This window comes from Burkholderia pseudomultivorans (genome assembly GCF_902499075.1).
GTDB lineage: Bacteria > Pseudomonadota > Gammaproteobacteria > Burkholderiales > Burkholderiaceae > Burkholderia > Burkholderia pseudomultivorans.
This window is the reverse complement of record NZ_CABVPP010000042.1, coordinates 1-55,899: the sequence shown is the minus strand read 5'-3', so window position 1 is coordinate 55,899 and position 55,899 is coordinate 1. Positions and strand designations below refer to the sequence as shown.

At 65.9% G+C, this 55,899-nt stretch carries 56 protein-coding genes; 13 read left to right on the top strand and 43 right to left on the bottom strand.

Annotated elements, in window-relative coordinates; translation table 11 throughout:
- Window positions 1-160: 160 nt before the first annotated feature.
- Window positions 161-493 (bottom strand): hypothetical protein, encoded by a 333-nt coding sequence (locus BST28156_RS23780; protein ID WP_174903500.1) that lies wholly within the window; start codon window positions 491-493, stop codon window positions 161-163.
- 258 nt (window positions 494-751) lie between these two features.
- Here BST28156_RS23780 and BST28156_RS23775 point away from each other — a divergent pair, with 258 nt between their 5' ends.
- The 5 genes from BST28156_RS23775 to BST28156_RS23755 are packed head-to-tail and all read left to right on the top strand — an operon-like array spanning window position 752 to window position 5,068.
- Window positions 752-2,545: a DNA cytosine methyltransferase gene (locus tag BST28156_RS23775; RefSeq protein ID WP_174903499.1), complete on the top strand. Its 1,794-nt coding sequence runs from the start codon at window positions 752-754 to the stop codon at window positions 2,543-2,545.
- Window positions 2,546-2,557: 12 nt separating this feature from the next.
- Window positions 2,558-3,328, top strand: a complete 771-nt coding sequence (locus BST28156_RS23770) for a hypothetical protein (RefSeq protein ID WP_174903498.1) — start codon at window positions 2,558-2,560, stop codon at window positions 3,326-3,328.
- Window positions 3,325-3,729 (top strand): DUF4031 domain-containing protein, encoded by a 405-nt coding sequence (locus BST28156_RS23765; protein ID WP_174903497.1) that lies wholly within the window; start codon window positions 3,325-3,327, stop codon window positions 3,727-3,729. The genes BST28156_RS23770 and BST28156_RS23765 overlap by 4 nt, the downstream gene beginning before the upstream one ends.
- A complete protein-coding gene (locus tag BST28156_RS23760) occupies window positions 3,726-4,073 on the top strand; it encodes a hypothetical protein (RefSeq protein ID WP_174903496.1) in 348 nt (115 codons plus the stop codon). Before BST28156_RS23765 ends, BST28156_RS23760 begins: the two co-directional genes overlap by 4 nt.
- A complete protein-coding gene (locus BST28156_RS23755; RefSeq protein ID WP_174903495.1) occupies window positions 4,070-5,068 on the top strand; it encodes a phage Gp37/Gp68 family protein in 999 nt (332 codons plus the stop codon). The genes BST28156_RS23760 and BST28156_RS23755 overlap by 4 nt, the downstream gene beginning before the upstream one ends.
- 8 nt (window positions 5,069-5,076) lie before the next feature.
- Here the strand turns inward: BST28156_RS23755 and BST28156_RS23750 are convergent, their stop codons facing one another.
- The gene (locus BST28156_RS23750; RefSeq protein ID WP_174903494.1) at window positions 5,077-5,310 is read right to left on the bottom strand and encodes a hypothetical protein; all 234 of its coding nucleotides are present in this window, start codon (window positions 5,308-5,310) and stop codon (window positions 5,077-5,079) included.
- Window positions 5,311-5,345: 35 nt separating this feature from the next.
- Between BST28156_RS23750 and BST28156_RS23745 the strand changes: the two genes are divergently transcribed.
- Entirely contained in the window at window positions 5,346-6,029 is a 684-nt protein-coding gene (locus BST28156_RS23745; RefSeq protein ID WP_174903493.1) for a hypothetical protein, read from the top strand.
- Here BST28156_RS23745 and BST28156_RS34820 read toward each other — a convergent pair.
- Window positions 6,013-6,222 carry a hypothetical protein gene (locus tag BST28156_RS34820; protein WP_254596417.1) on the bottom strand — a complete coding sequence of 70 codons (210 nt, stop codon included), beginning with the start codon at window positions 6,220-6,222 and terminating at the stop codon, window positions 6,013-6,015. The two genes, BST28156_RS23745 and BST28156_RS34820, sit on opposite strands and share 17 nt — an antisense overlap.
- A 36-nt stretch (window positions 6,223-6,258) precedes the next feature.
- On the opposite strand from BST28156_RS34820, the gene BST28156_RS23740 reads away from it, so the two are divergent.
- Window positions 6,259-6,546, top strand: coding sequence for a hypothetical protein (locus BST28156_RS23740; protein WP_174903492.1), 288 nt, complete (start codon window positions 6,259-6,261; stop codon window positions 6,544-6,546).
- On the opposite strand, the gene BST28156_RS23735 is transcribed toward BST28156_RS23740, so the two are convergent.
- On the bottom strand, window positions 6,541-7,641 hold the full coding sequence (locus BST28156_RS23735; RefSeq protein ID WP_174903491.1) for a hypothetical protein: 1,101 nt from the start codon (window positions 7,639-7,641) through the stop codon (window positions 6,541-6,543). The two genes, BST28156_RS23740 and BST28156_RS23735, sit on opposite strands and share 6 nt — an antisense overlap.
- A 387-nt stretch (window positions 7,642-8,028) precedes the next feature.
- On the opposite strand from BST28156_RS23735, the gene BST28156_RS23730 reads away from it, so the two are divergent.
- Window positions 8,029-8,238: a hypothetical protein gene (locus tag BST28156_RS23730; RefSeq protein WP_174903490.1), complete on the top strand. Its 210-nt coding sequence runs from the start codon at window positions 8,029-8,031 to the stop codon at window positions 8,236-8,238.
- Between the two features lie 41 nt (window positions 8,239-8,279).
- Here BST28156_RS23730 and BST28156_RS23725 read toward each other — a convergent pair whose 3' ends face one another.
- Window positions 8,280-8,786 carry a hypothetical protein gene (locus BST28156_RS23725; protein WP_174903489.1) on the bottom strand — a complete coding sequence of 169 codons (507 nt, stop codon included), beginning with the start codon at window positions 8,784-8,786 and terminating at the stop codon, window positions 8,280-8,282.
- 4 nt (window positions 8,787-8,790) lie between these two features.
- Window positions 8,791-9,525, bottom strand: a complete 735-nt coding sequence (locus BST28156_RS23720) for a type II toxin-antitoxin system MqsA family antitoxin (protein ID WP_174903488.1) — start codon at window positions 9,523-9,525, stop codon at window positions 8,791-8,793.
- A gap of 1,005 nt (window positions 9,526-10,530) precedes the next feature.
- On the opposite strand from BST28156_RS23720, the gene BST28156_RS23715 reads away from it, so the two are divergent.
- On the top strand, window positions 10,531-10,785 hold the full coding sequence (locus tag BST28156_RS23715) for a hypothetical protein (RefSeq protein WP_009687795.1): 255 nt from the start codon (window positions 10,531-10,533) through the stop codon (window positions 10,783-10,785).
- Between the two features lie 67 nt (window positions 10,786-10,852).
- On the opposite strand, the gene BST28156_RS23710 is transcribed toward BST28156_RS23715, so the two are convergent.
- The 7 genes from BST28156_RS23710 to BST28156_RS23680 form a co-directional block, all read right to left on the bottom strand.
- On the bottom strand, window positions 10,853-11,689 hold the full coding sequence (locus tag BST28156_RS23710; protein ID WP_174903487.1) for a lysozyme inhibitor LprI family protein: 837 nt from the start codon (window positions 11,687-11,689) through the stop codon (window positions 10,853-10,855).
- Window positions 11,690-12,081: 392 nt separating this feature from the next.
- Window positions 12,082-12,648: a polyhydroxyalkanoate synthesis repressor PhaR gene (gene phaR / locus BST28156_RS23705; protein WP_060243442.1), complete on the bottom strand. Its 567-nt coding sequence runs from the start codon at window positions 12,646-12,648 to the stop codon at window positions 12,082-12,084.
- A 118-nt stretch (window positions 12,649-12,766) separates the two neighbouring features.
- Window positions 12,767-13,507 (bottom strand): 3-ketoacyl-ACP reductase, encoded by a 741-nt coding sequence (locus BST28156_RS23700; RefSeq protein WP_009687792.1) that lies wholly within the window; start codon window positions 13,505-13,507, stop codon window positions 12,767-12,769.
- 115 nt (window positions 13,508-13,622) lie between these two features.
- Window positions 13,623-14,804 carry an acetyl-CoA C-acetyltransferase gene (locus tag BST28156_RS23695; protein WP_174903486.1) on the bottom strand — a complete coding sequence of 394 codons (1,182 nt, stop codon included), beginning with the start codon at window positions 14,802-14,804 and terminating at the stop codon, window positions 13,623-13,625.
- Window positions 14,805-14,903: 99 nt separating this feature from the next.
- On the bottom strand, window positions 14,904-16,769 hold the full coding sequence (gene phaC / locus BST28156_RS23690) for a class I poly(R)-hydroxyalkanoic acid synthase (RefSeq protein WP_174903485.1): 1,866 nt from the start codon (window positions 16,767-16,769) through the stop codon (window positions 14,904-14,906).
- A gap of 362 nt (window positions 16,770-17,131) precedes the next feature.
- Window positions 17,132-17,971: a peptidoglycan editing factor PgeF gene (pgeF, locus tag BST28156_RS23685; RefSeq protein ID WP_174903484.1), complete on the bottom strand. Its 840-nt coding sequence runs from the start codon at window positions 17,969-17,971 to the stop codon at window positions 17,132-17,134.
- A gap of 6 nt (window positions 17,972-17,977) precedes the next feature.
- Window positions 17,978-19,183 (bottom strand): RluA family pseudouridine synthase, encoded by a 1,206-nt coding sequence (locus tag BST28156_RS23680; protein ID WP_174903483.1) that lies wholly within the window; start codon window positions 19,181-19,183, stop codon window positions 17,978-17,980.
- 41 nt (window positions 19,184-19,224) lie between these two features.
- Here BST28156_RS23680 and BST28156_RS23675 point away from each other — a divergent pair, with 41 nt between their 5' ends.
- Window positions 19,225-20,049 (top strand): outer membrane protein assembly factor BamD, encoded by an 825-nt coding sequence (locus BST28156_RS23675; RefSeq protein ID WP_060239305.1) that lies wholly within the window; start codon window positions 19,225-19,227, stop codon window positions 20,047-20,049.
- 129 nt (window positions 20,050-20,178) lie between these two features.
- Here BST28156_RS23675 and yoaA read toward each other — a convergent pair whose 3' ends face one another.
- From yoaA to BST28156_RS23660, 3 genes are all read right to left on the bottom strand, one after another.
- On the bottom strand, window positions 20,179-22,425 hold the full coding sequence (gene yoaA / locus BST28156_RS23670; RefSeq protein WP_174903482.1) for a DNA repair helicase YoaA: 2,247 nt from the start codon (window positions 22,423-22,425) through the stop codon (window positions 20,179-20,181).
- Between the two features lie 55 nt (window positions 22,426-22,480).
- Window positions 22,481-22,696 (bottom strand): HP1242/YdcH family protein, encoded by a 216-nt coding sequence (locus BST28156_RS23665; RefSeq protein ID WP_006478692.1) that lies wholly within the window; start codon window positions 22,694-22,696, stop codon window positions 22,481-22,483.
- A gap of 77 nt (window positions 22,697-22,773) precedes the next feature.
- Window positions 22,774-23,526, bottom strand: a complete 753-nt coding sequence (locus BST28156_RS23660; protein WP_174903481.1) for a hypothetical protein — start codon at window positions 23,524-23,526, stop codon at window positions 22,774-22,776.
- Between the two features lie 163 nt (window positions 23,527-23,689).
- Between BST28156_RS23660 and BST28156_RS23655 the strand changes: the two genes are divergently transcribed.
- Window positions 23,690-26,017, top strand: coding sequence for a Tex family protein (locus BST28156_RS23655; RefSeq protein ID WP_174903480.1), 2,328 nt, complete (start codon window positions 23,690-23,692; stop codon window positions 26,015-26,017).
- A gap of 143 nt (window positions 26,018-26,160) precedes the next feature.
- On the opposite strand, the gene BST28156_RS23650 is transcribed toward BST28156_RS23655, so the two are convergent.
- The 17 genes from BST28156_RS23650 to ndk all read right to left on the bottom strand — a co-directional run bounded on the left by BST28156_RS23650 (window position 26,161) and on the right by ndk (window position 44,863).
- Entirely contained in the window at window positions 26,161-28,080 is a 1,920-nt protein-coding gene (locus tag BST28156_RS23650) for a potassium transporter Kup (RefSeq protein WP_060239314.1), read from the bottom strand.
- Between the two features lie 264 nt (window positions 28,081-28,344).
- Window positions 28,345-28,941: a phosphoribosyltransferase gene (locus tag BST28156_RS23645; RefSeq protein WP_009687992.1), complete on the bottom strand. Its 597-nt coding sequence runs from the start codon at window positions 28,939-28,941 to the stop codon at window positions 28,345-28,347.
- Between the two features lie 7 nt (window positions 28,942-28,948).
- Complete coding sequence (locus BST28156_RS23640; protein WP_060239318.1) at window positions 28,949-30,295, bottom strand: adenylosuccinate synthase; 1,347 nt, start codon at window positions 30,293-30,295, stop codon at window positions 28,949-28,951.
- A 112-nt stretch (window positions 30,296-30,407) separates the two neighbouring features.
- Window positions 30,408-31,556 (bottom strand): ATP phosphoribosyltransferase regulatory subunit, encoded by a 1,149-nt coding sequence (locus BST28156_RS23635; RefSeq protein WP_174903479.1) that lies wholly within the window; start codon window positions 31,554-31,556, stop codon window positions 30,408-30,410.
- A 101-nt stretch (window positions 31,557-31,657) separates the two neighbouring features.
- Window positions 31,658-31,849 (bottom strand): DUF2065 domain-containing protein, encoded by a 192-nt coding sequence (locus BST28156_RS23630; protein ID WP_009687995.1) that lies wholly within the window; start codon window positions 31,847-31,849, stop codon window positions 31,658-31,660.
- A 36-nt stretch (window positions 31,850-31,885) separates the two neighbouring features.
- Complete coding sequence (gene hflC, locus BST28156_RS23625) at window positions 31,886-32,788, bottom strand: protease modulator HflC (RefSeq protein ID WP_174903478.1); 903 nt, start codon at window positions 32,786-32,788, stop codon at window positions 31,886-31,888.
- Window positions 32,789-32,803: 15 nt separating this feature from the next.
- Window positions 32,804-34,174, bottom strand: a complete 1,371-nt coding sequence (gene hflK, locus BST28156_RS23620) for an FtsH protease activity modulator HflK (protein WP_174903477.1) — start codon at window positions 34,172-34,174, stop codon at window positions 32,804-32,806.
- A gap of 47 nt (window positions 34,175-34,221) precedes the next feature.
- Window positions 34,222-35,397: a GTPase HflX gene (gene hflX, locus BST28156_RS23615; protein ID WP_174903510.1), complete on the bottom strand. Its 1,176-nt coding sequence runs from the start codon at window positions 35,395-35,397 to the stop codon at window positions 34,222-34,224.
- Window positions 35,398-35,469: 72 nt separating this feature from the next.
- Window positions 35,470-35,709 (bottom strand): RNA chaperone Hfq, encoded by a 240-nt coding sequence (gene hfq / locus BST28156_RS23610; RefSeq protein WP_006399927.1) that lies wholly within the window; start codon window positions 35,707-35,709, stop codon window positions 35,470-35,472.
- Between the two features lie 141 nt (window positions 35,710-35,850).
- Window positions 35,851-37,188 (bottom strand): ribosome biogenesis GTPase Der, encoded by a 1,338-nt coding sequence (gene der / locus BST28156_RS23605; RefSeq protein WP_009690932.1) that lies wholly within the window; start codon window positions 37,186-37,188, stop codon window positions 35,851-35,853.
- A gap of 242 nt (window positions 37,189-37,430) precedes the next feature.
- On the bottom strand, window positions 37,431-38,576 hold the full coding sequence (gene bamB, locus BST28156_RS23600; RefSeq protein ID WP_174903476.1) for an outer membrane protein assembly factor BamB: 1,146 nt from the start codon (window positions 38,574-38,576) through the stop codon (window positions 37,431-37,433).
- 41 nt (window positions 38,577-38,617) lie between these two features.
- The gene (locus tag BST28156_RS23595) at window positions 38,618-39,247 is read right to left on the bottom strand and encodes a tetratricopeptide repeat protein (RefSeq protein WP_174903475.1); all 630 of its coding nucleotides are present in this window, start codon (window positions 39,245-39,247) and stop codon (window positions 38,618-38,620) included.
- Window positions 39,248-39,302: 55 nt separating this feature from the next.
- Entirely contained in the window at window positions 39,303-40,643 is a 1,341-nt protein-coding gene (gene hisS, locus BST28156_RS23590) for a histidine--tRNA ligase (RefSeq protein ID WP_060239345.1), read from the bottom strand.
- Between the two features lie 16 nt (window positions 40,644-40,659).
- Window positions 40,660-41,964, bottom strand: a complete 1,305-nt coding sequence (gene ispG / locus BST28156_RS23585) for a flavodoxin-dependent (E)-4-hydroxy-3-methylbut-2-enyl-diphosphate synthase (RefSeq protein ID WP_174903474.1) — start codon at window positions 41,962-41,964, stop codon at window positions 40,660-40,662.
- Between the two features lie 112 nt (window positions 41,965-42,076).
- The gene (locus tag BST28156_RS23580; RefSeq protein ID WP_174903473.1) at window positions 42,077-43,093 is read right to left on the bottom strand and encodes a helix-turn-helix domain-containing protein; all 1,017 of its coding nucleotides are present in this window, start codon (window positions 43,091-43,093) and stop codon (window positions 42,077-42,079) included.
- Window positions 43,094-43,242: 149 nt separating this feature from the next.
- On the bottom strand, window positions 43,243-44,382 hold the full coding sequence (gene rlmN, locus BST28156_RS23575) for a dual-specificity RNA methyltransferase RlmN (protein ID WP_060239350.1): 1,140 nt from the start codon (window positions 44,380-44,382) through the stop codon (window positions 43,243-43,245).
- 55 nt (window positions 44,383-44,437) lie between these two features.
- A complete protein-coding gene (ndk, locus tag BST28156_RS23570; protein WP_009689290.1) occupies window positions 44,438-44,863 on the bottom strand; it encodes a nucleoside-diphosphate kinase in 426 nt (141 codons plus the stop codon).
- A gap of 249 nt (window positions 44,864-45,112) precedes the next feature.
- Between ndk and BST28156_RS23565 the strand changes: the two genes are divergently transcribed.
- Window positions 45,113-45,811 carry a Bax inhibitor-1/YccA family protein gene (locus BST28156_RS23565; protein WP_006399901.1) on the top strand — a complete coding sequence of 233 codons (699 nt, stop codon included), beginning with the start codon at window positions 45,113-45,115 and terminating at the stop codon, window positions 45,809-45,811.
- Between the two features lie 71 nt (window positions 45,812-45,882).
- On the opposite strand, the gene rlmD is transcribed toward BST28156_RS23565, so the two are convergent.
- Window positions 45,883-47,280 carry a 23S rRNA (uracil(1939)-C(5))-methyltransferase RlmD gene (rlmD, locus tag BST28156_RS23560; RefSeq protein WP_040127503.1) on the bottom strand — a complete coding sequence of 466 codons (1,398 nt, stop codon included), beginning with the start codon at window positions 47,278-47,280 and terminating at the stop codon, window positions 45,883-45,885.
- 141 nt (window positions 47,281-47,421) lie between these two features.
- Between rlmD and BST28156_RS23555 the strand changes: the two genes are divergently transcribed.
- Window positions 47,422-48,276, top strand: coding sequence for an endonuclease/exonuclease/phosphatase family protein (locus tag BST28156_RS23555; protein WP_174903472.1), 855 nt, complete (start codon window positions 47,422-47,424; stop codon window positions 48,274-48,276).
- A 25-nt stretch (window positions 48,277-48,301) separates the two neighbouring features.
- On the opposite strand, the gene BST28156_RS23550 is transcribed toward BST28156_RS23555, so the two are convergent.
- The 9 genes from BST28156_RS23550 to BST28156_RS23510 form a co-directional block, all read right to left on the bottom strand.
- Window positions 48,302-49,078, bottom strand: a complete 777-nt coding sequence (locus tag BST28156_RS23550; RefSeq protein ID WP_174903471.1) for a 3'-5' exonuclease — start codon at window positions 49,076-49,078, stop codon at window positions 48,302-48,304.
- Window positions 49,079-49,081: 3 nt separating this feature from the next.
- Complete coding sequence (gene rpoS, locus BST28156_RS23545; RefSeq protein WP_040127506.1) at window positions 49,082-50,170, bottom strand: RNA polymerase sigma factor RpoS; 1,089 nt, start codon at window positions 50,168-50,170, stop codon at window positions 49,082-49,084.
- An 11-nt stretch (window positions 50,171-50,181) separates the two neighbouring features.
- The gene (locus tag BST28156_RS23540; RefSeq protein WP_040127507.1) at window positions 50,182-51,066 is read right to left on the bottom strand and encodes a peptidoglycan DD-metalloendopeptidase family protein; all 885 of its coding nucleotides are present in this window, start codon (window positions 51,064-51,066) and stop codon (window positions 50,182-50,184) included.
- A gap of 5 nt (window positions 51,067-51,071) precedes the next feature.
- The gene (locus tag BST28156_RS23535; RefSeq protein WP_060239357.1) at window positions 51,072-52,025 is read right to left on the bottom strand and encodes a protein-L-isoaspartate(D-aspartate) O-methyltransferase; all 954 of its coding nucleotides are present in this window, start codon (window positions 52,023-52,025) and stop codon (window positions 51,072-51,074) included.
- Complete coding sequence (surE, locus tag BST28156_RS23530; protein ID WP_174903470.1) at window positions 52,022-52,783, bottom strand: 5'/3'-nucleotidase SurE; 762 nt, start codon at window positions 52,781-52,783, stop codon at window positions 52,022-52,024. Before surE ends, BST28156_RS23535 begins: the two co-directional genes overlap by 4 nt.
- Before the next feature lie 106 nt (window positions 52,784-52,889).
- Window positions 52,890-54,095 (bottom strand): CaiB/BaiF CoA transferase family protein, encoded by a 1,206-nt coding sequence (locus BST28156_RS23525; RefSeq protein ID WP_060239360.1) that lies wholly within the window; start codon window positions 54,093-54,095, stop codon window positions 52,890-52,892.
- 49 nt (window positions 54,096-54,144) lie between these two features.
- Window positions 54,145-54,741 carry a recombination mediator RecR gene (gene recR, locus BST28156_RS23520; protein WP_014896897.1) on the bottom strand — a complete coding sequence of 199 codons (597 nt, stop codon included), beginning with the start codon at window positions 54,739-54,741 and terminating at the stop codon, window positions 54,145-54,147.
- 31 nt (window positions 54,742-54,772) lie between these two features.
- The gene (locus BST28156_RS23515; protein ID WP_009692958.1) at window positions 54,773-55,099 is read right to left on the bottom strand and encodes a YbaB/EbfC family nucleoid-associated protein; all 327 of its coding nucleotides are present in this window, start codon (window positions 55,097-55,099) and stop codon (window positions 54,773-54,775) included.
- Window positions 55,100-55,193: 94 nt separating this feature from the next.
- Window positions 55,194-55,899, bottom strand: a 706-nt coding sequence (locus tag BST28156_RS23510) for a DNA polymerase III subunit gamma/tau C-terminal domain-containing protein (RefSeq protein ID WP_302478045.1), incomplete at its 5' end; no start/stop codon positions are given.

Genomic DNA, 55,899 nt, shown 5'->3' with positions numbered 1-55,899 from the left:
TTCCTCTGCGTTGCGTACCGTGCGGGGGTGCTCACGTGGCCATGGTGAAAGTCTGGGTGGGCGCGCTTGCAGCTACAGTCGTGTTCCTCTGCCTGCAAGCCGTACTAAGCGAGCGTGCGGAGCAACCCCGCCAGCCACCCTCGAGGTCTAGCGATTCTCGTCAGGCTAATACGTCGAACCCTGATTTCCGAAGAGCCGCCCTCAGTTCCTCGAAGCTCTCGTACCGTTGTGCATCGTAGAAGAGATACAGGAAATAGCCATCGCGCTGCCGAAATGCCATAGGTAGCAAACGCAGATCTTGAATTTCGTCGAATCCGTACTTGGCAACCAATGGCCTCAACTCGTCGCCCTCCGGCGCGTAGCGGAAAGCGACACGCGTCAGACCCAGCTCGTCATCCGTGACCCAGCCTCTCTCCAGCAAGCCCTCGGCGAAGGCCTCGAAACGATCAGCTCGGTCCAGCAACTCGATAACTGAAATATTCTCGCTCGTCATTTCGGCTCTTTGCACGCGTGTCTCTGACGTGACGCCTCTCATTCGGGCGCACCAGTTGGGACTTTGAATCGTAGCACGCCCCTTCCCCCAAACCGCGCACTTACCGTTGCCTCGGATGCGCGGTTTCTACTTATGGGCGGCCTGTTTGGCGCCCTCCTTTTTCTAGTTCCGGCCTTAACGGCAGGTGCTCGGCAATCGCGACGTCGTGACGTGCGAGCCGAGCATCCGCCATTGAGGCTCTATCTGTAGAGGATGCGAATGAAGCGTGACCTGATGACCCTGCCGCTCGGCCTCGGCAGCGAATTAATCGTCGACAACTTCGCTGGTGGCGGCGGTGCAAGCACGGGCCTCGAACGTGCCTTCGGCCGGCCGGTCGACATCGCGATCAACCACGATCCCGAAGCGCTCGCGATGCACGCGGCGAACCATCCGCACACCACGCACTACTGCGAAAGCGTGTTCGATGTCGATCCCGTGGCGATCACGGGAAACCAGCCGGTCGGCCTTGTCTGGCTCTCGCCGGACTGCAAGCACTTCAGCAAGGCGAAGGGCGGCAAGCCCGTCTCGAAGAAGATCCGCGGGCTTGCATGGATCGCGCTGCGCTGGGCCGCGGCGGTGAAGCCGCGCGTGATCATGCTGGAGAACGTCGAGGAATTCGTGACCTGGGGGCCGCTCGGCGCCGACGGCCGGCCGTGCCCGAGGAATCGCGGCCGCACGTTCCGCTCGTTCGTGAACGCGCTCACGCGCCACGGATACCGCGTCGAGCACCGCGAGCTGCGCGCTTGCGACTTCGGCGCGCCGACGATCCGCAAGCGCCTGTTCCTCGTCGCACGGCGCGATGGGCTGCCGATCGTCTGGCCGACGCCGACACACGGCGATCCGAAAAGCGCGGCCGTGCGCGCCGGCGCGCTGCTGCCGTGGCGCACCGCGGCCGACTGCATCGACTGGTCGATCCCCTGCCCGTCGATCTTCGAGCGCGATCGGCCGCTGAAGGACGCGACGCTGCGCCGCATCGCGCGCGGAATCATGAAGTTCGTCGTGAACAGCGCCAATCCGTTCATCGTGTCGTACTACAGCGACGAGACGCGTTTCCGCGGCGCGCCACTGGACGAGCCGCTCGGGACGACCACGATCGCGAATCGGTTCGCGGTCTTCGCGCCGACGATCATGCACATCACGCACCAAGGCGATGACCGCACGCGCGCCGCCGATGCCCCGCTCGCGACCATCACGACGGCGAAGCGCGGCGAGCAGGCGCTCGTTACAGCGCACGTCACGAAGTTCCGAACGGGCAGCACTGGCAGCGCAGCCGACGAACCCATGCATACCGTGACAGCCGGCGGCGACTGCGCGCGGCCAGCCGGCGCCGCACACGCAATGGGCGTCGTCGCCGCGACGCTGGTACAGACTGGATACGGCGAACGGCCCGGCCAAGCGCCGCGCGTGCCAGGCGTCGACAAGCCGCTCGGCACCATCGTAGCCGGCGCGGCCAAGCACGCCGCGGTGACTGCGTTCCTCGCAAAGCACTACGGCGGTCACGAATCACCCGGTGCATCGCTCAGCATGCCGACCAGCACGATCACGACGCAGGATCATCATCACCTGGTGACGTCGAATCTCGTGAAACTGCACGGGACGAGCCGCGACGGCCAGTGGACCGACGAGCCGCTGCACACGATCAGCTCGGGCGGCACGCATCACGCCGAGGTGCGTGCGTTCCTGATCAAGTACTACGGCGAGGGCGGCCAGTGGCAGGACGCGCGCGAGCCCATGCACACGATTCCGACGCGCGACCGCATCGGCCTGGTCACGATACGCGGCGAGGACTATGCGATCGTCGATATCGGCATGCGCATGCTAACACCGCGCGAGCTGGCCCGGGCGCAGGGCTTCCCCGACAACTATGTGCTCGGCCCGGTCGTCAACGGCAAGCCGCTCTCGAAGTCGGCGCAGGTGCGCATGATCGGCAACAGCGTCTGCCCGGACGTCGCGGCCGCGTTGATCCGCGCGAACTTCTCTCACGAACAGCAACTCGCGCACGCAGCGGCGTGATCGGAGGCACAAATGCAAACTGCGGAAGTGAAAGCGGCGCTGCGTGCGCGCTTCTGCTCGCCCGAATGGGCGCTCTTCTTCGAGGTGGCCGACGCGACCGGCGCACGCCATAGCCGCTGGGCCGACGCCGTAGCGATGAATCTGTGGCCGTCGCGCGGTCTCGCGATCCACGGTGTGGAGGTGAAGGTCAGCCGATCCGACTGGCTGCGCGAACTAAAGGCCCCGTCGAAGTCGGCGCCGGTACAGCGCTACTGCGACCATTGGTGGATCGTTGCGCCGGCCGGCGTGCTGAAGGACGGGGAGCTTCCGCCGACGTGGGGCCACTACGAGGTGAAGCCGGGCGGCATTCTGCGCGAGCTGGTCGCCGCGCCGAAGCTTGAATCGGAACCGGTTACGCGGCAGTTCGTCGCCGCGATGATGCGCCGCGCGAGCGCTGCCGACGAAGACGTGGTGCGTGCAGCCGTCGCTACGGAGCTGCAGCGTCTCCGGGACGAGGACGAGAAGCGCGTGCAGCGCGAGATCGAGGCGCGGACGAGCGAGTTGAAGGACTTGCGCGAACAGCTGGCAGAGATCGAACGTGTAAGTGGCGTCAAGATCGGCCGATGGGGCAACAGCGAAGAGATCGGTCGGGCGGTAAAGGCAGTTCTTGCCTCGGGTGTGTTGCGGTCGTATGGCGGAATCGCCGCGCTGCGCGAGAAAGCGCAATCGATTCTCACGCATTGCGACGAGGCGCTCGAGCTATTCCCGTCGGCGGAGGTCGAAACCAAACAGGTGCCCGAATGACCGTCTACGTCGACGACATGTACCGGTATCCCGTCGGCAAGATCGGCCGGATGAAGATGTCGCACCTCATCGCTGACACTACCGAGGAACTGCTCGCGACAGTGCGCGAGATTGGCGTCAATCCAAAGTGGATCCAGTACGCCGGAACACGCAATGAGCACTTCGACATCGCTATCAGCAAGCGCGCCGCCGCGATTGCTGCAGGCGCGATCCCGATCACATATCGCGAATGCTGCGCGATGAACACGCGTCGGCGCGTGACGGGGGCCCTCGGCGCGCCGTCAGACGCGCTGCGTTGGCTTGAGCAATTCATTGCTGATCGCCATAAGGCGCGAGCGGCCGCGCCGACCACCGAATCAGACCAGCGCGATTGTGTTGCGCCTACTGGAGGAAAACGATGAGCGCCCACCGACCTGCCCACGCCGAGATACTCGCGACCTTCCAGCCCGGCAGGGTCTACGAGCCCACGGCCGTCGCGGCGAAATTCAAGCCGCGCGGAGCGCAGCTGAAACCCACGCTCGAAGCGCTCGTCGCAATCGGCCAACTGAAGCACAGCCTGCGCAAGCACGGGTCCCGTGTCTGTCCTGGCTATACACTGCCGAGCGATTCGGACCTCGAAGCGGAGGCCGTCGGCGCGACGATCGCCGGCCGGCAGTACGCGCGCGACTGGAAAACGACGCTCACGCGGTACGACCGCGCAATGCAGACCCGCGCGGAGCTTTGCATGGCAGCGAGGACGCGATGAGCGAGAACACGAAAATCGAGTGGTGCGACCATACGTTCAATCCTTGGGAAGGCTGCCAGAAGGTAGGCCCGGGATGTGACCACTGCTACGCAGAGACGCGCAACGCGCGCTTCGCCGGCGGCACTCCCGTAAACTGGGGCCCCGGCGCACCGCGCCGCCGTACGTCTCCGGCGAATTGGCGGAAACCGCTCGCTTGGGAATCGGCGCACGCCGAGTTCTTCGCCGCGCATGGCCGGCGTCAGCGTGTGTTCTGTGCCTCGCTCGCCGACGTTTTCGACAACGCCGTTCCGGATACGTGGCGCGCGGACTTGATCGATCTGATCTGGAACACACCTCATCTCGACTGGCTGCTCCTCACGAAGCGCATCGGCAACGCCGGGCCGATGATCAACCGCGCGCTCAAGCTCGCGGGCCGTGGGATCAATACGCAGTGGCCGTGGTCGAATGTCTGGCTCGGCGCGACGATCGTGAACCAGGCCGAGGCTGACCGCGACATCGAAAAGCTGCTCATGACGCCGGCGCACCGCCGATTTTTGTCCATGGAGCCGCTGCTTGGGCCGGTCGACCTTCGAGGCTGGTTCGACCCAACTGGCGTTTGCTGCATGCAGGAAATGCAGTCCTGCGCCGACTGCCCTGCCGACGCGCCATGGATTCACGGACCGACTACCATGTACGCGGGGGACGGGACAGGTTACAGCTCACCCGAAATCGACTGGGTAATCGTGGGTGGAGAAAGCGGCGCCGGCGCGCGCCCGATGCATCCGGCATGGGCGCGCGATCTACGCGACCAGTGCGCGGCCTACGGCGTGCCCTTCCTGTTCAAGCAATGGGGCCAGTGGATCGACCACGATCAACCCGGCGTCGACATGGTCGGCAAGGTGCATTCGCCCCTTCACGAATGGCCGGACGGCGTCCATTCCGTTCGCCTTGACAAGCGCGCCACCGGCAGACACCTCGACGGCCGCACGCACGACGAATTCCCGGGGGGAGCGTGATGATGCGATTACTTCGCCGGCAACCCTTCGAAGTCGTACTCCGCGAAGATCTTTGCATCCGTGTCCGCGAGCACGCCACGCGCCTCAGGCGGCCCTTCGATATAGATCCCGCTCGCATGCTCTGCCTCAATCCCCTTCGGATAGAAGTGGACATGCATTTCCCTCGTATATTGCGGATGCTCGCGCATGCGTTCGTTCACCATTTCGATGTATTGGACGCGCGTCAAACTTGGCTTTGCCATGCCGGCCTCCGTAGTTGCTTTTCAGGAATCCTAGCATGACCGAACGCCCTATCCTTTTCAGCGGCCCGACGATGCGTGCCATCCTCGAAGGCCGGAAGACGCAGAGCCGTCGGATCGCGATACCGAAGCGCTGTTGCATCGATTTCATCGGCGGCGGCCCGAAGGATGGCCCGGAGTGGAACGACCCGGCATGCTGGGGGTTCGAGGACGCAAACACCGGCGTCTGGTGGTCGCTGCGCAGCGACGATCAGTGCCGCCAGTTGCCATGTCCGTATGGTCAGCCTGGCGACCGACTGTGGGTGCGGGAGACGACCTACGACGTCGAACGGAACGGCTACGTCGGACCGGTCTTCGTCGAGTCCGACGAAGGCGCGCACGTGGCGGCATGGGGCTGGGGTGAACCGAACGATCCCGATTACATCGAGCCGTACAAATTGCGCAAGCGCCCCGCAATCCATATGCCGCGCTGGGCGTCACGCATCACGCTTGAAATCACGGCCGTGCGCGCTGAGCGCCTGCACTCGAGCGGCGAGCCGGATGCACGAGTCGAAGGCGTGACGATAGCAGACCATCACCTGCGCGGGTACCGCGCCGACGCCTACCGGCCGCCGAGCATCCGCGCCTTCCACGAACTGTGGGACAACCTGAACGCCACGCGCGGGCATGGCTGGGATACGAACCCTTGGGTGTGGGTAATCGAATTCAAGCGTATCGGCTAAGCCACTCTTCCGAAAATTTCTTCGCGTAGGCGACGGCCTCGGCCTCTGTGTCGAATTCGCCAAGTTTCCGGAAAGCAGCCTCCCGGCTGAAGCCCAACTTCGTTACCTCGACCTGGGCGGCATACCTACCGCCCTCAGTCAGGCGCGGCTCGCAGTTCATCTCGTACCCGCGCATCACAAATTTCGTCTGCATTGCATCAACGCTTTTTTGATACAGAGGGATCGTAGCATGGCCAAGAAACAACCAACCAGTCGCAAAGCACCTATGCAAGAAGTGCTCGTTCCGTCAGCACTTTCAAGCGCAATTACGGCAATCAGTTACGAAGGCTTGAGCATCGCCACACCGACCGGCGAAACCGCCACACTTGCGGTGGTCGACGAAAAAGGCAATGTCATCGAGAAGGGGCCTGCCGTGGCCCGAGCCGTCTGGGACGTTGCAATCGCCGCATATCGGAATTTTCTTACTGGTACCGGCCACCTCCGCGTCCTGACGAAGCCGACAACTTTCGAATCATGACGTCGCCCCATCTGGAAGCGTGACTTGCAGATACTCTATGTTCAACTTGAATTGAGCCTGTAGTCGTTCGATGAATTCTCGCGTAGCGCTGTCGAGATCGGGCTCACCAACTGCGAACAGCTTCACCGGATCAAGGCCGCCACGTCGATACCCGTACTCAAGCAGTTGCCCCATGGCTTGCCGAACCACTTCCGCTGCCGAACTTGCGATTTTGGTTTCGTAGAGGTAACAGCCTCCGCCAACCGGATATACCACTGCGTCAGCATACCCCCCAGTTCCAGTTCCACGCTCCATCCAGACACGATCCTGCCCATGTTCTTTGACCAGTAACTTATACAAGGCCGCTTGAATTTCGTTGTGCCTCAATAAGATCTTGCGTTGCGTCTCAGGCACATGCTGAAACGCAATAGTGGAACGTTTTCGATATTGCGGCGCACGTGTCGAGGTCGACCGCGACTGCACTTGGTCAGCGACGAACCACGGGAACATGTTGCGAACCAATACATCATCGCGAAACACCTCGAGCCGGTCCAAATGGTCAACCAATGATCGCGCGCGTACTGCCCAGCTTTCCGACTCGGGAACGGAAAACTTCGTGTGTGTCGCAAACCACTGCAACGCAGCATCGTGGCTAGGTGCGTCGACAGTTGTGTGATAGTGGTTTGGATGTATTCCCGCGAAGACCCGCCGTATCAAGAGCCGCGGCACTTTTGCGATTCGGCCGCCCGCCCGCCAACGTTCGGCCCGCTTGACAATGTGATCGAAATTCTCTGGAGAGCCATCTTTCTGCACATCGCTGATGATCTGTACCAACTCCTCTCGCAAGCGATCGGGATCCCCTGATTGCAGCATGCCTCGCCCTGCATCTGCGATAGAGTTATCTCGCGTCATCCACAAGATATCGAAAAGATCTTCGTGCGCCCCGCTCGATAACGCCGTCGCGATCGCCTCAGTAGTCTCTCGATAACGCGGCAACCAATCCTGCTGGAACCGATTGTCCGCGGCGAGAAACCCGCTTAGAAAGGCTGCGACCTCACCGTCCGGAACGACAGGCGCTAACGTTCCGCCATAAAGTTGTGTAGCGCGTTCGCTCATAGACTCTTCCCGTAGCAACACACACTTCTGTCATGCTGATCCGATAGCAGCGAACCGGTCAAGGTTTCTCGAACGCACCACCGAGGCCTTCGAAGGTGTCTGCGGCGCTACAATAGTCGTCGCGCAGGTAACGCTTGTAACTCCACGGAAATGAAGTCTGGACGCACCTATTCGATCTAGAAAGGCCGCAGCCGTGTGCCCCAATTGCCGCCGGGAACTGCACTACGGGCAAAATTCCAAGATGCTCGTTGTGAAGCTCTATGAGAAATCTCGCGACTCAAGCGTCCGTAGTCGTCGGAAATAGTCCCCGCCAGGTAGGCACGTCCGGCACACCATTACCGAACCGCTAGCCCCCGAGATGGCCACGCTGAATCTGAGACGAGCAACGTGAAAATCCTTCAGGGATTGAGCGTAGTGGCGCCGGCCGGCAATCCCGCAACGCTCGCCGTCGTCAACCATCACGGCAAAATCGTTGAGGGTGGCGCGAGTGCGATGAGCAGGGTTCGGGACGTCGCGATTCGGTGGCATCGCAATTTCCATATCGGCAATGGGCGCCTGCGTGTGCTGACTCAGCCGCCCACCTCGAGGATCAAATAAACAACGACGCCTTGAGGCGTCGTTGTTTATCAACCTACCCACTACTGTCCGACTTTATTCGGCGCTCCGACTTTATTTGGCGCGTCGCTGCCAAAATGCATCGACGGAAGTAATAATTCACCATGCCATGAACGGGCAGTAACATTTGAGACCATTTCACGAATCGTCCCATAAAGCATCGAAGCACCATTAACCACCACGACATCTTGGCGGCGGGCCTCATCCGGAAACGCTTTAGTCACTACATTAAAATACCCAACGCACTTAACATCGATTCGATACGGTGCGACCTTCCCCTCTACCCCTAACAATCGAATGCCCATTGTCAGGACGTACGGTTGAATCTCAACCGCCTCTCCCTCGCCGTTGACGTTCGGCGTGAGCGGATCGACATGCCCATGCCCTAACTCCAACTGAAACTGAACGCCAGTAAAGTCATAGGGCCCTTCGGTTCGAGGGTGCGGCTCAGCGATTTCTGGCGATGTTGCAGGCTCAATGAATACTTTTAGAAACCTGAAGTTCACCAGTTGGAGTGGACTCAATTCCATTGCTTTACGCTGCCGCCTTTAGAACTTGGATCGATGTGGTGAGGTTTCCAAACTTGACGTGTTGTGATCCCTTAGAAGAGTCCCACGACCACGCTGACGTTGCTGTCGCCTGTTTACGAGTCACCTCAAGCGTTTTCGTTTCAGTTTCAGACGCCTTCGTGTGGCTCGCATACTTGCCTGCTTCCCAAATATCAAATCTCAGCGTCTCGAAAACTATGTCTCGAATTGTCTGCAAGTCACAATGGGACGCGATTCCTCTCGCCTGAATATTTTGCGCGGCGTAACTGACAAAGGGACCTATGTGCTTTTCGATCGCGTCAACTTTTCCTGCAATCCACGCGTACTGAAACAGCGTTGGCGGATATACATCACAGACTCGAAGTGCTCTATCCATCGCAGTGGATTGCGCAACGTCGTCCGATTCGTACTTTGAGAACGCGACCGGCCCACCGCCGAAAATAGCGGCCGCATCATCCTGCCGAAGATCGTACTTGGCGCGAATTGCAGCGACTTGCTCGCCGGTCAGCAAGCCATTCGCCTCTTTACGGAATTTTGCGACAGCTCGCTTGTTTGCACGCGCGGACTCCTTGCCAACGACCTCTGACTCGCAGTGGTCGCAAACCTCCATCCGCACATCGATCATGGCCGACTTGCCGTTTTCAGTAAACTCCTCAGCAGAGTGCGTCAGGTGGAGTTGGCCCTCTCCACAAATGGGGCACGGCCCGAGATTTGATTTCATAGAAGATGTCTAGTTGCTAGTGTGGCAAGAGATGGTGATGACAACGTTCCCCGTCTTACCAATCGCAAATTTGACGAAGTAATCGCAAGTCAGATCGCGACGCGCGAACTCGTTCCATTCGGTCCGCCGAAGTGAGTATGCGTCGCATGCTGCCCACGGCCCCGTGGGCTTCCCCTGACACCACTCAGAGTCGATGTAGCGTCCGTGCACGATAGCCTCCCGGATGAGAGCTGCCACATCGTCCAAGTCGAAGCCCAGGTTTGCAGCATCTTTGGCGCAGTCCTTAGTCCAGAGCGCGACTTTGCCGGCCGCCAAGAGCGGCTCCAAATCATCCAAGCTGTAGAGTGGTCCGCCGCTGATCTTTCGATCTTCCCCCGGCTCCGGAGGCGGCGTCCCCTGCCATTTTCCTACGTTTGTTCGATTATTTACCATCTTGGTAAGTTCCGCAAGAGCAATGATTTTTGGCTCGGCGGAAAATTTTGCGCCGCTGAGGCTAGCTCTGGTGACGAAAATCTTACCTTATGATCAGAGAACCCAGAAGTGGCGCCGTCGTACCCTTCACCCTACCGTCTGGTAGCCCCGAGCGTACCGGGGGTACGAATGTATACTTCAGATATCGTTCGGGCAGCCAAGGCTGACGAAGCCTACTTTGGGGGACTGGGACATCTGGAATGTGGGGGCGTGGCAGCAAAAGCGTGAGTTTACAGCTATTTAGGTTTGGCGAGCCAAAAAACGGCGGCTGGCGATCATCGGGCGCGAGCGGCAGCCGGCCCGGCGTCGAACCTCTCTCGGCCGAGATCGCGCCAGAGAGCGCTGTCGCCCGAAACAGGGTCGATCACCGCACCACATCGCGCCAATGCTCCAGCCCGGGAATCCCTTCCGTGAGACAGCGCCCCACACTACGGCCCCGATTTACACGCCGCACCGCCGAAAACCCGTACCACCGCCGAACTAATGAGAAAATCGAGGTCTTTGATCCCTTCAACCCACCACTCCGGGGTTCGCATGACCACCCACATCACGATCGAATTCACCGACCAGGCAGCAGAAGCCATCGACGAGCAGACCAGCACCAGCTTTTCATACGACCAGGGCGCCCACGTGCCGCAACCCGGCGATTTCGTCGAGCTCGAGCATTCGCAGCAGACGTTCCTGGTAATCGGCCGCGTGTTTTCGCTCAAGGCCAATTACAGCGCCGTCAAGCTCGTGCTCGACCTGCCTCCCGCGGATGACGATCACGGCTTCGATCCGGAATCTTGATCCGCCATTCCTCGGCGATGCCTTCGTAACGAGCCTGCCGAAAAAACAGGCCCACGGCGTCGAACGCTCACGGAAACGTCGCCGCAGTCAGACACCGCTCGAACCACACCGCATCGTCCCCGTCGCCGATCGGCCACATTTCCGCATCGAGCTGCGGCAAGCCGGCCGCCGGCGTGGGGGCATGGCTGTCCGCATCGGACGCCGCCGCACGCGTCCAACCCGACCGCGCCCCACCGTTATCGCATGCCTGCGCATGCGCTTGCGCCTCGCAGAACGCGACCGGGCGCGCCTTCCCGCCATCGGCCGCACTGACCGCGCGATACTGGTAGACCGCACCGGTCGCCCAGTCCTCGCTCTGGCTGCAGACCCTCGCGCGATGCTGCACGTGCACCGCGCCGAAACATGCATACGAAACGTGCGAGCCGCTGGCGTCGAGCGGAATGAAATCGCAGCTTGCATCGAAGCCCGTCAACGGGCCGCCCGTATATTTCGCCAGCCACCGGCGTTCGGCCTGCGCACGCGCGATCAGCCCTTTATCGGAGCGATCGGCCAGTTCGGCGGTCCGTTGATCGATCATCTTGCGCACTTCGGCGACAGCCAGCGGACGACCTTCGTAATCGGCGTCGAGACGATTGTTGCGTGCCGCGAGCCAGCGGCGCTGGCTGCGCATCAGCATGTCGCGGATGCCGGCGTCCGGCGCGACCTTCAGCACGTCCGCATAGGCGGCATTCATCCGCGTATCGGCAGCCCGTAATCCGGCATTGCCGCAGATGCGCTTTTCGATGACCTGCGCAGCCTTCGCGCAGTCCATCGCGAAACCCGGCCCGGCGATACCGATACCCAGCACGAACATCGCTGCCCGCCCGGCCATCCTGACGGCCGGCGCCAATCGAATCCCTCGCATGTTTGCTCTCAGTCGGTTCGTTATTGTTCGAGCGCGGCGTCGACGCTCTTTTCATTTCAGGGGTGCCGCCGCGCGCCCATCGCTGTACCTGCGGCGCAGGCATTATCGCCGAAACGTCCGCGCACCATCGGTGCGGCACGCGCCGGCCTGCGTTCTGATGCGAAGGGGATATCGATCGATGACCTGCCAACGGTCAGGCCCGCGCTGCTGCAGGCGCGGGCATTCGGTGCCGACGGCCATGAACGGCCGTCGGCGATGGCTTCCGGCGGGCGGCGGCGGCCGCTCACGTCGTCGCGCTCAAGCACGCACCGACCGCATCGCGCCGCCCCGCCCCGCCTCACGACACCGGCCATCCGACGGCGCGCGCCGCCGCGGCCGGCACCGCGAAATCGCTACTTCTTCTCCGGTTCCGACGTACCCGGCTGCTTGAACGGGAACGTGCTGAACATCGACTTCGCCTGGTTCTGCATCTGCTCCTGCATCTGCACGAACATGTTCTTCGACTGCTCGATGTAGCTGGTCATCATCCCTTGCATCATCGGCGCCTGCATGTTCATGAACTGCGACCAGATCTCAGGATTCATCGCATTGTTGTCGTACAGGTTCTTCGACTGATCGGCAAGCTTGTGCTGGATGTCGATGAACGCCTGGATGTTCTTTTCCAGGTACGTGCCCATCATGCCCTGCATCGCATGGCCGTAGAAGCGGATGATCTGCGACAGCATCGACGACGAGAACATCGGCACGCCGCCGCTTTCCTCTTCGAGAATGATCTGCAGCAGGATGCTGCGCGTCAGGTCTTCATTGGATTTCGCATCGACGACCTTGAAATCCTCCTGGTCCAGCACGAGTTGCTTCACGTCGGTAAGCGTGATGTACGTGCTCGTCTCGGTATCGTAGAGCCGGCGGTTCGGATACTTCTTGATGAGCCGTTCGGCCGTCTTCTTTGTAGTAGTCATGTAACGCCTTTGAGTGCAGCGTAGCGCAAGTGACGAATCCCCGCCTCCCGAAACCGGGTGGCGGGGCGCTTCGGAAACACCAGGCCGCGCGGCTGTCCGATCCGCGCAGCCAGGGAGCTCAGCCCATGTGCAGGCCGCCGTTCAGCGAGAAGTCGGCACCCGTCGCGAAACCGGAATCGTTCGACGCGAGCCACGCGACGATCGAGCCGATTTCGTCCGGCCCGCCAAGGCGGCGAACCGGGATCGTCGCGACGATCTTCTCGAGCACGTCCGGACGGATCGCCTTCACCATGTCGGTGCCGATGTAGCCCGGCGACACGGTGTTGACCGTCACGCCCTTCGTCGCGACTTCCTGTGCGAGCGACATCGTGAAGCCGTGGATGCCGGCCTTCGCGGTCGAGTAGTTGGTCTGGCCGAATTGCCCCTTCTGACCGTTCACCGACGAGATGTTGATGATGCGGCCCCAGCCACGCTCGACCATCCCGTCGATCACCTGTTTCGTCACGTTGAACAGGCTCGTCAGGTTGGTGTCGATGACGGCAGTCCAGTCTTCATGCGTCATCTTGCGGAACACGACGTCGCGCGTGATGCCCGCGTTGTTGACCAGCACGTCGATTTCGCCGACTTCGGCCTTGACCTTGTCGAACGCCGCCTTGGTCGAGTCCCAGTCGCCGACGTTGCCTTCCGACGCGATGAAATCGTAGCCGAGCGCCTTCTGGTCCTCGAGCCATTTCACGCGACGCGGCGAGTTCGGGCCGCAGCCTGCCACCACCTTGAAGCCGTCTTTCGACAGGCGCTGGCAAATGCTGGTGCCGATGCCGCCCATCCCGCCCGTTACGTAAGCAATTCGCTGAGACATAAATCTCACTCCATTTTTTGGTTTCGAGAGTTGCCGAAGCCCCCTCTGACTTCACGCGGCGCCGGCCGGTGCTGCAAACCGGCCGGCGCCGGGATACGGTTGGCCGGACAGCCGCTTACGGACGCTCGACCGCGAGCGCGACGCCCATCCCGCCGCCGATACACAGCGACGCCAGCCCGCGCTTCGCATCGCGCTTGACCATCTCGTGCAGCAGCGTCACCAGGATCCGGCAGCCCGACGCGCCGATCGGATGACCGATCGCGATCGCCCCGCCGTTCACGTTCACTTTCGACGTGTCCCAGCCCATCTGCTTGTGCACCGCCAGCGCCTGCGCCGCGAACGCCTCGTTGATCTCCATCAGGTCCAGGTCGCCCGGCGTCCAGCCCGCGCGCTCCAGGCACCGGCGCGATGCCGGCACCGGGCCCATGCCCATCACGCTCGGATCGACGCCCGCGTTCGCGTACGCCTTGATCCGCGCGAGCGGCGTCAGCCCCAGCGCCTCGGCACGCTTGGCCGACATCACCAGCACCGCCGCCGCGCCGTCGTTGATCCCCGACGCGTTGGCCGCCGTCACCGTACCGTCCTTCGCGAACGCCGGCTTCAGGCCCGCGAGCGATTCCGCCGTCACGCCGTGGCGCACGAACTCGTCCGTCTTGAACTGCAGCGGCTCGCCCTTGCGCTGCGGAATCGACACCGGCACGATCTCGTCGTCGAAGCGGCCGGCCTTTTGCGCGGCCTCGGCCTTGTTCTGCGACAGCGCCGCGAACGCGTCCTGCTCCTCGCGCGTGATCCCGTATTCCTTCGCGACGTTCTCCGCCGTGATCCCCATGTGGTACTGGTTGTACACGTCCCACAGCCCGTCGACGATCATCGTGTCGACCAGCTTCGCGTCGCCCATCCGGAACCCGTCGCGCGAGCCCGGCAGCACGTGCGGCGCCGCGCTCATGTTCTCCTGGCCGCCCGCGATCACGATGTCCGCGTCGCCCGCCGCGATCGCGTTGGCCGCCAGCATCACCGCCTTCAGGCCCGAGCCGCACACCTTGTTGATCGTCATCCCCGGCACCGCGCTCGGCAACCCCGCCTTGATCAGCGACTGGCGCGCCGGGTTCTGGCCCGAGCCCGCCGTCAGCACCTGGCCCAGGATCACTTCGCTCACCTGCTCGGGCTTCACGCCCGCACGCTCCAGCACCGCGCGAATCACCGTCGCGCCCAGCTCGGGGGCCGCGATCTTCGCCAGCGAGCCGCCGAATTTGCCGACCGCGGTCCGCGCGGCCGATACGATCACTACGTCCGTCATTTTCCTTTCCTCCAGGCCCGCGCGACACGGCGCATCGCTACCAGCCCTGTTAAAAAAACCGCGGCGCACCGGACAGCGTGCGCCGTCGTTCAGCTTTCGTCAATCGCGCTGCAATACGTAGCGGCCCGGCGCCGGCTCGATCACCGGGAACTGCGCGGAGCCCGGCGCGGCAGGCGGCGCCACCTTGCGGCCGCCGTACTGGTCGAGCCATTCGACCCAGGTCGTCCACCAACTGCCCGGATGCTCGGTCGCACCGGCGAACCAGTCGTCCGCGTCGGCGGGCAGGTCGCCGTCGTCGACCCAATAGCTGCGCTTCTTCTTGGCCGGCGGGTTGATCACGCCGGCGATATGCCCGGACGCGCCGAGCACGAACTTCAGCGGGCCGGTCAGGATCGACGTCGACGCATAGGCCGTCTGCCACGGCACGATGTGATCCTCGCGCGATCCGTAGATGAAGGTCGGCACGTCGATCCGCGACAGGTCGACCGGCTCGCCGCACACGGTCAGCGCGCCCGGCACGCGCAGCTTGTTCTCGAGATAGGTATTGCGCAGGTACCACGCATACATCGGCCCGGGCAGGCTCGTCGAGTCGCTGTTCCAGTACAGCAGGTCGAACGGCGCCGGCGTGCGGCCCTTCAGGTAGTTGTCGACGACGTAGTTCCACACGAGATCGTTCGGGCGCAGGAACGAGAACGTGTTCGCGAACTCGACGCCGCGCATCAGCCCCGGCGGCGTGCCGTTCTTGCCGCCGATGGTCTGCTCGCGCATCTGCACGTGCGCCTCGTCGACGAACACGTCGAGGATGCCCGTATCCGAGAAGTCGAGCATTGCGGTCAGCAGCGTCATCGACGCGGCCGGATGTTCGCCGCGGGCGGCCAGCACCGCGAGCGCGGTGGCGAGCATCGTGCCGCCGACGCAGAAGCCGAGCGTGTTGATCTGCTCGCGACCGCTGATCTGCTGCACGGCGTCGATCGCCGCGAGCAGCCCTTCGTTCATGTAGTCGTCCCACGTCTTGTGCGCGACCGACGCATCCGCGTTGCGCCACGACACGAGGAACACCTGATGACCGTTCGACAGCGCATGCGCGACCAGCGAATTCTCGGGCTGCAGATCGAGGATGTAGAACTTGTTGATGCACGGCGGCACGATCAGCAGCGGCCGCTCGAACACCTGGTCCGTTTTCGGCGCGTACTGGATCAGCTGGATCAGGTCGTTCTCGTAGACGACCGAGCCTTCGGTACACCCAAGGTTCTTGCCGACCACGAACTGCGATTCGTCGGTCTGCGAAATCTTGCCGCGCTGCATGTCGCCGAGCAGGTTCATCATCCCCTGCCGCAGGCTTTCGCCCTGCGTCTCGAGAATCGATTTCTGCGCATCGGGATTGAGCGCGAGGAAGTTGCTCGGCGCGGCGGCGGCCGTCCATTGCTGAACCGTGAAGCGGATGCGCTCGCGCGTCTTCGGGTCGGTCTCGAGCGCGTCGGCCAGTTCCTGCAGATAGCGCGCATTGAGCAGATACCACGCGGCCGCGAACGCATGCGCGGGCGACGCCTTCCACGCGTCGCCGCTGAAACGGCGGTCCTTCAGCTCGGGCGACTCCAGCTTCGCGGCGACGGCCTGCTGCATCAGCGTCATGCAGTCGCGCGCATAGTCGGCCTGCAGTTTCTGAAGCCGTTCGGGCGGGATCGCCGCGGCCGGCAGCTTCAGCCCCGCGAACGGCGACGCGGCGCCGCCGAAATCGGGCATCGACGGCACCTGGAACGGGAACGAGGTCGGGAACTGGAATGTCGCGAACGGATTCACCGCGGCCGATGCGGTCGCGGCGCGCGCCGGGTCCGCAAAACCGCGCCACGCGTTCACCCACGCCTCGAACATCTGCTGCATCGGCTGGGCCGCCGGACCGAATCCCGTGCTGCCCGCGGAAGTGCCCGCCTGAGCGGACGTCGACGAATTTTTCGATGCTGTCATTACCTGCCTTACCGGTGATTCCTGAGCGTCAATCGTGAAATCCTGCTCGCGGCGCGGCATGCCGGCTGCGAGCCGGGCCGTCATGTCCTGGAGAGGCGTCTCCAGATTCTGCCGCAGTGCGGTATTTTTATCATTATCGTTTTCCCCATGTGAAGCGCCACATCAAACCACTGAACATTTCAGTCCGGAGATAATCCACGTGCAACAGGCGGGACAAGGCTTTCGGAGAAACATAAAACATTTTGATTGACTTGACTCCGCGATTTTTCATTCGCTCGCGCATACGACGCCGCCGTGTCGCATCAATATCGAGATAACCCGATTTCGCAACGCAGCAAAATGCGCCCGCATGCGCGATGCGGTCAATCGGCCAGCCAGATCGCCGCGGCCATGCGGCCCGTGACGCGATCGCGCCGGTACGAGTAGTACCGCTCGCGTTCGGCGACCGTGCAGGCAGTCCCGCCGCTCACGTGCGCGACGCCGGCGCGGGCAAGGCGCAGGCGCGCGAGCGCATACAGATCGGCGAGAAACTTGCCGGGCGCGCCGTCGATCGCGACGAACGCACGCCGGGTTTCATCATGCTCCGACTGCGGGGCTGTGTCGAGAAATGCGTCGCGCACGTCCGCGCCGACCTCGAACGCCTGCGGGCCGATCGCCGGCCCGAGGAACGCATGCAGCTCGCGCGCGTCGCCGCCCGCGAGCGTCGCGACGCGTGCCGCGGTCTGCTCGACGATACCGGCCGCGAGCCCGCGCCAGCCCGCATGCGCCGCGCCCACCGCGCGCCCCTGCGCATCGCAGAGCAGCACCGGCAGGCAATCGGCGACCATCACGACACAGACGGCATCCGCCCGGTCGGTCACGCTCGCGTCGGCCTGCACCGGCGCCGTGACGGCAGACGCCGCCGCAATGACTTCGTCCGCACGCACGATCTGCGCGCCGTGAACCTGCTCGAGCCACGCCGCGTTCGGCTGGCCGACCAGCGCGAGCAGCCGCGCACGGTTCTCGGCGACATGCGCCGGCTCGTCGCCCGTATGCAGGCCGAGATTCATCCCGCCCGGCCACGCTGCGCCTTCCTGCCAGCGCCCGTAAGGGCCCTCGCTGACGCCGCCGTTGCGCGTCGTGATCAATGCGCGCACGCGCGGCGACACCTGCCAGTCGGGCTGCACGCAATCCTGCCAGGTCAGCGGGCTCGGCTTCGTCATCGGCACTCAATCCTCCTCGTCGTCCGCGTACGACCCATCGTCGTGGTATTCGCCGCCAAAATCGTCGTCATAGCCACCGTCATCGTCATCGAAATCCTCGTCGTTCCGCCCGAAGCCGAGCGCCTCGACGAGCGCGTTCATGTCGTCCGGCAACGGACAGCGCCACTGCATCGCCTTGCCCGTGACCGGATGGATCAGGCCCAGCCGCCACGCATGCAGCGCCTGCCGCGCGAAACCGTCCGGCAGCGCCGCGACCGAGCGCTTGCCGCGCGCGCGGCCGTACACGGGGTCGCCCAGCAGCGGATGCCCGACATGCGAGCAATGCACGCGGATCTGGTGCGTGCGGCCGGTTTCGAGATCGCACTGGATCGCGGACACCGGCTGACGTTGCCACACGCATGTGTCAACCGTGCGGAAATGCGTGCGCGCGGGCTTGCCCGACGCGCCGGTGACGACGGCCATGCGCGTGCGTTCGCGCGGATCGCGGCCGATCGGCGCGTCGATCGTGCCGTCCTCGGGCATCATGCCCCACACGAGCGCGAAATAGCGGCGCTTGACCGTGCGCGCCTGCAGCTGGCGCACGAGATCGGTCTGCGCGGCGAGCGTGCGCGCGACCACCATCAGGCCCGAGGTTTCCTTGTCGAGCCGGTGAACGATCCCCGCGCGCGGCAGGCCGGCCGCCGCGTCGCCGTAGCGATGCAGCAGCCCGTTGAGGATCGTGCCGCTCCAGTTGCCGGCGGCCGGATGCACGACGAGGCCGGCCGGCTTGTTGATGACGACGAGCGCGTCGTCCTCGTAGACGACGTCGAGCGGCACCGGCTCGGGTGTGAACGCAAGCTGTTCGGGCAGCAGATCGGGCACCAGCTCGATGGTCGCGCCGAGCGGCACCGGCTGGCGGATCTTCGCCGGTGCGCCGTCGACGCGCACGCGCTGCGCATCGATCCAGCTCTGCAGCCGGCTGCGGGAGAATTCGGGGAACAACTGGGCAAGCGCCTTGTCGAGTCGTTCGCCGGCGAGCGACACGGGCACTTCGACGACGCGCGGCGCGTCGTCGCCGGCCGCGGACGGCACGCCGGGCGGCTGCAACGCGTCGCCGGTCAGATCGTCGTCGAGGGAATCCCCGGAGGCAACGTCGGCGGGCCGATCGCTTGGGCTATAATCTTCGCGATTTGGCTTGCCCTGCGGGGCATTCTGCGAACTTGAACGGGTCATTTAGACTGGGTCACCGAGACTTGAAGCTAGGACATGCGAGCATGATGAATTCGACCAAACGCACGGCCAGAACCGTCGCCGCCCGGGCTGCGGCGGTAGCGGCCGCGGCCCTCATCGCCGGCTGCCACGGCTTGCCGCAGAAGCAGGACGAGACGGCTACCTGGTCGAACAACAAATTATACTCAGAGGCCCAGGACGCGCTGTCCGGCGGCGACTGGGGCAAGTGCGCGAAATATTTCGAAGCGCTGCAGGGCCGCGATCCGTTCGGTCATTTCGCGCAGCAGGCGCAGATCAACGTCGCGTACTGCAACTGGAAGGACAACGAAGCGGCCGCCGCCGACCAGGCCGTCGACCGCTTCATCCAGCTCCACCCGGATCACCCCGATATCCCGTACGCGTACTACCTGAAGGGGATGATCCACTTCAACGACGATCTCGGGCTGTTCGGCCGCTTCTCGGGCCAGGACATGAGCGAGCGCGATCCGCAGGCGCTGCGCGAATCGTACGACGCGTTCAAGGTCGTCGTCGATCGCTATCCGAAGAGCAAATACGCACCCGACGCCGCGGCGCGGATGCGCTACATCGTCAACGCGCTCGCGTCGCACGAGGTGCATGCGGCCGACTACTACTACCGGCGCGGCGCGTATGTCGCCGCGATCAACCGCGCGCAGCTCGCGATCAAGGATTACAAGGGCGCGCCGGCGATCGAGGATGCGCTGCACATCATGATCCTGTCGTACGGCAAACTGAACCAGCCGGAACTCGCCGAAGACACCAAGCGCGTGCTCGCGGGCACGTTCCCGGACAGCCCGTATATCACGGGCCATGCACGCCCCGGCACGAAGAAGTCGTGGTGGCAGTTCTGAGCGACGCTGCATGCGGCAACGCCCGCGCCAATAAAAAACCCGGCCTGCGAGCCGGGTTTTTTATTGCCATCGGTTGCCATCGCATCGACCGCCGCCGGCGACAGACAGCGCGGCGGCCGCCGCGCGCCGTCACGCGCGATTGCCGGCGCGATGCTCGTCGAAGAAGTCCTGCACGACCGCAATCTCGCGCGTGCGCTTGAACGGCGGCAGGCTTTGCCAGATGCGGCGCCCGTAAGGCTTGTCGACGAGCCGCGTGTCGCAGATCATCAGCACGCCGCGATCGGTCTCCGCGCGGATCAGCCGCCCCGCGCCCTGCTTCAGCGTGATCACCGCCTGCGGCAGCTGATGCACGGCAAACGGGCTCAGCCCCTTCTTCGTCAGCGCATCGAGCCGCGCGGCCAGTACCGGATCGTCCGGCGGCGCGAACGGCAGCTTGTCGATCACGACCAGCGACAGCGCGTCGCCGCGCACGTCGACGCCTTCCCAGAAGCTCTGGCTGCCGACCAGGATCGCGTTGCCATACGCGCGAAACCGATCGAGCAGTTCGGTACGGCTCGCATCGCCCTGCACGAGCAGCGGCGTGTTCCAGCCGCGCGCCTCGATCACGTCGCGCAGCTTCGACGCGATGCGGTCGACCGCGCGCAGTGTCGTGCACAGCATGAACACACCGCCGCCCGACGCCTCGATCGCCGGCAGCGCGGCATCGAACACCGCGTCGGTAAATGCCGGCGACGACGGCTGCGGCAGGTTGCGCGGCACGTACAGCAGCCCCTGCGACGGATAGTCGAACGGGCTCGCGAGCGTCATCGAGCGCCGCGAGCTGAGGCCCATCTGCGCCGCGTAGTGCGTGAAGTCGCCGCGCACCGACAAGGTCGCCGACGTGAAGATCCATGCGCGCGGCACGCCCGCGCGCTGCTTCGCGAAGATCGGCGCGACCGACAGCGGCGTCTCGTGCAGCTGGACCGTATGCGCGAACACCTCGACCCAGCGCACCTTCTCGTTCGGATCGCCGTCGGCCGCCGCACCGTCGGCCACCGACGCGTCGGCTTGCGCGGCCGCTTCGGCAGCGCCGGGCGCGACCCAGCCCGCGAGCAGATCCTGCAGTTCGCGCGCGCGCCGCAGGCACGCACCGAGCGATTCCGCACGCTCGGCCTGGCTCGCCAGCGCCGACGCGAGCGCGTCCAGCGCCGCCTCGAGCGCATCGAGCGCACCGAACATCGGATGATCGTCGCCGAGCTGCGCGAGCGACATGCGCACGATCTGGTCGTTCGCGAACGCGAGACGCAGGTCGCGCGCCGCGCGTTCGAGTTCGCCGCCGAGCTTCACCCATTCGACCGCATCGCGCGCGTGGCTGAGGCCCTCGGCCACCGTGTCGCGGGCCAGTTCGAGGATCTGCGTCGTCGACAGCGTTTCGCCGAAGAACAGCGTCGCCGTCTCCGGCAACTGGTGCGCCTCGTCGAAGATCACCGTGTTCGCATTCGGCAGCAGCTCGGCCATCCCGGTATCGCGCAGCATGATGTCCGCGAAGAACAGGTGATGGTTGACGACCACGACGTCGGCCTGCTGCGCCTCGCGCCGCGCCTGCATCACGAAGCACTCCTTGTAATGCGGGCATTCCTGGCCGAGGCAGTTGTCGCGCGTGGACGTGACCATCGACCATACGGGCGCCGTTTCCGGCACGCTGGCCAGCTCGGCCTTGTCGCCGCTCTTCGTGATCTTCGCGAAGCGGATGATTTCCTGCAGATAGGCCGTGTCCTGCCGCGACGGCAGGCGACCGTTGTCGGCCGTGCGCTGCAGGTAGTAATGGCACAGATAGTTCGCGCGCCCCTTGAGCATCGCGACCGTCACGGGCACCGCGAGCGCATTGCGCACGGTCGGGATATCGCGCTGGAACAACTGGTCCTGCAGGTGTTTCGTGCCGGTCGACACGATCACCTTGCCGCCCCACAGCATCGCGGGCACCAGATACGCGTAGGTCTTGCCGGTACCCGTGCCGGCCTCGACGATCAGCGTGTTGTCGCCCGCGTCGCCGTCGGACTCGGCCGCCGCGGCGGCGTCCGCGCCCGGCTCGGCGGTTTTGTCGCCTTCGCCGAGGCGGCGCGCGGGCCGTTTGCGGGTTTCGAAGATCTCGGGCTCGGGCATCCGGCGCGCGGACGCCTCCATTGCGGACGCGACGGCGCGCGCCATCTCGATCTGCGACGTCCGGGGCCGATAGCCGTCGAGCGCGCGCGCGAGCAACCCGCCTTCGCCGAAGATCGTGTCGAGTTCGTCGACGCGCTTGCGGCTCAGCTCGAAGGTGCCTTCGGGCGCACGAACGCGCCCGGCGGACGACGCGTCACGCCGGGCATCGGGGGTGGCTTCAAGCGGTGAATTCAAGGCAAGCGTTCCTGTGTCCTGCGCCCGGGCGGCGCCGGCGCTTGCCAGGCCGCGCTCAGGCGCGCTTATCCGGTTCGAGCTGCGATTGCAGCAAAATGATTTTGTCCTTGGCCGCCAGCTTTTCCTTCTTCAGCCGGTGCAGCGTGATGTCGTCGATGTCGGAGTGCCCTTCCTTCAGCTCGATCTCCCGAGCGAGCTGCTGGTGCTGCTCCTGCAATGCAGCCAAACGGTTGTGCAATTCCTGCTGCTGTTCCGTGTGACGGTTTTGCATACCTGCCTCCTCATCGAAGCGGCGCGCCGACTGGCGTGCCGACGCGCACGAGACTGATTCCGGATCAATCCAACACGTTACTGCCCCTGCTGTTGCTGCTGTTTGGCCTTCTCGGCCGCTTCCTGCTGACGCCGCTCGACGTCGGCCTTGTGCTGCGCGGCCTCCTTCTGCTTCTGCTCGTAGCGCGCGGCGTTGTCCGCCCGCTCCTGCGCCTTCTGCGCCGCCTGCTGGTGCGCCTGGTCGAGCTTGCGCTGGAAATCGGCCTGCTTCTGGTCGTACGCCTGCTTGTTCGCCGCACGCTGCGGCCCTTCCGCGCCGCGCTGCGCCTGCTTCAGTGCATTCTGCTCCTGCTTGTCGCGGAACGCCGCCGCATTGGCCGCGTCGGTCGCCGCGCGCTGCGGCGCTTCCGCTGCGTTCTGCGCCTGCTTCAGCGCAATCTGCTGATCGCGCTGCTGCGCGCGCACCGCACGCTGCTCGTCGTCGAGCGCGAGTTGCTCCTGGTGGATGCTCGCCCGCTCCTCGCGCATCCGGTCGCGTGCATTGTCGAGACAGTGATTGACGAAAAACTTGCTGTAGCAATCGTGCTCGGCCACGGCATAACGATAATCGTTTTCTGCGGAGCGTTGATTGAGCACTTTTTGACGGGCGTCAAAATCCTGCGCGGGACCGGCCGCGACGGGCGACGACGCAGCGGCGTCCGGCGCGGTGACGGCCGAGGCCTGCGCGTACGCGCCGGACGGCCCGACGGACAAAGCCGCGGCAAGCGCTGCGCCGAGCGCGACGAGAGAAAAGCGGGAAGTTGGCAACGTCGTAGGAAAGCTGCGGGACATGTGTCAAATTCTATCACCGCCGGCTGGGCGCTCCGCCATTTATGGCAAAATGCCCCGCTTCACCCACCCGCGGCATCAGGTCCGGCGGGCCCGCCATGCAGCCCGCCGCGCCGGGCATGCCGGCCCGCGCCGCGATTTCAGCAGGCAGAAGCTCATCAACGACATGACGGAAACCGTAGCACTCAAGATCGTACAGCGCATCGCCACCGAACTGTCCGTCCAGCCGCGCCAGGTCGCGGCAGCGGTGCAACTCCTCGACGAAGGCTCGACCGTTCCGTTCATTGCCCGGTATCGCAAGGAAGTCACCGGCAACCTGGACGACACGCAACTGCGCCAGCTCGAAGAACGCCTCCTGTATCTGCGCGAACTCGAGGATCGCCGCGCGGCGATCCTGTCGAGCATCGACGAACAGGGCAAGCTGACCGACGAGCTGCGCGCCGCGATCGACGCGGCCGACAGCAAACAGGTGCTCGAAGACCTTTATCTGCCGTACAAGCCGAAGCGCCGCACGCGCGCGCAGATCGCCCGCGAGGCCGGCCTCGAGCCGCTCGCGCAGGCGCTGCTCGCGAACCCGCTGCTCGACCCGCAGGTCGAGGCCGCCGCGTACGTCGACGCCGACAAGGGCGTCGCCGACGTGAAGGCCGCGCTCGACGGCGCGCGCGACATCCTGTCCGAGCAGTTCGGCGAGACGGCCGAGTTGCTGGGCAAGCTGCGCGACTACCTGAGCAACCAGGGCGTCGTGTCGTCGACGGTCGTCGAGGGCAAGGAAAACGAGGAAGGCGAGAAATTCCGCGACTACTACGATTACGCGGAAACGTTGAAAACCGTGCCGTCGCACCGCGCGCTCGCGCTGTTCCGCGCCCGCAACGCCGGCGTGCTGACGATCAAGCTCGGCCTCGGCGAAGAACTGGACGCGCAGGTGCCGCATCCGGGCGAAGCGATGATCGCGCGCCATTTCGGCATCGCGAACCAGAATCGCCCGGCCGACAAGTGGCTGTCCGACGTATGCCGCTGGTGCTGGCGCGTGAAGGTGCAGCCGCATATCGAGAACGAACTGCTCACGCAGCTACGCGAAACCGCCGAAGCCGAAGCGATCCGCGTGTTCGCGCGCAACCTGAAGGACCTGCTGCTCGCGGCCCCGGCCGGCCCGAAGGCCGTGATCGGTCTCGACCCCGGCCTGCGCACGGGCGTGAAGGTCGCGGTCGTCGACCGCACCGGCAAGGTGCTCGCGACCGACACGATCTACCCGCACGAGCCGCGCCGCGACTGGGACGGCTCGATCGCGAAGCTCGCGCGCCTCGCCGCGCAGACGCAGGCCGAGCTGATCAGCATCGGCAACGGCACCGCGTCGCGTGAAACCGACAAGCTCGCGAGCGAGCTGATCGCGAAGCACCCCGAACTGCGCCTGCAGAAGATCGTCGTGTCCGAAGCCGGCGCGTCGGTCTATTCGGCGTCCGAACTCGCGGCAAAGGAATTCCCCGACATGGACGTGTCGCTGCGCGGCGCCGTGTCGATCGCGCGCCGCCTGCAGGATCCGCTCGCCGAGCTCGTGAAGATCGAGCCGAAGGCGATCGGCGTCGGCCAGTACCAGCACGACGTGAACCAGCGCGAACTGGCCCGCTCGCTCGACGCGGTCGTCGAGGACTGCGTGAACGCGGTCGGCGTCGACGCGAACACCGCGTCCGCCGCGCTGCTCGCGCGCGTGTCGGGGCTGAACGCGACGCTCGCGCGCAACATCGTCGACTACCGCGACGCGAACGGCCCGTTCCCGTCGCGCGAGCACCTGCGCAAGGTGCCGCGCCTCGGCGACAAGACCTTCGAACAGGCAGCCGGCTTCCTGCGCATCAACGGCGGCGAAAATCCGCTCGACCGTTCGTCGGTGCACCCGGAAGCCTATCCGGTCGTCGAACGAATGCTGGCCAAAATCAGCAAGCGCATCGACGACGTGCTCGGCAATCGCGACGCGCTGTCGGGCTTGTCGCCGAGCGAGTTCGTCGACGAGCGCTTCGGGCTGCCGACCGTGCGCGACATCCTGTCCGAACTGGAAAAGCCGGGCCGCGATCCGCGCCCCGAATTCAAGACCGCGACGTTCCGCGAAGGCGTCGAGAAGGTGTCGGATCTGGTGCCGGGCATGACGCTCGAAGGCGTCGTGACGAACGTCGCGGCATTCGGCGCGTTCGTGGATGTCGGCGTCCACCAGGACGGCCTCGTCCACGTGTCCGCGATGTCGACGAAGTTCATCAAGGATCCGCACGAAGTCGTAAAGGCCGGCCAGGTGGTCAAGGTCAAGGTGCTCGACGTCGACGTGAAGCGCCAGCGCATTTCGCTGACGATGCGCCTCGACGACGACGCGGCGCCCGGCGCATTGTCGTCGCGCGGCGGCCAGGATCGCGGCAATGCCGCGCGCGGTGCAGCCCGCCCGACGCGTTCGCGCGAGCCGGAGCCGGCCGGCGCGATGGCCGCGGCGTTCGCGAAGCTCAAGCAGCGCTGAGCCGGCGCAGGTCGCCCTCAAACGCAAAGCCCGCCGTCCGGCGGGCTTTTTTACTGCTGCGGCGGAATCGGGGAAGGCGGGAAAGGGACACACCGCCGAACCGACGCGCCGGCCGGCACGTCAGCCCGGCCCGCGGACGGCGCTCAGATCTCGATCTTCGTGCCGAGCTCGACGACGCGGTTCGCCGGAATCGCGAAGAAATCGGTCGGCTTCGCGGCATTCTGGTGCATCCAAGCGAACACGCGCTCGCGCCAGATCGACATGCCGGGCAGCTGGGTCGGCACGACCGTTTCGCGCGCGAGGAAGAACGACGTGTCCATCAGCTCGAAGGTCATGTCGTGCGTGCGGCCGAACTCCTCGAGCACGGCCTTCACGTCCGGCGTCTCGTTGAAGCCGTATTCGGCCTTCACGATGTACAGGCCGCCGCCCGCATCGCGCGCGCTCAGCCGCTTGTCGTCGCGCACATACGGAATGTCGCGCGTGACGAAGGTCATGAACAGCGTGCGCTCGTGCAGCACCTTGTTGTGCTTCAGGTTGTGCAGCAGGCTGACGGGCACGAGCTTGTCGTTGCCGGTCAGGTAGATCGCGGTGCCCGACACGCGGTGCGGCGGGTGCGCGAGCAGCCCCTGCAGGAACGGCTCCAGCGGAATACCGTCGGCCGCGGTGCGCTCCTTGACGATGTGCCGCCCCTTGTACCAGGTCATCAGCAGGAAGAACAGCAGCGCGCCGATGCCGAGCGGCAGCCAGCCGCCCTGCGCGACCTTCAGCAGGTTCGCGCCGAAAAAGCCGAGATCGATCGTCAGGAAGACGGCGATGATCGCGCCGACCAGCAGCCGGTTCCAGTTCCACACCTTCACCATCACGACGCAAGCGAGCACGGTCGTGATCACCATCGTCGCCGTCACCGCGATGCCGTATGCGGCCGCGAGGTTGTCGGAGCTCTTGAAGCCGATCACGATGCAGAGGATCACGAACAGCAGCAGCCAGTTCACGACCGGCACGTAGATCTGGCCGATCGCCAGTTCGGACGTGTGCAGCACTTTCATGCGCGGCACGTAGCCGAGCTGGATCGCCTGCGAGGTCAGCGAATACGCGCCCGAGATCACCGCCTGCGACGCGATCACGGTGGCGACCGTCGACAGGATCACGAGCGGCAGCAGCGCCCATTCCGGCGCCAGCAGGAAGAACGGGTTCTCGATCGCCTTCGGGTTCTGGATCAGCAGCGCGCCCTGGCCGAAGTAGTTCAGCACCAGCGACGGCATCACGAGCCCGTACGCGGCGATGCGGATCGGCTTCGCGCCGAAGTGACCCATGTCCGCGTAGAGCGCTTCGGCGCCGGTCAGCACCAGCACGACCGAGCCGAGCACGACGTAGGCCTGCAGCAGGTGATCGGCCATGAACGACGCGGCGTAATACGGGTTGATCGCCGCGATGATGCCCGGCACGCGCACGATGTGATATACGCCGAGCGCCGCGATCGCGACGAACCACAGCACCATGATCGGGCCGAACAGCTTGCCGACCGTCGCGGTGCCGTGGCGCTGGATCCAGAACAGCGCGATCAGGATCACGATCGTGATCGGCAGCACGAGATGGGTCAGTTGCGGCGCGGCGATCTCGAGCCCTTCGACCGCCGACATCACCGAGATCGCCGGCGTGATCACCGCGTCGCCGTAGAACATGCACGCGCCGAAGATTCCGAGCGCCATCAGCGCGCCCGCGACGCGGCCCTTCGAATTGAGCGGCCGCAGCGACAGCGCCATCAGCGCGAGCACGCCGCCCTCGCCGTTGTTGTCGGCGCGCATCACGAACAGCAGGTATTTGACGCCGACCACCAGGACGATGGCCCAGAACAGCAGCGAGATCACGCCGAGAATCGAGGATTCGGTCAGCGGAATGCCGTGCGCCGGACTGAACGCTTCCTTGAGCGAATACAGCGGGCTCGTACCGATGTCGCCGAACACCACGCCGATGGCCGCTATCGCGAGCGCCCGCAGCGAGTGTTGATGCGCCGAATGCGGCGCGTGGGCTGCTGCGTCGGTCGAGTGGATCGTGTCGTTCATATGAAGCGTAATAATCGGGTCCGGATTCGGACAAAACGAGCGCTATTCTACCCGCGCACCCACGAAAAGCCGTCCTGCGCTGTTGCCGCGAAGCCACGTGATCCATGCCGCGGATGCAATGCGCCGCGAGCTGTGGCAGGCCTGCCATCATAGCCGGGGCCGTGCCGTCTGCCTATCGGGCCGCCCTGCCGCCGGCGTGACCGCCAATGAAAACGGCGCCGCAAGCGGCGCCGTGCAAGGCTTTCTTCGACGATACGAGGCGCTTTATGCGCCCGAACCGTCGCGCTGCGCGCGACCGCGCTTGATCCACGCCTCGAGGTTGTGCGGGCGCACCGTGTCCCACTCCTCGAACGGCTGATGGATCCACGGATTCGTCGGCAGGAACTGCGTGTGGTAGTCGGGCTTGACCTTCGAGCAGCCCTTGTACCAGAGCACGGCCGAGCGCACCGCCGTGACGGCCGGATAACGCTCCTTCAGGTGCTCCTGCACGCGTGCGAGCGTGACGCCGGAATCGACCAGATCGTCGACCAGCAGCACGTTGCCCGCAAGATTGCCGCGCGTCATCGTGATGTACTGCGCGATATCGAGTTCGCCCTGCTCGCGGCCGGCGGCTTCCCGGTACGAGCTCGTCGCGAGGATCGCGAGCGGCACGTCGTAGATGCGCGAGAGCTGATCGCCGACACGCAGGCCGCCGCGCGCGAGACACAGGATCTGGTCGAACTTCCAGCCGGATTCGTGCACCTGCAGCGCGAGCAGTTCGATCAGCCGGTGATATTCATCCCAGCCGACCCACAGGTTCTTGTCGTCGTTGCGCGGATCAGTCATCAGATCGGCGGCCGTCATCGTATGTTGCTGCGTCATCTGGAAATTACACCTTGAACGGATGGCGAAGCAGGATCGTTTCGTCGCGGTCCGGGCCCGTCGACACCATGTCGATCGGCACGCCGGCCACTTCCTGGACGCGGGCCAGGTAAGCCTGTGCATTGGCCGGCAGCGCGTCCCACGCCTTGATGCCGACCGTGCTTTCCTTCCAGCCGGAGAACGTTTCGTACACGGGCTCGCAGCGTGCCACGTCGGCCGCGCCGCGCGGCAGGATGTCCACGTCCTTGCCGTCGATCTTGTAGCCGACGCACAGCTTGACCTCTTCGAGGCCGTCGAGCACGTCCAGCTTCGTCATGCACAGGCCCGACACGCCGTTGATCTGGATCGAGCGGCGCAGCGCGGCCGCGTCGAGCCAGCCGGTACGGCGCGGACGGCCGGTGACCGAGCCGAATTCCTTGCCGACGTTCGCGAGCGTGACACCGACCTGATCCTGGCGCTTCGGGTTGTCCGCATCGTACAGTTCGCTCGGAAACGGGCCCGAGCCGACGCGCGTGCAATACGCCTTCGTGATGCCGAGGATGTAGTTGAGCTTCTGCGGACCGACGCCGGCGCCGGCGGACGCCGCACCGGCGACGCAGTTGCTCGACGTGACGAACGGATAGGTGCCGTGGTCGATGTCGAGCAGCGTGCCCTGCGCGCCTTCGAACAGCAGGTTCTGGCCCGCATTGTTCGCGTCGTACAGACGGCGCGACACGTCGGCCACCATCGGCTTCAGGCGATCGGCATAGCCGAGCATCGTGTCGAGCGTGGCCTGGAAGTCGACGGCCGCGCCGCCCAGGTACTGGGTCAGCACGAAGTTGTGGAAATCGAGGTTTTCGCGCAGGCGATCGGCGAAGGTCTTCGCGTCGAACAGGTCCTGCACGCGCAGCGCGCGGCGGCCGACCTTGTCTTCGTACGCCGGGCCGATGCCGCGGCCGGTCGTGCCGATCTTGCCGGCGCCCTTGCGCGCTTCGCGCGCCTGGTCGATCGCGATGTGGTACGGCAGGATCAGCGTCGTGGCTTCGGAAATGAACAGACGGTCGCGCACGTTCACGCCGGCTTCTTCGAGCTCGCCGATTTCCTTGAACAGTGCTTCGGGGGACAGTACGACGCCGTTGCCGATGAAGCAGGCGACGCCTTCACGCATGATGCCCGACGGAATGAGGCGCAAGATCGTCTTCTTGCCGCCGATGATGAGGGTGTGGCCGGCATTGTGGCCGCCCTGGAAACGCACGACGCCTTGAGCGTGGTCCGTCAGCCAGTCGACGATCTTGCCCTTGCCTTCATCACCCCATTGAGTCCCCACGACGACGACGTTGCGCCCGGGAGTCACATTCACTGCGCTGGCAGACATGTTGATTCGTTAGCTGGTTAAAAACGTATTCTACCTATGTTCGCGGACGATTCCGAATTTTTCCGTTTCGCGTCAACGATATGCACGTCGAACGCGGCCCGCGAACGCCTGTTTAACGGGGCTCGACCACCCATGCGCCGTTGCGCTCGACGAGCGAACGGTCGCAGGCGAACTCGTCGAGCACGTGGTCGTGGCCCGGCAGCGCCTGGATCACCACCTCGCCCGCGTCGCGCAGCGCGGCGACGGCGGCCTGCAGCGCGTCGTCCTGCGCCCATGGCGCGAGGATCGCGGTGCCGCGCGCCTCGACCGGCGAAATCCGCGCAAGCTCGCGCAGGTCGAGCGAGAAACCCGTCGCCGGGCGCGCCCGGCCATATGCCTGGCCGACGTGGTCGTAACGGCCGCCGCGCGCGATCGCGTTCGGCACGCCGTCGATGTACGCGGTGAACATCGCACCGCTGTGGTACGCGTAGCCGCGCAGGTCGGCCAGGTCGATCGCCACTTCGGCGCCCTTCGCCCGGGCCGCGAGCTGCGCGAGGTCGTCCAGCGCGCGCGTGATCTCCGGCAGCACCGGCAGCCGCGTACGCGCCTCGTCGAGCACGCTCGCATCGCCGTACAGGTGCGGCAGCGCGCGCAGCGCGGCACGCGTGTCGGCGCCGAGATCGTCGGTCAGTTCGTTCAGGAGCGGCACATCCTTGCCCGACAGCGCGTCGTACAGCGCCTCGCCGCGTTCCGCGGCCCGCGCGTCGCGCGCGAGCAGCGCCGCGAGCACGCCGGCATGACACAGGTCGAGGCGGATGCGCGACAGCCCGGCGAGATGCAGCGCGTCGAGCATCAGCTGCTGGATCTCGAGGTCGGCTTCGAGCCCGGCATGGCCGTAGATTTCCGCGCCGATCTGGATCTGCTCGCGCGTCGCATGCAGCCCGCGCGGACGCGTATGCATCACGTGGCCCGCATAGCAGAGGCGCGTCACGCCCTGACGGTTCAGCAGGTGCGCATCGATGCGCGCGACCTGCGGCGTGATGTCCGCGCGCAGGCCGAGCGTGCGCCCCGACAGCTGGTCGACCAGCTTGAAGGTGCGCAGGCGCAGATCGGCGCCGCCGCTCGTCAGCAGCGACTCGAGATATTCGAGCAGCGGCGGCATCACCATCTCGTAGCCATACGACCGGAAGCGGTCGAGCAGCCTGCGGCGCAGCTCCTCGATCTTGCGCGCTTCCGACGGCAATACGTCGGCGATATTCTCGGGAAGTAACCAGGTCGACATCGGTACGGTCCTACGACATGAAACGGCGCGCGCCATGCGCGCCGCAAGATGAATCGGCAATCGGAATCGGGCGGGACGGACGGCGGGTGCGCCGTCCGGGATCAGGTGGCGAGCAGCAGCAGCACGAGCCCGAGCGCCATGACGATCAGCCCGCCGATCCGGATATGATGCGGCGGCCGCTCCGCTATTCTACGAAACGTGTCGCGCCAGGCGACAGGAAACACGAAGGGGAACGCCCCCTCGATGATCAGCATCAGCGCTACTGCGAGCAACAACGAGCCAGCCAGGTCCATGCGAGCGACGGCGCCGCTCGACGCGGCGCCCCAAGGTCAGTGTTTGCGGGAAGCGGGTGCGGCCGGCGCGGCGGCACCGCCCGTCGGGCTGCGCATGAAGCGGAAGAACTCGCTGTCGGGGTCGACGACGATGACGTCGTTGCGCTTGAACGTGTTCCGGTACGCCTGCAGGCTCGCATAGAACTGGTAGAACTGCGGATCCTTGCCGAACGCATCGGCGGCGATCGTCGCGGCCTTCGCGTCGCCCTCGCCCTTGATCGTCTGCGCGGACTTGTACGCGTTCGCCAGCACGGCCTGCTGCTCGCGTTCGGCATCGGCCTTGATCTGCTCGACGTCGGCTGCGCCCTCGGCGCGCACCTGTGCGGCCTGGTCGCGCAGTGCGCCGATCATCCGCTGGTAGACGGCATCCGTCTGCGCGGCCGGCAGGTCGACGCGCGTGAGCTGGACGTCGACCACGTCGACGCCGAACCCCGCCGCGTTCGCACGCGCCGCGTCGCGCGCCGCATCGGCGATCGCCGGCTGGCTGCCGAGCGCATCGTCGAGCGCGCGCTTGCCGAATGCGTCGCCGAGCGCACTCTTCAGCGCGCCGGTCAGACGATCGGTGGCGACCGCCGGGTCGCCGCCGGTGGCGGCAAAATACTTCATCGGATCGCTGACGCGGTACTTGACCGCATACGCGACGAGCAGGTCGTGCTTGTCCTGGGTCGCGAGCTGCAGCGGATCGGCCGGCTCGAGCGACTGCAGCCGCGTGTCGATCAGCGTCGCCGTCTGCAGCGGCGGCGGCAGCTTGAAATGGACGCCGGGGCCCGCGAGTTCCGGCTGCGCGCCGTCGCGACCCGACAGCACGGCCGCATGGCGCGGATCGACGGTCAGCACCGTCGAGGACGCCGCGAAGGCAACGATCACGATCGCGACGACGAGCGCAATGATTCGGTTCATGTTCTGCGCTCCCCGTTACTTCAGATCGTCTTCGCGCGACCGGCTGCGAAAGCCTTCACGCGATCGCAGCGCATCGCCGCCCGATGCTGGCGCCGCGACTGCCGACGCCGCGCTCGCAGCCGCGCCGGACGCCGGCGCAGCCACCGCTGCCGGCGCCGATCCGGCGTCCGGCGCGGACGCACCGGCGGCCGGTGCCGCGGCGGCCGATGCCGCGGCGTTTTGCCGCCCCTGCTCGACGAGCTTGTCGAGCGGCAGGTACACGACGCTGCCCCCCTTGTTGCCGACGAACACCTTGGTCGTGTTCGAGTAGATTTCCTGCATCGTCTGGAGATACATCCGCTCGCGGATCACCGCGGGTGCCTTCGAATACTGCGCATAGACCTGCTTGAAGCGATCGGCGTCGCCTTCGGCTTCCGTGACGACACGGTCCGCGTAGGTCTTTGCCTCGTCGATGAGCTTCGCGGCATCGCCCTGCGCCTTCGGCAGCAGATCGTTCGCATAGGCCTGCGCGGCGCGCTTCGCGGCCTCGCGCTCGTCGCGCGCCTTGGCCACTTCGGCATACGCCGCCTGCGTCTGTTCGGGTGCCGCGACGCTCTGCATCGTGACGGCCGTCACCTCGAGCCCCGACTGGTAGCGGTCGAGGTCGCGCTGGATCGCAGCGGCAAGCTGCTCGCGCATCGCGTCGCGATCCTGGTTCAGCAGGTCGGCCGCGCTGCGCGTGCCGACGATCGCGCGCACCGCCGCCTGTGCGGCCTGCGACACGCTGCGCTCGGGATCGACGCTGCGGAACAGGTAGTCGGTGGCGGAACGGATCCGGTACTGGACGATGAAGCGCACGTCGACGATGTCCGCATCGCGCGTCAGCATCGCCGATTCCTTCACGTTCGCGAGCCGCACGACGTTGTTGCGGCCGATCTCGATCGAGCGGACCTGCGTCGTGTCGACGATCTCGTGCGACGCGAACGGATACGGCGCGCGCCAGTGCACGCCCTGGCCGACGGTGCCGTCGAGCTTGCCGAACTGCAGCACGACGCCGGTCTGGCCTTCCTGTACGACAAACAGCCCGCTACCGGCATAGACCGCGATCAGCACGCCGATCACGATGCCGACGCCGATCCGCGCGGCGCGGCCGTTGTCCGGACGGAAACCGTTGCCGCCCTTGCCGCCGAACAGGCCGCTCAGGCGCCGGTTGAAGTTGCGCCACATCTCGTCGAGATCGGGCGGACCGTCGCCGTCGCCGCCGGGCGGACGCTTCGATTCGTTCGCGCGGGGACGGGATCCGTCCTTGCCGTTGCCATTGCCTTCGCCGCGTCCCCAGCGGGGATCGTTGATCGACAGCAAGGCGCGCATCCGCCGCCAGGTACTCCGCTCGTTGTATTCGTTCACCAGAGTTTGTTCACCAGATTAGACGCCGGCGAACCGGCCGGGACCGGTTAGCGCCCGTGTTCGGAAATCGTGTGGTCTTCGTGTGGTTCAGCGGGCGCGCCGTCGAGCGCGTCGTTGGGTAACGTCGCGCCGGAAAGGTGTTCCGCGGAGGCGATCTCGGCGATGGCGGCACGCAACGCATCGAGACCCTGACCGGTGCGCGCGCTCAAAAAGACGCGCGAAATATTACCATACTCGTCCCGCTCGACCGCGTCGCCGCGGGCCGCCAGCTCGGGCACGGCGTCGATCTTGTTGAACACCAGGACCTGCCGGATCGTGTCCGCGCCGATCTCGTGCAGCACGCCGTTGACCTGCTCGATCTGCTCGAGCCGGACCGCGCTCGACGCGTCGACCACATGCAGCAGCAGATCTGCATGGATCGTTTCCTCGAGCGTCGCGCGAAACGCCGCGACGAGCTGGTGAGGCAGCTCGCGGATGAAGCCGACGGTGTCCGACACGACGATCTGGCCGACCTCGTCGCCGAGGTACACGCGCCGCGACGTCGTATCGAGCGTCGCGAACAACTGGTCGGCCGCATACGCCTGCGCTTTCGTCAGCGCATTGAACAGCGTCGACTTGCCCGCGTTGGTGTAGCCGACGAGCGACACCGACATCGTGCCGCTGCGCGCGCGCTGGCGCCGCTGCGTACTGTGCTGCCGGCGCAACCGGTCGAGCCGCGACTTCAGCATCTTGATCCGCTCGCCGATCAGCCGACGGTCGGTTTCGAGCTGCGTTTCACCGGGGCCGCGCAGGCCGATACCGCCTTTTTGCCGTTCGAGGTGGGTCCACGCGCGGATCAGCCGCGTCGACAGGTACTGGAGCTGCGCGAGCTCGACCTGCAGCTTGCCTTCATGGCTGCGCGCGCGCTGCGCGAAAATGTCGAGGATGAGGCTCGTCCGATCGACCACTCGCCGATTAAGCGCCCGCTCCAGATTGCGTTGCTGCGCCGGCGCCAGCGCGTGATTGAAAATGACGATGTCGACGTCGTGGGCTTCGCAGGCGAGCCGCAATTCGTCGGCCTTGCCGCTGCCGATGAACATCGCGGCATCGGGACTGGCCCGGCGGCCTGTGAGGGTGACGGCGGGATGGGCCCCCGCGCTGGAGGCGAGAAGACTGAGTTCTTCGAGACTGGCCTCGAAATCGGTCTTGCCGAAATCGATGCCGACGAGCGCTGCGTTGATCAAATTATCGGGTGTCAAGATAAGGCGGCTGGCATCGGTCGCTCGCGGCGACCGGATGCCGGCCGCTGCAATGGGTTAGGACGAGGCTTCCGCGTCCGGGTGGAAATTCACCGGGCGCGCCGGCACGACCGTCGAGATGGCGTGCTTGTAGACCATCTGGGTCACCGTATTACGGAGCAACACGACGTACTGGTCGAACGATTCGATGTTCCCTTGGAGCTTGATGCCGTTGACGAGATAGATCGAAACGGGAACGTGCTCCTTGCGCAGTGCGTTCAAAAACGGGTCTTGTAACAATTGCCCTTTGTTGCTCATGGCGTACTCCATCTTTTTTTGCAGGTTGATCTGGATTGGCGACGAAGAAAAAGAGATCCGGCGCCAATCGCTACACTATAGCCGATTTTGCCTGCCCCGCCCGGGCCTCGGCCATGCGGCCGAGCCATTGCGGGGCGTGCTTCAGCCCTTGTCCGCGTACGGGTTGTTCGACGAACGGAACTCTATGCGCAATGGAGTCCCGGTCAGGGAGAAAGTTTCGCGGAAACGGTTTTCCAGGTAACGCTTGTAGGTTTCGGTCACCGCGTCGAGCGCGTTGCCGTGGATCACGATGATCGGCGGATTCTGGCCGCCCTGGTGCGCGTAGCGCAGCTTCGGGCGCACCGGGCCGCGACGGCGCGGCTGCTGGAACTCGACGGCCTCGATCAGCGCGCGCGTGAGCTTCGGCGTCGGCAGCTTCGCCATCGCGGCGGCATATGCATCGTCGACCGAGCGCATCAGCGCGCCGATGCCGGTTTTCTTCGCGGCCGAAATGAAATGCGACTTCGCGAAGTCGAGGAATTTCAGCTTGCGGGTCAAATCCGCTTTCGCGCGCTCGCGCGCGTGCTCGTCCAGCCCGTCCCACTTGTTCACACCGATCACGAGCGCGCGGCCCTGCTCGACGACGAAGCCGGCGATGTGCGCGTCCTGGTCGGAAATGTCCTGCTGCGCATCCAGCAGAAGAATGACGACGTTCGCGTCGGAGATCGACTGCAGCGTCTTCACGACCGAGAACTTCTCGATCGCCTCGAACACCTTGCCGCGGCGGCGCAGGCCGGCCGTATCGATCAGCGTGTATTTCTTGCCGTTACGCTCGAAGTCGACGTAGATCGAATCGCGCGTCGTGCCCGGCATGTCGAACGCAATCACGCGGTCCTCGCCGATCAGCGCGTTGACGAGCGTCGACTTGCCGACGTTCGGCCGGCCGACGATCGCGATCTTGATGCCGCGCGACGGGTCGTTCTCGTCCTCTTCTTCCGGCTGGTCCGCGTACGCGACCTCCAGCGCCTCGTTGATCATGTCGGTCACGCCGTCGCCGTGCGCGGCCGAGATCGCGCGCGGATCGCCGAGCCCGAGTTCGTAGAAGTCGGTCGCGACCGCCGTGTACTTCATCCCCTCGGCCTTGTTGACGACGAGGAAGATCGGCCGGCCGGTCTTGCGCAGGTAGTCGGCAATCGTCTTGTCCTGCGGCGCCAGCCCGTTGCGGCCGTCGACGATGAACACGACGACGTCCGCTTCCTCGACGGCCTGGCGCGTCTGGCGCGCCATCTCGTGCAGGATGCCGTCCTTCGCGACGGGCTCGAAGCCGCCCGTGTCGACGACGAGATACGGCCGCTCGCCGACGCGCCCTTCGCCGTAATGGCGATCGCGCGTCAGGCCCGGCAAGTCGGCCACCAGCGCATCGCGCGAGCGCGTGAGCCGGTTGAACAGCGTGGATTTCCCCACATTGGGGCGCCCAACGAGGGCAATGACCGGTTTCATCTGTGTTGTCTACGGTGAAGCGCAGCAGCGGGAGGCCCGCTGCTGCGGGCGGCTGCGCTGAATGAAAATATCACGAATTCGCGCCGCGCCGGATGCGCGCGCCGGGCGCGCGGTGCGCGCCGTCATGTTTCGTCTCGAACTGCCTTTCAAATACCGAGCGGCCGGGAACACCGGCCGCCTTCATGTCGCACGCCGCGCTGCGCGGGACCAGCCCGCCGCCGCGCGGCTGCGCGTGTTGCGTATCAGCGCGGACGGAAGCCGTACAGGCCGCCGTCCTTCGTCTGCACGACGAGCGTATTGCCCGCGAGCACTGGCGCTGCCGTGATCGCGCTGCCGTCGGTCTTCATCCGCGCGATGAAGCTGCCGTCCTCGCGCGACAGGAAGTGCACGAAGCCCTTGTAGTCGCCCATCACGACCGCATGGCCGAGCAGGTACGGCACGCCGACGTCACGGCTCTTCAACTGCTCGTTGCGCCACAGCTGGTTGCCGGTGGCCGCATCGTACGCCGTCACGACCGACCAGTCGTCGCCGCCGGCGACCACCGAATCGTCCTGCGCGAGGCCGCTGCGGCTCGAGAACGGCTTTTCCCACAACGGCCGGCCCGAGTTCGCATCGAAGCAGCCGAGCTGGCCCTGGAACGTCACCGCGCAGGTTTCCGCGCCGACCAGCGTCGGCGGACCGCTGACGTCGTTGATCCGCTCGACTTCGGTCACGCCCTTCGGGAACGACACCGGCGCCTGCCAGAACGGCTCGCCGGTCTGCAGGTTGATCGCGACAAGCCCGCCGCCCGGGAAGCCGGCAAGCACCGCCGCATCGCCCGCGAAGGTCATGCCGGCCGACACGCGCAGGTTCAGCGGCACCGCGCGGTTGCGGTAGGTCCACTTCTGCTCGCCCGTCTGCGCGTTGAACGCGATCACCTGGCCGTCGATCGTGCGCACGATCACGAGGCCGTTGCCGACCAGCGGCGGCGAGAAGATCTCGCCCTGCACGGTCGTCTTCCACAGTTGCTTGCCGTCCGGGCCGAGCACGAACACGCCGCCCTTCAGCGCGCCGACCGCAGTCAGGTTGCCGTCGCTGCCGACGCCGGCCGACAGGTCGGAGCCGACCTTCGTGCGCCACAGCGTCTGGCCCGTCTTCGCGTCGATCTTCTCGACCGAACCGTTCTCGCCCGCCGCATAGACGGCGTCGCCCACGGCCACCGGCGAGAACAGGTAGCGTCCGCCCTTGCCGACGCTCGCCTTCCAGACCTGTTGCACGTCCATCACGGGCTTGAACTCGGTGAGCGGCGTCGGCACGCGGCGCGCATCCTTCGACGACGAGCAGGCCGCCAGTGCAAGGACAGCCGCCGCGCAGGCAACGGGCACAGCGTAACGTTTCAGCAAATTCATCGGTTAGCGAAGCAGAGTTAAGAGGTTGAGGGGGCCGCGGCTCAGCCGCCGAGCGCATCCAGCTTGAACTGCACGAGCTGGCGGGCCGACTGGTCGTCCTTCGACAGGCTGTCGAGCGCGAGCTTGTAGGCCGCGCGCGCGTCGTCGGTCTTGCCTTGCGCGGCCAGCAGATCGCCGCGGCGATCTGCCACGAGGCCCTTGAAGGCGTCCACCGGCGTGCCCGACAACAGCGCGAGCCCCGCGTCGTACGCCTTTTCGTCGAGCAGCAGCGATGCCAGACGCAGCTTCGCGATCTGCTTGTACTCGTCGTCCTTCGCGTGATCGGCGGCCCATTGCAGCTGAGCCTTCGCGCCGGCCGCATCGCCGGCCGCATACAGCACCTTCGCGGCCGACAGCGCCGTCATCTGTGCATACGCGGTGCTGCCGTACTTGTCTTCCATGTCGGCGGCCGCGCGGGCCATCGTCGCCTTGTCGTTCGCGGCGGCGGCCTTCTGGACCTGCTCGTACAGCCCGGATGCCTCGGCGGCCTGGCGGCGCTGCCAATAGTTCCAGCCGTTGAAACCGGCCGCGACGACGAGCGCCACGAGCACGATCCACGTGGTGAGGTTGCCCCAGCGTGCCCACCACGCCTTGAGACTTTCAATCGATTCTTGTTCGTCGTGATAACTCATCGGCGAGCGATTCCTTCCTGTTCAGGCCTTTCTTGTCGAGCGAACGCCAGCGCGATCAGTCGTCGCCGTCTTCGGCGGATGCAACCATCGCATTGATTAGGAATTCGGTCAAGCTTTCGACCGGTACGGTCTGCTGAACGTTCTTTTCCCCGTCTTCGCCCGCACCGCGCAGCGCCTTCACGCCCACCGTGCCGTTCGCGACCTCCTCTTCGCCGAAGATCACCGCGAACGCGGCGCCGCTCGCGTCGGCCCGCTTCATCTGCGACTTGAAGCTCGCCGGGCCGCCGTCGGCGCTGCAGTGGAAGATCACGTCGAGGCCCGTGTCGCGCAGGCGCTCGGCCGCGATGAACGCCTGTTCGCGCGCGGCTTCGCCCTGGTGCACGACATACACGTCGACGCCTTCCTGCTCGGGCGCGAGATCCTCTTCCTTCAGCAATTCGAGAATCCGCTCGATGCCCATCGCCCAGCCGCATGCGGCAGTCGGCTTGCCGCCGAGCTGCTCGATCAGCGGATCGTAGCGGCCGCCGGCCGCGACCGTGCCCTGCGCGCCGAGCTTGTCGGTCACCCACTCGAACACGGTCAGGTTGTAGTAATCGAGGCCGCGCACGAGACGCGGGTTGATCTTGAACGGGATGTTGTTCGCCAGCAGCAGGCGCTGCAGCCCTTCGAAGTGCGCGCGCGATTCGTCGCCGAGGAAGTCGATCAGCTTCGGCGCGTTCTGCGCGATTTCCTGCAGCGCCGGATTCTTCGTGTCGAGCACGCGCAGCGGGTTCGTATACAGGCGGCGCTTCGCATCCTCGTCGAGCACGTCGACGAACTGCTCCAGATACTTGATCAGCTCGACGCGGTGCGCGGCGCGCTCTTCCGCGAGGCCGAGCGAATTGATCTCGAGCTTGATGCCGGTCAGGCCGAGGTCGTCCCACAGGCGCTGGCACATCATGATGATTTCGGCGTCCGCATCCGGACCCGCGAAGCCGAGCGCCTCGACGCCGACCTGGTGGAACTGGCGGTAGCGGCCGCGCTGCGGACGCTCGTGACGGAACATCGGGCCGATGTACCACAGACGCTTCGGACCGTCGTACAGCATGTTGTGCTCGATCGCCGCGCGCACGACCGCCGCGGTGTTTTCCGGGCGCATCGTCAGGTTTTCGCCGTTCAGCGCGTCGGTGAAGCTGTACATCTCCTTCTCGACGATGTCCGTGACTTCGCCGATGCCGCGCGTGAACAGTTGCGTGTGCTCGACGATCGGCGTGCGGATGTTCTGGTAGCCGTAGGCGCGCAGCAGCGATTTCACGGTGGCTTCGAAGAACTCCCACAGGCCGGCATCCTGCGGCAGGATGTCGTTCATGCCCTTGACGCCCGTGAGCTTCTCGATCTTGCGTTTCTGTTCAGTCATCGTGTGTGTGGACGAATTAGTTCAGGGCCGCGGCGCGGCCGTAGTTGCGTGCGACATAGTCGCTGACGATCTGCTGGAATTCCTCGGCGATCCGCTCGCCGCGCAGCGTCTTGACCTTCTCGCCGTCGATGAAGACCGGCGCTGCCGGGTTCTCGCCCGAACCCGGCAGGCTGATGCCGATGTTCGCGTGCTTCGATTCGCCCGGGCCGTTGACGATGCAGCCCATCACCGCGACGTTCATCTTCTCGACACCCGGGTATTCCTTGCGCCACACCGGCATCTGCTCGCGCAGGTAGGTCTGGATCTGCATCGCGAGTTCCTGGAACAGCGTGCTGGTCGTGCGGCCGCAGCCGGGGCAGGCGATCACCATCGGCGCGAACGAGCGCAGGCCCATCGTCTGCAGGATTTCCTGGCCGACCACGACCTCGCCGGTGCGCGGCGCGCCCGGCTCGGGCGTCAGCGAGATGCGGATCGTGTCGCCGATCCCTTCCTGCAGCAGCACGCCGAGCGCCGCGGTCGACGCGACGATGCCCTTCGAGCCCATGCCAGCCTCGGTCAGGCCGAGGTGCAGCGCGAAGCCGCAGCGGCGGCCGAGTTCGCGGTACACGGCGATCAGGTCCTGCACACCGCTGACCTTGCACGACAGCACGATGCGGTCGCGGCCGAGACCCAGCTCGACCGCGCGCTCGGCCGAACCGATCGCCGACTGGATCAGCGCCTCGTACATCACGCTCTGCGCGTCCCACGGCTGCGCCCGCGCGGCGTTCTCATCCATCATGCGCGCGAGCAGGTCCTGGTCGAGGCTGCCCCAATTCACGCCGATCCGCACCGGCTTGTCGTACTTGATCGCGGCTTCGATCATCTGCGCGAACTGCGTGTCGCGCTTCGCGCCCTGGCCGACGTTGCCCGGATTGATCCGGTACTTCGACAGCGCCTCCGCGCAGCCCGGATAGTCGCGCAGCAGCAGATGGCCGTTGTAATGGAAATCGCCGACGAGCGGCACCGTCACGCCCATCCGGTCGAGCTGCTCGCGGATCGCCGGCACGGCGGCCGCAGCCTCGGGCGTGTTGACCGTGATGCGCACCAGTTCGGAACCCGCGTTCGCGAGATCCTTGATCTGGATCGCGGTGCCGATCGCGTCGGCCGTGTCGGTATTCGTCATCGACTGCACGCGCACCGGCGCGGCACCGCCGATCGTCACGAGCTGGCCGCCCCAGCGGACATCCACCGCATGCGACACGCGGCGCGGCGCATGCCCGCCGAACACCGGCTCGGTTGAACAAATCTGACTGCTGCGTGGGGATTGAGCTTCGGATTGCATCGATAGATCCATTTACGCGGAATGCGCCGCAAGGCGGCGCATGAATTGAAAAAGCGCCGTGCCGTCACGGCCTGCCGGTATCGTCGACAGGCCTTCGCCACGGCGCTTGGCGTCAGGGCAACGTGAACCGCGCCACATTACCCCGCGCTGCCGAATATTTTGCCGGATCGACGGGCTTTCCGTCGAACGCGATCGCGTCGAGGCCCGCCTTGTTGCCGATCGTGACCTTGAACGGACCGTCGCCGGCGACCTGCTTCGCCTCGCCGGCGTGCACCAGCCCGGAGAACAGCTCCTTGCCGCTCTTGTCGCGCACGCTGAACCAGCTGTCCTGCCTGACCTTCAGTTCGATCATCGACTGGCCTGCCGCGACCGCGACGCTCGCCGGCTGCGCGGCAGCGGCAGCGCTCGCCACCGTCGTCGTTGCCGTCGTCGCGACGACCGGCCGTGATGCGTCCGCCGTCGCGGCCGGCGCCGGCGTAGCCGACGCAACGACCTGCGGCGCCGCTGCGGACGTCGCCGCCGGGGCCGGAACCTCATTCGCCGGTGCCGTTGTCGTGCCGCTCGCCGCCGCCTCCTCGGCGGAAGCCGCCGCCGGCGCGCTCGCGACCGACGCATGCTGCGCGTCGCCGCCCTTGAAGCGCGCGAGCCAGCTCGGCGAATCGCCGCCAGTGTGCCACATCAGTACCGCGATCGCCGCGATCACGACGATCGCGGTGCCCCACAGCCACGGATGGTGGCGCGACGAGCCGCCGAGCGGAATCGACACGCGGCCGCGCGGCAGATCCGCCCCCGACGACGCCGGCATCGACAGGTCGACTTCCGGCACCCCGCGCTCGCGGCGCAGCGCCTGCGCGAACGGCTCCGGATCGACGCCGAGCATCTTCGCGTAGCTGCGCACGACGCCGAGCGCAAACGTCACGCCGGGCAAATGGCTGATGTCGCCGGCCTCCAGCGCCCGCAGCTTCGGCGGTGCGACCTTGAGTCGCGCCGATACATCCTCGACCGTCCACCCCTTCGCTTCCCGAAGCTGCGCCAGCCGACTGCCCACCGCCACCAGCGATTCCAGTCCCGCCGGGGCCGGCTTCGCGGCATTCGTCTCTGCGCCGTTTGACGGCTGCGGCTCACTCATCCTTGTCCTCGCGTCGATTCTTCTTCACTGGCGGGCCGCACCGGCTCCACCGGCCCGCGCCCGCAACTGTTCATGCCATGTACGGCGCCGAAGCACCGCGACAGATCGCTATTCGCGTGTTGTACCGCAAAAAAGTCCGGGCATCCCCGTCAGACCGCCCGGACCTCGATGATTTTTCCCGCTGCGCCCGTTCGTTCCGCGAGGCGCGTGCGGTCCTTCACCGCGCCGGCGAGCTGGCCGCACGCGGCGTCGATGTCGTCGCCGCGCGTCTTGCGCACGGTGGTAACGACGCCCGCGTCGATCAGGATCTGCGCAAAGCGCTTGATCTGTTCCGGCTTCGAGCGGATGAGACCCGACTCCGGGAACGGATTGAACGGGATCAGGTTGAACTTGCACGGCACGTCGCGCGTGACGGCGAGCAGTTCGCGCGCATGCGCTTCGGTGTCGTTGACGCCGTCCAGCATGCAGTATTCGAAAGTAATGAAGTCGCGCGGCGCGACCTTCAGATAACGCTGGCACGCGGCCATCAGCTCGCGAAGCGGATGCTTCTTGTTGAGCGGCACCAGCTCGTCGCGCAGCGCATCGTTCGGCGCGTGCAGCGAAACGGCCAGCGCGACCGGCAATTCGGCGCCGAGGCGGTCCATCATCGGCACCACGCCGGAGGTCGACAGCGTGACGCGGCGGCGCGACAGGCCGTACGCGTTATCGTCGAGCATCAGGCGCATCGCGGGCACGACCGCGCTGTAGTTCAGCAGCGGCTCGCCCATGCCCATCATCACCACGTTGGTGACCACCCGCTCGGCCTTGCCGTTCGGGCCGGGCGCGCGACCGAGCGACGCACGCAAGGCAAACTCGGCCATCCGAAGCTGGCCGATGATTTCAGCCGTCGACAGGTTGCGGGAGAAACCCTGCTTGCCCGTCGAGCAGAAGCGGCAGTTGACCGCGCACCCGGCCTGCGACGACACGCACAGCGTGCCGCGCGTCTCTTCCGGGATGAACACGGTTTCGACCGCATTGCCGTTTCCGACGTCGATCAGCCACTTGCGCGTGCCGTCGGCGGAAACGTGATCGCTGGCGATCTCCGGCATCGAGATCGTCGCGCGGCCCTTGAGCTTTTCTCTCAGGGACTTCGCGAGATCGGTCATGCCATCGAAATCGCCGGCATTGTACTGGTGGATCCAGCGCTGCAACTGCTTGGCGCGGAACGGCTTCTCGCCGAGACTGCCGCAGTACGCGACAAGACCCTCGGCATCGAAGTCGAGAAGATTGACGGAAGTTTCGCTCGTCATGATGTGCTGCCTTGCCGCGTGCGCTGAATCCTGCCTACTTGCTACCAGCCGGGGCTTAGCGCGAGTAAACGTTCATTTCCGGGAAGAAGAACGCGATCTCGACCGCAGCCGTTTCCGGAGCGTCCGAGCCGTGCACGGCGTTCGCGTCGATGCTGTCGGCGAAGTCGGCACGGATCGTGCCCTTTTCCGCCTTCTTCGGATCCGTCGCGCCCATCAGGTCGCGGTTCTTCAGGATCGCGCCTTCGCCTTCCAGGACCTGGATCATCACCGGGCCCGAGATCATGAAGTCGACGAGGTCCTTGAAGAACGGACGCGCCGCGTGAACCGCGTAGAACTTCTCGGCGTCGGCACGCGACAGGTGCGCCATGCGCGATGCGACGATCTTCAGGCCGGCGCCTTCGAAACGGCTGTAGATCTGGCCGATCACGTTCTTTGCCACCGCATCCGGCTTGATGATCGACAGGGTGCGCTCGATTGCCATAAAAACTCCAAAAAATTAAGAAGTTACAGGTTCAAATGAATCCGCTATTGTAGCACGATCCCGTGTATCATTGCGATTGAACCCTTACACACATGAAAGGTTCCAAATCCCTGTGTTTTGCGCCGTGCGGCCATTGAAACCTCGCGGCGCGGAACGTATCTTAGCCATAGCTGCTCCGGTTTGCTGCGCCGCACACCGCGCGCGCCGAACCGGCCCCGGACGCCCATGCGTTCAATGTTAGGAGAAACCATGAACGACTATCCGTACAATTTCGGCCGCGGCGGCTCCGTCACCACCGCCGAGGTTCGCAACCGCGTGCTGCGCAACACGTACTGGCTGCTCGCGCTGTCGATGGTGCCGACGGTGCTCGGCGCGTGGGTCGGCGTCGCGACGGGCTTCTCGCTGTTCGCGGCCACCAGCCCGATGATGAGCCTGCTGGCGTTCTTCGCGATCGCATTCGGCTTCATGTTCGCGATCGAGCGGACGAAAAACAGTGCGGCCGGCGTATTCGTGCTGCTCGGCTTCACGTTCTTCATGGGCCTGATGCTGTCGCGCCTGCTGAGTTTCATCCTCGGCTTCTCGAACGGACCGTCGCTGATCATGCTCGCGTTCGGCGGCACCGGCATCATCTTCGCCGCGATGGCGACGATCGCCACCGTCAGCAAGCGCGATTTCTCGGGCCTCGGCAAGTGGCTGTTCATGGGCGTGATCGTGATCCTGCTCGCATCGGTCGCGAACATCTTCCTGCAGCTGCCGGCGCTGATGCTGACCGTGTCGGTGCTCGCGATCGCGATCTTCTCCGCGTACATGCTGTTCGACGTCCAGCGCGTCGTGAACGGCGGCGAGACGAACTACATCACGGCCACGCTCGCGATCTATCTCGACCTGTACAACGTGTTCACGAACCTGCTCGCGCTGCTCGGCATCTTCGGCGGCAACCGCAACTGACCTTCGCGGCACCTCATGAAAAACCGGCCCGTCACGGCCGTTTTTTTTACGTCCGCCGCCGCCCGCGTCGCTCAGTCGCGCTCGAACAGCGCGATCGATTCGACGTGCGACGTATTCGGGAACATGTTCACGACGCCGGCGCCCTTCAGCCGGTAGCCGGCTTCGTGCACGAGCAGGCCCGCGTCGCGCGCGAGCGTCGACGGATTGCACGACACGTAGACGATCCGCTTCGGCAGCGGACCTTCCCCGCTCTGCGCGATCTCGGCCAGCGCCTTCGACACCGCGAGCGCGCCTTCGCGCGGCGGGTCGATCAGGAACTTGTCGAAGGCGCCGAGCGCGCGGATGTCGTCGGCGGTCACCTCGAACAGGTTCCGGCATGCGAAGGTCGTATGGCCGTCCACGCCGTTCTCGCGCGCGTTCGCGAGCGCACGCGTGGTCAGCGCTTCGCTGCCCTCGATGCCCATCACCTCGCGTGCGAGCCGCGCGAGCGGCAGCGTGAAGTTGCCGATCCCGCAGAACAGGTCGAGCACGCGGTCGTCGCGCGCCGGCGCGAGCAGGCGCAGCGCGCGGCCCACCAGCACGCGATTGATCTGGTGATTGACCTGCGTGAAGTCGGTCGGCTTGAACGGCATCCGGATGCCGAACTCGGGCAGCGTGTAGTCGAGCGGCACGTCGAGCGGATAGAACGGCGTCACCGTATCCGGCCCCTTCGGCTGCAGCCAGAACTGCACCTTGTGCTCGTCCGCGAACGCGCGCAGCAGCGCTTCGTCGTCCGCGTTGATCGGCTCCAGCACGCGCAGCACGAGCGCGGTGACCTGCGAGCCGACTGCCAGCTCGATCTGCGGCATCCGATCGCGGATCGACAACCCTTCGACGAGACGGCGCAGCGGCACCAGCATCGCCGACACGTGCGGCGGCAGCACCTCGCAGCTCGTCATGTCGGCGACGTAGCTGCTCTTCTTCTCGTGGAACCCGACCAGCACGCCGCCCTTCTTCACGACGTTGCGCACGGTCAGGCGCGCCCGGTAGCGGTAGCCCCAGGACGGCCCATGGATCGGCGAGTACATCGTCTCCGCGCGCAGCTTCGCGAGATGCCACAGGTTGTCTTCCAGCACGCGCTGCTTGATCGCGACCTGCGCGCGCATGTCGAGATGCTGCATCGAGCAGCCGCCGCAGGTGCCGAAGAACGCGCATTTCGGCTGCGTGCGCATCACGCTCGGACGCAGGATGTCGACCACCGTCGCCTGCTCGTAGCTCGGCTTGCGACGGTAGCTCGAATAGGTCACGCGCTCGCCGGGCAGCGCGCCCTCGACGAAGATGACCTTGCCCGGCTCGCCGTCCTCGTTCATCACGCGGCCGACACCGCGCGCGTCCATGTCGAGCGACTCGATCTCGAGAATCGGGGCGACGCCGGGCTCGGCGGGCACGCTTTTCAATTTGCGCGCAGAAGTGGGGACGGCTTCAGACACCAGCTTTTCCTGACAAACGTTGAAGAAGGCGAGATTGTAGACGAAGCTTGCAGGTGAAGGACCGCCTCATCCGATTTGCATGAGACCCGAGTCGGCGCCGATACGCAAGACCGGCACGGCAGCACGACAGGAGATGCGCAGATGCGACTGATCGACTGGAACATTCAATGGGGTCGGGACGCGGACGGCGTTGTCGACCTCGGCCGCACCATCGCGGCCGCCCGCGGGCTCGCCGACTTCGACGTGCTGTGTCTGCAGGAAGTCACGCGCGGCTTCGGCGCGTTGCCGGGCGGGCCCGGCGCCGACCAGTTCGCCGAACTGGCGGCGCTGCTGCCCGGCTATACGATCTTCGACGCGATCGGCGCCGACCTGCCGCCCGCGACACCCGGCGCGGCGCGCCGCCAGTTCGGCAACGCGATCGCGACGCGGCTGCCGGTCGGGCGCGTGCTGCGCCAGCTGCTGCCGTGGCCGGCCGACGCGAGCGCGCCGTCGATGCCGCGCGTCGCGCTCGACGTCGAAGTGCATACGGCGTCAGGCACGCTGCGCGTGGTCACTACCCATCTCGAGTTCTACTCCGCGCGCCAGCGGCTCGCGCAGGTCGACGCGCTGCGCGACCGGCATCGCGAAGCCTGCGCGCACGCCGATCGACCAGCGCCTGCCGAGAACGCCGCCGGCCCGTTCAGCGCGACGGGCCAGCCGCGCGATGCGATCATCTGCGGCGATTTCAACAGCGCATTCGGCAGCGACGCGTACCGGCGCCTGATCGAGCCGATCGACGACGCGCCGGCGTTCGTCGACGCATGGGTCGCGCGCCATCCGGGTCGCACGCCGCCGCCGACGGCCGGCGTCTACGATACGGCGCAATGGTCCGACGGACCGCTTGCATGCGACTTCGTGTTCGTGACCGAGACGCTGCTGCCGCGCGTCGCGCGCTGCGAGATCGACGGCGACGTGCGCGCGTCGGATCACCAGCCGATCGTGCTCGAGCTGAACTGACCGGGCCGGCGCGGCCGGCTTCGCGTTATGCGTCGAACGCGGCCAGATACTCGGCCCAGTGCGGCGCAGCTTCCTGCGCGAGCGCGTTCTTCACGAGCAGGATCTCGTCCGCATACTCGTTCTGGGTCAGGCCGCCGCGCATCAGCTGGAACCGGCAATACAGCAGGTACGTATTGACGACATCGGTTTCGCAATAGCTGCGGATCTCGTCGATCCGCCCGTCCTGGAACGCGGTCCACACCTGGCTGCCGTCCATCCCGAGCTTGCCGGGAAAGCCGCACAGCTTCGCGAGCGCGTCGAGCGGCGCGTTCGCGCGCGCCTGATACATCGCGAGCACGTCCATCAGATCCGTATGCCGCGAGTGATAGCGCGAGATGTAGTTGTTCCACTTGAAGTCGCGATCGTCCTCGCCGAGATCCCAGTAGCGGGTCGCGGCGATTCCGTGCACAAGCGCACGGTAATGGAGCACCGGCAGGTCGAAACCGCCGCCGTTCCACGACACGAGCTGCGGCGTGTACTTCTCGATCACGCGATAGAACGACTGGATAAGCGTCGCCTCGTTGTCCTGCGGCGTACCGAGCGAGCGCACGCGAAAACCGTTGTTGTCGCGAAACACGCACGAGATCGCCGCGACGCGCTGCAGATGGTGCGGCAGGAAATCGCTGCCGGTCTTCTCGCGGCGCGCGGCGAACGCGTGTTCGGCCACCGCGGCATCGTCGAGCGTCGCGGGCAAATCTTCCAGACGGCGAATGCCGTCGACATCGGGAATCGTCTCGATGTCAAAAACGAGAATCGGTGTCATCAGTTACAGAACGGCGTCCTTGCGCACGCCATTGGAGGCGAAGAACCGCTTGAGGCGCACCAGCGCTTCCTGCTGGATCTGCCGCACGCGCTCGCGCGTCAGCCCCATCTCGTCGGCCAGCTCCTCGAGCGTCGCCGGTTCGATGTGGTTCAGCCCGAAGCGGCGCTCGATCACATGCCGGTGCTTGTCGGACAGCCGCGACAGCCACGCGCGCGTAAGCGTCTCGAGCTCGCGGTGCTGGACTTCGGCGTCGGGCGACTGGCTCTGGTCGTCGGGCAGCAGGTCGAGCAGGCTGCTCGCGGGATCGAGATCGAGCGGCGCGTCGAGCGATGCGGTGTGCTCGTTCAACGCGAGGATGTCGGTGACTTCCTCGGCGGTCTTGCCGGTGAGATAGGCGATGTCGTCGATGCTGGCTTCGCGGCGCTCGGCCGCCTCGCCCGTCGACATCGAATTCTTTTCGAGGTGGCGCTTCGCGCGCAGCACCTGGTTCAGTTCGCGGATCACGTGCACCGGCAGGCGCACGGTGCGGGCCTGGTTCATGATCGCCCGCTCGATGCTCTGCCGGATCCACCACGTCGCGTAGGTCGAGAAGCGGAAACCGCGCGTCGGGTCGAACTTCTCGATCGCGTGCATCAGGCCGAGGTTGCCTTCCTCGATCAGGTCGAGCAGCGGCACGCCGCGGTTCAGATAGCCCTTCGCGATGCTGACGACGAGCCGCAGGTTGCGCTCGATCATCACCTGCCGCGCCTCGAATTCGCCGGCCTTCGCGAGACGCGAATAGCGCTGCTCCTCCTCGACGGTCAGCAGCGGCTTCACGCTGATGCGGTTCAGGTAATGTTGGATCGTGTCGGCCGTGAGTTCGGCCTGCAGCAGCGCGCGAAAATCGTCGACGTCGGGCGCCGCTTCCGCGCGCCCTTCGCGCTCGTCGTCGCCGCCTTCCGTGTCGGCGTCGCGCGCTTCGAAATCTCGCTCGTTGTCCGCGACGTCGTCTTCGTCGTCCGTCGAAGCACCAGACCGTTCCACCGATGCTTGCGTGGCGCGACTGATCTTCTCAGAATCGGCTTGCGGAGCTTGGCGCTTCGATTTCGGCATGGTCGTCTCGGTTATTGAGGCGGCAAATACTTCAGCGGATCGACAGGCTTACCCTGCCGGCGAACCTCGAAATGCAGCATCACGCGGTCGGAATCGCTATTCCCCATCTCGGCGATCTTCTGCCCTTTGGTGACCGCGTCCCCCTCTTTTACCATCAAAGCGCGATTGTGTGCATACGCCGTGAGGTAAGTTGCATCGTGCTTGATGATAATGAGGTTGCCGTAGCCGCGCAGGCCGTTGCCCGCATAGACGACACGGCCGTCCGCCGCGGCCTTCACGGCCTCGCCGGCCGACCCGCCGATATTGACGCCCTTGTTCTTCGCGTCGTCGAAACCGTTCAGCACCGGGCCGCGCGCGGGCCACGCGAACGTCACGGGGCCGCTCGGCGCGGCTGCGGTGTCGCTCGACGCGGAGGCCGCTGCCGGCGGCGTGACCGTCGAGGCCATGCCGGCGGCAGGCGCTGCCGGGCCGCTGCTCAGCGGTGCGGTCGCGACGCCGGCACCGGCGATCGGTGCGGTGGCCGGCGCGCCTGCCATCGCGGCACCGCCCGGAGGCGCGACGCGCAGCAACTGGTCGACTTCGATCTGATTCGGGTTGGCCAGGTTGTTCCACGCGGCGATATCGCGATAGTTCTGCCCGTTCTCGAGTGCGATCCGGTACAGCGTGTCGCCCGGCTTCACGCGGTAGAAACCCGGGGGCGGCGGGCCGAGCGGCACCGCCGGCTGCGCGCTGGCGGTCGTGCCGAGCGAACCGGAGCGGTCGACGACGGGCGCATTGTCGAGCCGCGTCGCACAGGCGGCCAGTAGCGTGGAGAATGCAGCCACACAGATCGCGCGCTGGGCGAATGTGAGCGGTTCCCTGGAACGGTTGTTTTGCATCGCGCGCAACATACTCATCGGTTTCAAATCACTCCGGATTTTAAAGGGACAAAGAAAACGCGATCAAGCCGGGACTCTCGCCATTGCGCGTGCGCGACGCGCTCGACGAGCGTGAGCACCTGGGGCTGCCCGCTCTGCGCGCCGACCGGCGCGATCAGGCGCCCGCCGATCGCGAGCTGCTCGAGCAGCGCCTGCGGCACGTCGAGCCCCGCCGCCGCGATCACGATCGCGTCGAACGGGGCCGCAGACGGCAGGCCGACACGCCCGTCGCCGTAGTGCAGACGGATGTTCGGCACGCGCAGCGGCCGCAGGTTCAGCTTCGCGCGCTCGTAGAGCGGCTTGATGCGTTCAATCGAATACACGTCGCGCGCCACATGGCTCAGCACGGCGGCCTGATAACCGCAGCCGGTGCCGATTTCGAGCACGCGCTCGAGGGGGCGGCCGGCCATCGCGAGCTCGATCATGCGCGCAACGACCGACGGCTTGGAAATCGTCTGCTGGTGGCCGATCGGCAGCGCCGAATCCTCGTAGGCCTGCGTCGCGAGCCCCGGATCCACGAACAGGTGGCGCGGTACCGCGGCCATCGCCTCCAGCACGCGCGCGTCGGTCACGCCGTTCGCGCGCAAGCGTTCGACCATGCGCTCCCGCACGCGTTCCGACGTCAGCGCGAACGCGCCGGCCGGCGCGACGCCCGGCGCAGCCATGGGCTTCGGCGCAGCCGACCTCGGCGCGGCCGGCGTCGGCAGCGCGGCGCGGATCGCGGTCGGCTTCGGCCCGGTCGCGGGCTTCGCGGCGGCGCCGGACGAGACCGCGCGCGGCGCGCCCGGCTTCGCCGCAACCGGTTTCAGCACGGCCGCGGGTTTGTCGGCAGCCTTCGGCGCGGCGCTCCGTTCACCGGCCCGACCGTCCGACTTGCGTGGCGCTCGCTTGAGATCTTCGAGCGCGAGCGGAAATCGCTTCGCGCGCTCGCCGCTCATGAAGCCCGCCCTCCGGCGCGCGCCCAGTCGCGCGTCGCGGGCAGCATCTGCGTATGCGTGAGATCGAGCTGCAGCGGCGTGATCGACACGAAACCGTTTGCGACCGCGTGGAAATCGGTGCCCTCGCTCGCATCGAGCGCCGCGCCCGCCGAGCCGATCCAGTAGATCGGCTCGCCGCGCGGGTCGGTCTGGCGAATCACGGGCTGCGACGGGTGACGCTTGCCGAGGCGCGTCACCTTCCAGCCCTTCAGTTCGCCGTACGGCAGGTTCGGGATATTGACGTTCAGCAGCGGCTGGCCCGGCAGCGGATGCGCGAGGTAATGCTCGACGATTTCGGCCGCGACGCGCGCCGCGTCGGCGAGATGGGCCCAGCCCTTGTCGGCCAGCGAAAACGCGATCGCCGGCAAGCCGAACATGATGCCTTCGGTGGCCGCCGCAACTGTCCCCGAATAGAGCGTGTCTTCGCCCATGTTCTGGCCGTTGTTGATCCCCGACACGACGAGGTCCGGCTTCGCATCGGCCATCCCGGTCAGCGCGACGTGCACCGAGTCGGTAGGCGTGCCGTTCACGTAGAAGAAACCCGTACCGGGCGCGCGCTGCACGGACAGCGGCCGCGACAAGGTCAGGGAATTCGATGCGCCGCTGCAGTTCTGCTCGGGCGCGACCACCGTGAGTTCGGCCAGCGGCCGCAGCGCTTCGTCGAGCGCGGCAAGACCCGGGGCGAGATAGCCGTCGTCGTTGCTGAGTAGGATTCGCATCCGGCGATTGTAACCGAGGAAAGATGGCGCGCGAGCGACAGTCCGGCGGCCGCCGATGCACGCGCGCGCAGCGTGCGCCGCCGCGTTGCGCGGCGGCGTTCGGTGCTCAGATCGCGCCCGCTTCGCGCAGCGCGGCGATCGCCTGCGCGTCGTAGCCGAGGCCGCGCAGCACCTCGTCCGTATGCTCGCCGAGCTCGGGGCCGAGCCAGCGCGTTTCGCCCGGCGTGCCCGACAGCTTCGGCGTGACGTTCGGCAGCGGAATGTCGGTACCGTCGGCCAGCTTGAAGTGCTGAATCATCTGCCGGGCGGCGAACTGCGGATCGGTGAACATGTCGGCAGCGCTGTAGATGCGCCCGGCCGGCACGTCGGCCGCGTTGAGCACGTCGAGCGCCTCGTCGATCGTGCGCGGTGCGAGCCATGCGGCGATCGCGTCGTCGATCTCCTGCGTGCGCGGCACGCGCCCGTCGTTGCGTGCGAGCGCGGGATCGTCCGCGAGATCGTCGCGGTCGATCGCCTTCATCAGCCGCTTGAAGATCGGATCGCTGTTGCCGCCGATCACGATGCTGCCGTCGCGGCACGCATAGGTATTCGACGGCACGATGCCCGGCAGCGACGCGCCGGTGCGCTCGCGCACCATCCCGTACACGCCGTACTCGGGCACCACGCTTTCCATCATGTTGAACACGGCTTCGTACAGCGCGACGTCGACCACCTGCCCCGCGCCGCCGTTCACCTTGCGGTGGTGAAGCGCCATCAGCGCGCCGATCACGCCGTGCAGCGCCGCGATCGAATCGCCGATCGAGATACCGATGCGCGGCGGCGGCAGGTCCGGATAGCCGGTGATGTGACGCAGCCCGCCCATCGATTCGGCGATCGCGCCGAAACCGGGCCGGTCGCGGTACGGACCCGTCTGCCCGTAGCCGGACAGGCGCACCATCACGAGGCCCGGATTGTCGGCGGACAGGACGTCGTAGCCGAGCCCGAGCTTCTCGAGCAGGCCCGGGCGGAAATTCTCGATCACGATGTCGGCCTCGCGCGCGAGCTGCCGCGCGATCGTCTTGCCGGCCTCGGCCTTCAGGTTCAGCGTGACCGATTTCTTGTTGCGCGCCTGCACCGACCACCACAGCGACGTGCCGCCCTGCTCCGGGTGGAGCTTGCGCCACTTGCGCAACGGGTCGCCGCCGTTCGGATCCTCGATCTTGATCACTTCCGCGCCGAATTCGGCGAACAGCCGCGACGCGAACGGCCCCGCGATCAGCGTTCCGAATTCGAGCACTTTGACGCCCGCGAGCGGGCCCTGGCTGGTGCTCATGTGTCTCCCTGACATGAGGAACGGCGCCGCCGGCGGGCGGCGCCGGCAATTACATCGTGCGGCGATCGAGCATCGCGCGGGCGATCGTGCCCGCGTCGACGTATTCGAGTTCGCCGCCGACCGGCACGCCGCGTGCGAGGCGCGTGACCGCGAGCCCGCGCGCCTTCAGCGTCTGGCCGAGGTAGTGCGCGGTGGCTTCGCCTTCGTTGGTGAAGTTGGTCGCAAGCACGACCTCCTTGACGATCCCGTCGGACGCGCGCCGCACGAGGCGGTCGAAATGGATTTCCTTCGGGCCGATTCCGTCGAGCGGGCTCAGCCGGCCCATCAGCACGAAATACAGCCCGCGATAGGTCATCGTCTGCTCGAGCATGATCTGGTCGGCCGGCGTCTCGACGACGCACAGCAGCGTCGGATCACGCTCCTCGTCGCTGCAGACCTCGCAGATCTGCGCTTCGGTGAACGTATTGCACTTCTCGCAGTGCTGCAGATGCTCGGTTGCGAACAGCAGCGAGCGGCCGAGCCGCTCCGCGCCCTCCCGATCGTGCTGCATCAGGTGGTACGCCATGCGCTGCGCGGATTTCGGCCCGACACCGGGCAGCACGCGCAGCGCTTCGACGAGCGCGGACAGAGCGGACGGCTGTTTCATACGGCGACAGAAAGCGGAACGGACGCGGCGCTCAGAACGGCAGCTTGAAGCCCGGGGGCAGCGGCAGGCCCGAGGTCATGCCGCTCATCTTTTCCTGCGACGTCGCCTCGGCCTTGCGTACGGCGTCGTTGAACGCGGCCGCGACGAGATCCTCGAGCATGTCCTTGTCGTCCGCGAGCAGGCTCGGGTCGATCGATACGCGGCGCACTTCGTTGCGGCAGGTCATCGTCACCTTGACGAGGCCCGCGCCCGACTGCCCTTCGACTTCGATCTGCGCAAGCTGCTCCTGCATCTTCTTCATGTTTTCCTGCATTTGCTGCGCTTGCTTCATCAGTCCGGCGATGTTGCCTTTCAACATGGGAATACTCCTTCTTGATCGTGTGAAAACCGGCACGCGGCGCGTGCCGGCCAATGGGTGGGGGCGTGATTGTGCCCGTCCCGGCGCAATTCGTTCAATGCAGCGTCGGCGGCGCGCCGTCCGACGCCGCATCGGCGAGCGGACGCACGGAGCCTTCGACGATGCGTGCGCCGAAATCGCGCACCAGCTGCTGGACGAACGGATCGGCGTGAATCTCCTGCTCGGCTTCGCGCTGGCGCGCCGCGCGGGCGGCCGCGTCGAGCGCCGCCGCGGTGCGGCGCGCGGGCCCGACCTCGACCGTCACGTCGACGGGCTTGCCGAGCGCATCGGCCAATGCAGCCTTCAGCTTCGCGACCTGGGCGGCATCCGCGTACTGCGGGACCGGCACCGACAATTTCAGCGTCGTCGCGTCGACGGCCGTCAGCTCGCTGTTGAACGCGAGCTGATAGGCGACGCCCTTGAGCGGCAGCCGCGCGGCAAGCGCCGGCCATTCGCCGTCGAAGCCGACCGGATCGAGCGCGATCGCGGGCGGCAGCGGACGCGCATCGACCGGTGCGGCCGGCCGGGCTTCCGCCGGCGCGACGCGGACGTCGTCGGGGCCGCTGTCGAACACGGGAACGAAGCCGTCGTCGGGCGGACCGCCGAACATTTCGTCGGCGCTGAGCGGCACGTAGTCGTCCGGCGGGATGTCCTCCCACGGCGGCGGCGCGTGGCGCGTATCGGCGCTGGCCTGCGGCGCGCGAGCGGCAGCGCGCGGCGTCGGCACCTGTACGGCCGGACGCGCCGGCGCCGGCTTCGCG

Coding starts and splice junctions, on each gene's coding strand:
- BST28156_RS23765 (WP_174903497.1), top strand. CDS start 3,325: ATGACCGTCTACGTCGACGACATGTACCGGTATCCCGTCGGCAAGATC.
- BST28156_RS23655 (WP_174903480.1), top strand. CDS start 23,690: ATGACGGAAACCGTAGCACTCAAGATCGTACAGCGCATCGCCACCGAA.
- BST28156_RS23515 (WP_009692958.1), bottom strand. CDS start 55,099: ATGTTGAAAGGCAACATCGCCGGACTGATGAAGCAAGCGCAGCAAATG.
- BST28156_RS23680 (WP_174903483.1), bottom strand. CDS start 19,183: ATGACCCGTTCAAGTTCGCAGAATGCCCCGCAGGGCAAGCCAAATCGC.
- BST28156_RS23650 (WP_060239314.1), bottom strand. CDS start 28,080: ATGAACGACACGATCCACTCGACCGACGCAGCAGCCCACGCGCCGCAT.
- BST28156_RS23755 (WP_174903495.1), top strand. CDS start 4,070: ATGAGCGAGAACACGAAAATCGAGTGGTGCGACCATACGTTCAATCCT.
- BST28156_RS23565 (WP_006399901.1), top strand. CDS start 45,113: ATGAACGACTATCCGTACAATTTCGGCCGCGGCGGCTCCGTCACCACC.
- ndk (WP_009689290.1), bottom strand. CDS start 44,863: ATGGCAATCGAGCGCACCCTGTCGATCATCAAGCCGGATGCGGTGGCA.
- hfq (WP_006399927.1), bottom strand. CDS start 35,709: ATGAGCAACAAAGGGCAATTGTTACAAGACCCGTTTTTGAACGCACTG.
- BST28156_RS23770 (WP_174903498.1), top strand. CDS start 2,558: ATGCAAACTGCGGAAGTGAAAGCGGCGCTGCGTGCGCGCTTCTGCTCG.
- phaC (WP_174903485.1), bottom strand. CDS start 16,769: ATGACAGCATCGAAAAATTCGTCGACGTCCGCTCAGGCGGGCACTTCC.
- BST28156_RS34820 (WP_254596417.1), bottom strand. CDS start 6,222: ATGCAGACGAAATTTGTGATGCGCGGGTACGAGATGAACTGCGAGCCG.
- BST28156_RS23715 (WP_009687795.1), top strand. CDS start 10,531: ATGACCACCCACATCACGATCGAATTCACCGACCAGGCAGCAGAAGCC.
- BST28156_RS23780 (WP_174903500.1), bottom strand. CDS start 493: ATGACGAGCGAGAATATTTCAGTTATCGAGTTGCTGGACCGAGCTGAT.
- BST28156_RS23695 (WP_174903486.1), bottom strand. CDS start 14,804: ATGACGGACGTAGTGATCGTATCGGCCGCGCGGACCGCGGTCGGCAAA.
- ispG (WP_174903474.1), bottom strand. CDS start 41,964: ATGCAATCCGAAGCTCAATCCCCACGCAGCAGTCAGATTTGTTCAACC.
- BST28156_RS23665 (WP_006478692.1), bottom strand. CDS start 22,696: ATGCAAAACCGTCACACGGAACAGCAGCAGGAATTGCACAACCGTTTG.
- BST28156_RS23660 (WP_174903481.1), bottom strand. CDS start 23,526: ATGTCCCGCAGCTTTCCTACGACGTTGCCAACTTCCCGCTTTTCTCTC.
- BST28156_RS23675 (WP_060239305.1), top strand. CDS start 19,225: ATGATGAATTCGACCAAACGCACGGCCAGAACCGTCGCCGCCCGGGCT.
- BST28156_RS23630 (WP_009687995.1), bottom strand. CDS start 31,849: ATGGACCTGGCTGGCTCGTTGTTGCTCGCAGTAGCGCTGATGCTGATC.
- BST28156_RS23550 (WP_174903471.1), bottom strand. CDS start 49,078: ATGACACCGATTCTCGTTTTTGACATCGAGACGATTCCCGATGTCGAC.
- BST28156_RS23640 (WP_060239318.1), bottom strand. CDS start 30,295: ATGTCTGCCAGCGCAGTGAATGTGACTCCCGGGCGCAACGTCGTCGTC.
- BST28156_RS23645 (WP_009687992.1), bottom strand. CDS start 28,941: ATGACGCAGCAACATACGATGACGGCCGCCGATCTGATGACTGATCCG.
- BST28156_RS23700 (WP_009687792.1), bottom strand. CDS start 13,507: ATGTCTCAGCGAATTGCTTACGTAACGGGCGGGATGGGCGGCATCGGC.
- der (WP_009690932.1), bottom strand. CDS start 37,188: ATGAAACCGGTCATTGCCCTCGTTGGGCGCCCCAATGTGGGGAAATCC.
- BST28156_RS23735 (WP_174903491.1), bottom strand. CDS start 7,641: ATGAGCGAACGCGCTACACAACTTTATGGCGGAACGTTAGCGCCTGTC.
- BST28156_RS23580 (WP_174903473.1), bottom strand. CDS start 43,093: ATGAGTGAGCCGCAGCCGTCAAACGGCGCAGAGACGAATGCCGCGAAG.
- BST28156_RS23775 (WP_174903499.1), top strand. CDS start 752: ATGAAGCGTGACCTGATGACCCTGCCGCTCGGCCTCGGCAGCGAATTA.
- recR (WP_014896897.1), bottom strand. CDS start 54,741: ATGAAACAGCCGTCCGCTCTGTCCGCGCTCGTCGAAGCGCTGCGCGTG.
- surE (WP_174903470.1), bottom strand. CDS start 52,783: ATGCGAATCCTACTCAGCAACGACGACGGCTATCTCGCCCCGGGTCTT.
- hisS (WP_060239345.1), bottom strand. CDS start 40,643: ATGACTGAACAGAAACGCAAGATCGAGAAGCTCACGGGCGTCAAGGGC.
- rpoS (WP_040127506.1), bottom strand. CDS start 50,170: ATGCCGAAATCGAAGCGCCAAGCTCCGCAAGCCGATTCTGAGAAGATC.
- pgeF (WP_174903484.1), bottom strand. CDS start 17,971: ATGACGAAGCCGAGCCCGCTGACCTGGCAGGATTGCGTGCAGCCCGAC.
- rlmN (WP_060239350.1), bottom strand. CDS start 44,382: ATGACGAGCGAAACTTCCGTCAATCTTCTCGACTTCGATGCCGAGGGT.
- BST28156_RS23525 (WP_060239360.1), bottom strand. CDS start 54,095: ATGAGCACCAGCCAGGGCCCGCTCGCGGGCGTCAAAGTGCTCGAATTC.
- BST28156_RS23540 (WP_040127507.1), bottom strand. CDS start 51,066: ATGAGTATGTTGCGCGCGATGCAAAACAACCGTTCCAGGGAACCGCTC.
- BST28156_RS23760 (WP_174903496.1), top strand. CDS start 3,726: ATGAGCGCCCACCGACCTGCCCACGCCGAGATACTCGCGACCTTCCAG.
- BST28156_RS23595 (WP_174903475.1), bottom strand. CDS start 39,247: ATGAGTTATCACGACGAACAAGAATCGATTGAAAGTCTCAAGGCGTGG.
- hflC (WP_174903478.1), bottom strand. CDS start 32,788: ATGAACCGAATCATTGCGCTCGTCGTCGCGATCGTGATCGTTGCCTTC.
- BST28156_RS23740 (WP_174903492.1), top strand. CDS start 6,259: ATGGCCAAGAAACAACCAACCAGTCGCAAAGCACCTATGCAAGAAGTG.
- BST28156_RS23555 (WP_174903472.1), top strand. CDS start 47,422: ATGCGACTGATCGACTGGAACATTCAATGGGGTCGGGACGCGGACGGC.
- BST28156_RS23535 (WP_060239357.1), bottom strand. CDS start 52,025: ATGAGCGGCGAGCGCGCGAAGCGATTTCCGCTCGCGCTCGAAGATCTC.
- BST28156_RS23635 (WP_174903479.1), bottom strand. CDS start 31,556: ATGTCGACCTGGTTACTTCCCGAGAATATCGCCGACGTATTGCCGTCG.
- BST28156_RS23725 (WP_174903489.1), bottom strand. CDS start 8,786: ATGGAATTGAGTCCACTCCAACTGGTGAACTTCAGGTTTCTAAAAGTA.
- BST28156_RS23720 (WP_174903488.1), bottom strand. CDS start 9,525: ATGAAATCAAATCTCGGGCCGTGCCCCATTTGTGGAGAGGGCCAACTC.
- BST28156_RS23710 (WP_174903487.1), bottom strand. CDS start 11,689: ATGCGAGGGATTCGATTGGCGCCGGCCGTCAGGATGGCCGGGCGGGCA.
- phaR (WP_060243442.1), bottom strand. CDS start 12,648: ATGACTACTACAAAGAAGACGGCCGAACGGCTCATCAAGAAGTATCCG.
- bamB (WP_174903476.1), bottom strand. CDS start 38,576: ATGAATTTGCTGAAACGTTACGCTGTGCCCGTTGCCTGCGCGGCGGCT.
- BST28156_RS23745 (WP_174903493.1), top strand. CDS start 5,346: ATGACCGAACGCCCTATCCTTTTCAGCGGCCCGACGATGCGTGCCATC.
- BST28156_RS23750 (WP_174903494.1), bottom strand. CDS start 5,310: ATGGCAAAGCCAAGTTTGACGCGCGTCCAATACATCGAAATGGTGAAC.